Origin of the sequence: Micromonospora tarensis (assembly GCF_016803395.1) — a bacterium.
Lineage (GTDB): Bacteria > Actinomycetota > Actinomycetes > Mycobacteriales > Micromonosporaceae > Micromonospora > Micromonospora tarensis.
This window is the reverse complement of sequence record NZ_JAEVHL010000022.1, coordinates 1-48,782: the sequence shown is the minus strand read 5'-3', so window position 1 is coordinate 48,782 and position 48,782 is coordinate 1. Positions and strand designations below refer to the sequence as shown.

General features: G+C 71.7%; 37 protein-coding genes and 5 pseudogenes. 17 read left to right on the top strand and 25 right to left on the bottom strand.

Annotated features, from left to right (window positions below; all coding sequences use genetic code 11):
- From JM949_RS08025 to ruvC, 5 genes and pseudogenes are all read right to left on the bottom strand, one after another.
- Window positions 1-461, bottom strand: a pseudogene (locus JM949_RS08025) (protein translocase subunit SecD); the annotation flags it as partial.
- Window positions 462-736: 275 nt separating this feature from the next.
- Window positions 737-1,075, bottom strand: a complete 339-nt coding sequence (yajC, locus tag JM949_RS08020; protein ID WP_407664713.1) for a preprotein translocase subunit YajC — start codon at window positions 1,073-1,075, stop codon at window positions 737-739.
- Window positions 1,076-1,214: 139 nt separating this feature from the next.
- On the bottom strand, window positions 1,215-2,282 hold the full coding sequence (gene ruvB, locus JM949_RS08015) for a Holliday junction branch migration DNA helicase RuvB (protein WP_203147798.1): 1,068 nt from the start codon (window positions 2,280-2,282) through the stop codon (window positions 1,215-1,217).
- A 49-nt stretch (window positions 2,283-2,331) separates the two neighbouring features.
- Window positions 2,332-2,934, bottom strand: coding sequence for a Holliday junction branch migration protein RuvA (gene ruvA, locus JM949_RS08010; RefSeq protein WP_203147797.1), 603 nt, complete (start codon window positions 2,932-2,934; stop codon window positions 2,332-2,334).
- Window positions 2,931-3,458, bottom strand: coding sequence for a crossover junction endodeoxyribonuclease RuvC (gene ruvC / locus JM949_RS08005; protein WP_203147796.1), 528 nt, complete (start codon window positions 3,456-3,458; stop codon window positions 2,931-2,933). The genes ruvA and ruvC overlap by 4 nt, the downstream gene beginning before the upstream one ends.
- Before the next feature lie 329 nt (window positions 3,459-3,787).
- Here ruvC and JM949_RS08000 point away from each other — a divergent pair, with 329 nt between their 5' ends.
- Window positions 3,788-4,570, top strand: a complete 783-nt coding sequence (locus JM949_RS08000) for a 3-hydroxybutyrate dehydrogenase (protein WP_203147795.1) — start codon at window positions 3,788-3,790, stop codon at window positions 4,568-4,570.
- Between the two features lie 14 nt (window positions 4,571-4,584).
- A pseudogene (locus tag JM949_RS07995) lies at window positions 4,585-6,503 on the top strand (helix-turn-helix domain-containing protein).
- Between the two features lie 106 nt (window positions 6,504-6,609).
- Here the strand turns inward: JM949_RS07995 and JM949_RS07990 are convergent.
- From JM949_RS07990 to JM949_RS07955, 8 genes and pseudogenes are all read right to left on the bottom strand, one after another.
- The gene (locus JM949_RS07990; protein ID WP_203147794.1) at window positions 6,610-7,218 is read right to left on the bottom strand and encodes a TetR/AcrR family transcriptional regulator; all 609 of its coding nucleotides are present in this window, start codon (window positions 7,216-7,218) and stop codon (window positions 6,610-6,612) included.
- A gap of 11 nt (window positions 7,219-7,229) precedes the next feature.
- Window positions 7,230-8,797, bottom strand: a pseudogene (locus JM949_RS07985) (MFS transporter).
- Window positions 8,798-8,880: 83 nt separating this feature from the next.
- Window positions 8,881-9,540 (bottom strand): transcriptional regulator, encoded by a 660-nt coding sequence (locus JM949_RS07980; RefSeq protein ID WP_309232056.1) that lies wholly within the window; start codon window positions 9,538-9,540, stop codon window positions 8,881-8,883.
- Window positions 9,541-9,617: 77 nt separating this feature from the next.
- A complete protein-coding gene (locus tag JM949_RS07975; RefSeq protein WP_203147793.1) occupies window positions 9,618-10,631 on the bottom strand; it encodes a branched-chain amino acid ABC transporter permease in 1,014 nt (337 codons plus the stop codon).
- Window positions 10,628-11,509 carry a branched-chain amino acid ABC transporter permease gene (locus JM949_RS07970; RefSeq protein WP_203147792.1) on the bottom strand — a complete coding sequence of 294 codons (882 nt, stop codon included), beginning with the start codon at window positions 11,507-11,509 and terminating at the stop codon, window positions 10,628-10,630. The genes JM949_RS07975 and JM949_RS07970 overlap by 4 nt, the downstream gene beginning before the upstream one ends.
- A complete protein-coding gene (locus JM949_RS07965) occupies window positions 11,506-12,756 on the bottom strand; it encodes an ABC transporter substrate-binding protein (protein ID WP_203147791.1) in 1,251 nt (416 codons plus the stop codon). The genes JM949_RS07970 and JM949_RS07965 overlap by 4 nt, the downstream gene beginning before the upstream one ends.
- 50 nt (window positions 12,757-12,806) lie before the next feature.
- Window positions 12,807-13,499 carry an ABC transporter ATP-binding protein gene (locus JM949_RS07960; protein WP_203147790.1) on the bottom strand — a complete coding sequence of 231 codons (693 nt, stop codon included), beginning with the start codon at window positions 13,497-13,499 and terminating at the stop codon, window positions 12,807-12,809.
- Window positions 13,486-14,247, bottom strand: coding sequence for an ABC transporter ATP-binding protein (locus JM949_RS07955; RefSeq protein ID WP_203147789.1), 762 nt, complete (start codon window positions 14,245-14,247; stop codon window positions 13,486-13,488). Before JM949_RS07955 ends, JM949_RS07960 begins: the two co-directional genes overlap by 14 nt.
- Window positions 14,248-14,713: 466 nt before the next feature.
- Between JM949_RS07955 and JM949_RS07950 the strand changes: the two genes are divergently transcribed.
- A complete protein-coding gene (locus JM949_RS07950) occupies window positions 14,714-15,328 on the top strand; it encodes an SPFH domain-containing protein (protein WP_238432768.1) in 615 nt (204 codons plus the stop codon).
- Window positions 15,329-15,363: 35 nt separating this feature from the next.
- Here the strand turns inward: JM949_RS07950 and JM949_RS07945 are convergent, their stop codons facing one another.
- The 4 genes from JM949_RS07945 to JM949_RS07930 form a co-directional block, all read right to left on the bottom strand.
- On the bottom strand, window positions 15,364-15,708 hold the full coding sequence (locus tag JM949_RS07945; RefSeq protein WP_203147788.1) for a hypothetical protein: 345 nt from the start codon (window positions 15,706-15,708) through the stop codon (window positions 15,364-15,366).
- Window positions 15,709-15,831: 123 nt separating this feature from the next.
- Window positions 15,832-16,959 (bottom strand): alcohol dehydrogenase catalytic domain-containing protein, encoded by a 1,128-nt coding sequence (locus JM949_RS07940; protein WP_203147787.1) that lies wholly within the window; start codon window positions 16,957-16,959, stop codon window positions 15,832-15,834.
- Entirely contained in the window at window positions 16,956-18,410 is a 1,455-nt protein-coding gene (locus JM949_RS07935) for an aldehyde dehydrogenase family protein (RefSeq protein WP_203147786.1), read from the bottom strand. The genes JM949_RS07940 and JM949_RS07935 overlap by 4 nt, the downstream gene beginning before the upstream one ends.
- A gap of 57 nt (window positions 18,411-18,467) precedes the next feature.
- Window positions 18,468-19,124 (bottom strand): TetR/AcrR family transcriptional regulator C-terminal domain-containing protein, encoded by a 657-nt coding sequence (locus JM949_RS07930; protein WP_203147785.1) that lies wholly within the window; start codon window positions 19,122-19,124, stop codon window positions 18,468-18,470.
- Window positions 19,125-19,221: 97 nt separating this feature from the next.
- Between JM949_RS07930 and JM949_RS07925 the strand changes: the two genes are divergently transcribed.
- Entirely contained in the window at window positions 19,222-20,394 is a 1,173-nt protein-coding gene (locus JM949_RS07925; RefSeq protein ID WP_203147784.1) for an acyl-CoA dehydrogenase family protein, read from the top strand.
- A 6-nt stretch (window positions 20,395-20,400) separates the two neighbouring features.
- Here the strand turns inward: JM949_RS07925 and JM949_RS07920 are convergent, their stop codons facing one another.
- From JM949_RS07920 to JM949_RS07910, 3 genes are all read right to left on the bottom strand, one after another.
- A complete protein-coding gene (locus JM949_RS07920) occupies window positions 20,401-21,438 on the bottom strand; it encodes an aminotransferase class V-fold PLP-dependent enzyme (RefSeq protein ID WP_203147783.1) in 1,038 nt (345 codons plus the stop codon).
- Between the two features lie 103 nt (window positions 21,439-21,541).
- The gene (locus JM949_RS07915; protein ID WP_203147782.1) at window positions 21,542-23,692 is read right to left on the bottom strand and encodes an FUSC family protein; all 2,151 of its coding nucleotides are present in this window, start codon (window positions 23,690-23,692) and stop codon (window positions 21,542-21,544) included.
- A gap of 121 nt (window positions 23,693-23,813) precedes the next feature.
- Complete coding sequence (locus JM949_RS07910) at window positions 23,814-25,955, bottom strand: protein kinase domain-containing protein (protein ID WP_203147781.1); 2,142 nt, start codon at window positions 25,953-25,955, stop codon at window positions 23,814-23,816.
- A 492-nt stretch (window positions 25,956-26,447) separates the two neighbouring features.
- Here JM949_RS07910 and JM949_RS39030 point away from each other — a divergent pair, with 492 nt between their 5' ends.
- From JM949_RS39030 to JM949_RS07900, 3 genes are all read left to right on the top strand, one after another.
- Window positions 26,448-27,746 carry a tetratricopeptide repeat protein gene (locus tag JM949_RS39030; RefSeq protein WP_309232055.1) on the top strand — a complete coding sequence of 433 codons (1,299 nt, stop codon included), beginning with the start codon at window positions 26,448-26,450 and terminating at the stop codon, window positions 27,744-27,746.
- Window positions 27,743-28,915, top strand: coding sequence for a tetratricopeptide repeat-containing protein (locus JM949_RS07905; RefSeq protein ID WP_309232057.1), 1,173 nt, complete (start codon window positions 27,743-27,745; stop codon window positions 28,913-28,915). The genes JM949_RS39030 and JM949_RS07905 overlap by 4 nt, the downstream gene beginning before the upstream one ends.
- Window positions 28,916-29,434: 519 nt before the next feature.
- Entirely contained in the window at window positions 29,435-30,457 is a 1,023-nt protein-coding gene (locus JM949_RS07900) for an AraC-like ligand-binding domain-containing protein (RefSeq protein WP_203147779.1), read from the top strand.
- Here the strand turns inward: JM949_RS07900 and JM949_RS07895 are convergent.
- Window positions 30,454-30,879: a hypothetical protein gene (locus tag JM949_RS07895; RefSeq protein WP_203147778.1), complete on the bottom strand. Its 426-nt coding sequence runs from the start codon at window positions 30,877-30,879 to the stop codon at window positions 30,454-30,456. The genes JM949_RS07900 and JM949_RS07895 overlap by 4 nt on opposite strands.
- A 145-nt stretch (window positions 30,880-31,024) precedes the next feature.
- Entirely contained in the window at window positions 31,025-32,437 is a 1,413-nt protein-coding gene (locus tag JM949_RS07890; RefSeq protein ID WP_309232054.1) for a cation:dicarboxylate symporter family transporter, read from the bottom strand.
- 73 nt (window positions 32,438-32,510) lie between these two features.
- Between JM949_RS07890 and JM949_RS07885 the strand changes: the two genes are divergently transcribed.
- From JM949_RS07885 to abc-f, 3 genes and pseudogenes are all read left to right on the top strand, one after another.
- Entirely contained in the window at window positions 32,511-34,097 is a 1,587-nt protein-coding gene (locus tag JM949_RS07885; protein WP_309232053.1) for a sensor histidine kinase, read from the top strand.
- A complete protein-coding gene (locus tag JM949_RS07880; protein WP_203147776.1) occupies window positions 34,094-34,789 on the top strand; it encodes a response regulator in 696 nt (231 codons plus the stop codon). The genes JM949_RS07885 and JM949_RS07880 overlap by 4 nt, the downstream gene beginning before the upstream one ends.
- A 464-nt stretch (window positions 34,790-35,253) precedes the next feature.
- Window positions 35,254-36,890 (top strand): annotated as a pseudogene (gene abc-f / locus JM949_RS07875) (ribosomal protection-like ABC-F family protein).
- A gap of 83 nt (window positions 36,891-36,973) precedes the next feature.
- On the opposite strand, the gene dnaE reads toward abc-f, so the two are convergent.
- Window positions 36,974-40,504, bottom strand: a complete 3,531-nt coding sequence (dnaE, locus tag JM949_RS07870; protein WP_203147775.1) for a DNA polymerase III subunit alpha — start codon at window positions 40,502-40,504, stop codon at window positions 36,974-36,976.
- A gap of 147 nt (window positions 40,505-40,651) precedes the next feature.
- Here dnaE and JM949_RS07865 point away from each other — a divergent pair, with 147 nt between their 5' ends.
- The 3 genes from JM949_RS07865 (at window position 40,652) to JM949_RS07855 (ending at window position 42,446) form a co-directional block, all read left to right on the top strand.
- Window positions 40,652-41,272 (top strand): L-threonylcarbamoyladenylate synthase, encoded by a 621-nt coding sequence (locus JM949_RS07865; protein WP_203147774.1) that lies wholly within the window; start codon window positions 40,652-40,654, stop codon window positions 41,270-41,272.
- 80 nt (window positions 41,273-41,352) lie between these two features.
- Entirely contained in the window at window positions 41,353-41,904 is a 552-nt protein-coding gene (locus JM949_RS07860) for an RNA polymerase sigma factor (protein WP_238432767.1), read from the top strand.
- A complete protein-coding gene (locus tag JM949_RS07855) occupies window positions 41,901-42,446 on the top strand; it encodes a hypothetical protein (protein WP_203147773.1) in 546 nt (181 codons plus the stop codon). The genes JM949_RS07860 and JM949_RS07855 overlap by 4 nt, the downstream gene beginning before the upstream one ends.
- A 26-nt stretch (window positions 42,447-42,472) precedes the next feature.
- On the opposite strand, the gene JM949_RS07850 is transcribed toward JM949_RS07855, so the two are convergent.
- Together JM949_RS07850 and JM949_RS07845 are read right to left on the bottom strand one after the other, a co-directional pair.
- Complete coding sequence (locus JM949_RS07850; protein WP_203147772.1) at window positions 42,473-43,648, bottom strand: low temperature requirement protein A; 1,176 nt, start codon at window positions 43,646-43,648, stop codon at window positions 42,473-42,475.
- Between the two features lie 139 nt (window positions 43,649-43,787).
- A pseudogene (locus tag JM949_RS07845) lies at window positions 43,788-45,217 on the bottom strand (protein kinase domain-containing protein).
- A gap of 294 nt (window positions 45,218-45,511) precedes the next feature.
- Here JM949_RS07845 and JM949_RS07840 point away from each other — a divergent pair.
- The 4 genes from JM949_RS07840 to JM949_RS07825 form a co-directional block, all read left to right on the top strand.
- Window positions 45,512-45,946: a hypothetical protein gene (locus JM949_RS07840; RefSeq protein ID WP_238432765.1), complete on the top strand. Its 435-nt coding sequence runs from the start codon at window positions 45,512-45,514 to the stop codon at window positions 45,944-45,946.
- Window positions 45,947-46,062: 116 nt separating this feature from the next.
- Window positions 46,063-46,404, top strand: coding sequence for a PadR family transcriptional regulator (locus JM949_RS07835; protein WP_203147771.1), 342 nt, complete (start codon window positions 46,063-46,065; stop codon window positions 46,402-46,404).
- Window positions 46,401-47,351 (top strand): permease prefix domain 1-containing protein, encoded by a 951-nt coding sequence (locus JM949_RS07830; RefSeq protein ID WP_203147770.1) that lies wholly within the window; start codon window positions 46,401-46,403, stop codon window positions 47,349-47,351. The genes JM949_RS07835 and JM949_RS07830 overlap by 4 nt, the downstream gene beginning before the upstream one ends.
- A 119-nt stretch (window positions 47,352-47,470) precedes the next feature.
- The coding region (locus JM949_RS07825) for a sensor histidine kinase (RefSeq protein WP_203147769.1) at window positions 47,471-48,782 on the top strand (1,312 nt) is incomplete at its 3' end.

Genomic DNA, 48,782 nt, shown 5'->3' with positions numbered 1-48,782 from the left:
GTCGGCACGGCGCTGCCCGACGGGGCCGGCGTGGCGGCCGGCGGCGCGGCGATCGTCCCGCTGCCGTCCGCCGCCTTCAGCACCTTACGGAAGCGCAGCTCGGCCGCGCTGCCCACCTCGTCGAGGTTCCGGTTCTCACCGGGCAGGGAGATGACGATGTTCCGGTTGCCCTCGGTGACCACCTCGGCCTCGGCCACGCCGAGCCCGTTGACCCGGTTCTCGATGATCTGCCGGGCCTCCTCGAGGTTCTCCGCCGTCGGCGGCTTGCCGTCGATGGAGTTGGTCGCCTCCAGCGTCATCCGGGTGCCGCCGATCAGGTCCAGGCCGAGCTTTGGCTCGAGCCGGTCCTTGAAGCTGCCGTTGGCTCCGGCGAAGAACACCAAAAGATAGAGGACCACGAAGATGAACCCGAGCACGGCGAGCTGCCGCCCGGGGCGCATCTGTCCCTGAGGTGGTGCCACGGCTGTCCTGTCTCCCTGTACGGTCGCGCCGCTCTGCGCAGCGACGGCGGTGTCGGGCCGGTGTCCCGCCCGACGGGTCTGCCTTGAGCCGACGAGATGCCGACACGAGGACCGGGCACCCCGGCACGGATCGCCGACGGTCACGGGAACGTGTCGACGCCCGACGTCGACCCAACTATCCAGTTTTCACGTCTCGTCCGCTGCCCCATCGGGCGCGGCGACCCCGAAGGTCGGTGGACCGGCCGTACGCCGGACCGCCACCCACGGGCGGACGGTCAGTCCTTGGCGGTTTCCGCGTCCTCGGTGACCGGCTCGCTCGGCAGCTCCGCGCGGGTGACCACCCGCGCGATGGCCGGGCGGGCGTAGCGGGTCTGCACGCCCGGTGCCACCTCGAGCAGGACGGTGTCGTCCTCGACGCCGGTGACCGTGCCGTAGAGCCCGCCGATGGTCACGACCTCGTCGCCGGGGCCGAGGTTCGACTGCATCGACTCCGCCTCACGGCGGCGCTTCTGCTGGGGCCGGATCATCATGAAATACATGACACCGAAGAGCAGGGCGATCATCAGGATCGGCGTGAAACCGCCGGCCCCGCCGCCCGCTGCTGCGTAATGCACGGTTACTGACCTTCCCATTGGCCGCCGCCCAGCACCGGGGGTGCCGGAGCGGAGGCGGATTCTCACGTCCTGTACAGACCGCGGCGAAGTCTAAACCCTGCACCTGAGAACACCGAATGCGGCACAGATCACGTTCGCATCACGGCTGATCGGTATCCAACGAGAACAGATCGGGCACCGGCGGGCTATCTGCACCAAATGTACCATTCGGTGGAGTGCGCCCCAGATGCCGCCAGGCCCCCTCGGTGGCCACCCGACCCCGGGGCGTCCGCGCCAACAGACCGGCGCGGACCAGGAACGGCTCGCAGACCTCCTCGACCGTGTCCGGCTGCTCCCCCACCGCCACGGCGAGGGTGGACAACCCGACCGGGCCACCCCGGAACGAGTCGACAAGCGCGGTCAGCACCGCCCGGTCCAACCGGTCCAGGCCGAGCGCGTCCACGTCGTAGACGATCAGGGCGGCACGGGCGGTGTCGAGATCGACCACCCCGTCGGCCCGCACCTCCGCGTAGTCGCGGACCCGGCGCAGCAGCCGGTTGGCGATCCGTGGTGTGCCACGCGACCGACCGGCGATCTCGGTCGCCCCGGCCGGGGTGATCGGCACGCCGAGAATCCGCGCCGAGCGGTGCAGCAGCGTCTCCAGATCCGCCGGGGCGTAGAAGTCCAGGTGCGCGACGAAGCCGAACCGGTCCCGCATCGGCCCGGTCAACAGGCCCGACCGGGTCGTCGCGCCGACCAGGGTGAACGGCTCGACGTCCAGCGGGATCGCCGTCGCCCCCGGGCCCTTGCCGACCACCACGTCGACCCGGAAGTCCTCCATCGCGCTGTAGAGCAACTCCTCCGCCGGCCGCGCGATGCGGTGGATCTCGTCGATGAAGAGCACGTCGCCCTCGGCGAGGCTGGTCAGGATCGCCGCCAGATCACCGGACCGCTCGATCGCCGGGCCGCTGGTCACCCGGATGCCCGAGCCCAACTCGGCCGCGACGATGTTGGCCAGACTCGTCTTGCCCAACCCGGGCGGGCCGGAGAGCAGGATGTGATCCGGTGGCGACCCCCGCCGCATCGCACCCTGCAACAACAGGTCGAGCTGATCGCGCACCCGGTCCTGGGCGACGAACTCCGCGAGCCGTCGCGGTCGAACCGTGGCCTCCGCGTCCCGGTCGGCGTCGCTGACGTACGCCGAGACGAGCCCGTCGGTCTCGCTCACCGCGCCTTCCTCACTCGCGGAGTTCCCGAGCCCGGCTCGCTCCTCGCGCTCATCGGGTCCGCCCGAGCAGTCGGATGGCCTGCTTGAGCAGGACCGGCACCGGCGGGGTGTCGCCCTCGATCGTCTCCGCCACGGCGGCTACCGCCTGGTCGGCCTGACCGGCCGTCCAGCCCAGCCCGACCAGCGCCTGCCGGACCTGGTCCGGCCAGTTGCCGCCGGTCACCCCGCCCGCGCCGTCGGCGCCGATCGGCACCGGGCCGATCCGGTCCCGCAGCTCCAGCACCAGGCGTTCCGCGCCCTTCTTGCCGATCCCCGGCACCCGGGTCAACGCGGCCGTGTCGGCGTTGGCGATCGCCTTTCGGACCGCGTCCGGGGTGTGCACGGCCAGCACCGCCTGGGCCAGTCGCGGGCCGACCCCGCTGGCGGTCTGGAGCAACTCGAACAGCGACTTGGCGTCGTCGTCGGCGAAGCCGTAGAGGGTCAGCGAGTCTTCCCGCACGATCAGGCTGGTGGCGAGCCGGGCGACCTGGCCGACCCGCAGCTCCGCGAGGGTGCCCGGGGCGCAGTGCACGGCGAGCCCGACACCGCCGACCTCGATCACGGCCTGGTCCGGACCTGTCGCGGTCACCGTGCCGCGCACGCTGGCGATCATCGTGCTCCTCCTCGTCGTGCCCGGTCGGCCGCGGCGGCCAGCTTGGAGCGGGTCCCGCCGCGCCACACGTGGCAGATGGCCAGCGCCAGGGCGTCGGCGGCGTCGGCCGGCTTCGGCGGCTCGGCCAGCCGCAGCAGCCGGGTCACCATGGCGGTCATCTGCGCCTTGTCGGCCTGACCGGAGCCGGTCACTGCCGCCTTCACCTCGCTCGGGGTGTACGTCTGCACGGGCAGCCCGGCGCGCGCCCCGGCCAGCACGGCGATGCCGCTGGCCTGCGCGGTGCCCATCACCGTGCGCACGTTGTGCTGGCTGAACACCCGCTCGACGGCGACGCTCTCCGGTTGGTGCTCGGCGACCAACTTGGTCAGCGACCGGTCCAGGTGCAGCAGCCGCAGCGCCAGGTCGTCGGCCGGGTCGGTGTAGACCACGTAGTAGGCGATCAGGGTGCACTGCCGACCGGGCACCCCCTCGACCACGCCCACCCCACACCGGGTCAGCCCCGGGTCGACACCGAGCACGCGCACGCCGCCCCCTCCCCAGCCGTCAGCAGTACGTGTGTTCGACACCCTAACCGTCGCCCTTCCCACCAACCCCACGGGACACGCCCTCACGTCCCCGGGGCAACGAGCGCCCCGCGCCAAGATCGTGCTCGAACACGGATGCGGTGGCATCCCCGAGCCCGCAGGCCACCACATCCAGGATCGAGCGCGATCTTGAGGCAGACGGGCGGACGGCGGCCGGCGGGCAACGCCGGGGCGCGGGGTGAGGGTCGGCGGGGCCACACAGCTTTGGCACGGAGTATGTGTCGCCGGCCCATGTGCCGGAGGGGACACAGCTCGTAACTTCTTGCGCCATGACGGCAGAACCCGTGGCGGTCCCCCACGTCGTACAGGTCGACCTCGCCGGTCGGACCGCCCTGGTCACCGGTGGCGGCAGCGGCATCGGGCGGGCGTGCGCCCTGCGGTTGGGGGCGGCCGGCGCCAAGGTGCTCGTGGTGGACCGCAACCTGGCAGCGGCCAAGGCGGTGGCGGCCGAGGCCGGCGGCCGGGCCGCGGGTGTCGACCTGTCCGACGTCGCGGCGGTGGACCAGCTCGACGTGGACGTGGACATCGTGGTGAACAACGCGGGACTCCAGCACGTCGCGCCGGTGCAGGACTTCCCGGTCGAGCGGTTCGAGTACATCCAGCGGGTGATGGTGGAGGCGCCGTTCCTGCTGATCCGCCGGGCGCTGCCGCACATGTACGCCCGGGGTTGGGGGCGGGTCGTCAACATCTCCTCGGTGCACGGGTTGCGCGCCTCGCCGTACAAGGCGGCCTACGTCTCGGCGAAGCACGCCCTGGAGGGGCTGTCCAAGGTGGTCGCCCTGGAGGGCGCCGCGCACGGGGTCACCGCCAACTGCATCAACCCGGCGTACGTGCGCACCGCGCTGGTGGAGAGCCAGATCGCCGACCAGGCGGCCAGCCACGGCATCGACGAGGCCGAGGTGATCGAAAAAATCATGCTGGCCCGGGCCGCGATCAAGCGGCTGATCGAGCCGGAGGAGGTCGCCGAGCTGCTGGCGTACCTCTGCTCGCCGCCGGCGGCGTTCATCAGCGGCGCGTCGATCGCGCTCGACGGGGGCTGGACGGCCAACTAGTGGGCCCGAGCACAATGTCGACCATGTCCTCGCCTGTGGAGTTCCTGGAGCTGCTCGCCCGTGAGGCCGCGGCGGTCGAGTTCGAGGGCCCCCTGGTGGCCGCGCGGGCCGCCGGGCTCCCGCCGGACCGGCTGGCCGAGCTGGAGCAGGCCAGGTCGGTGGCGTTGCGGGTCCGCGCGCTGCTGGAGCGTCGCCGCCGCCGCGAGACCGAGCTGTCCGGCCTGTACGACACGGTCAGCGACCTGGCCGGGCTGCGTGACCTGGACGACGTGCTGCGGGCGATCGTGCACCGGGCCCGCCACCTGCTCGGCGCGGACGTGGCCTACATGACGCTCAACGACGACGAGCGTGGCGACACGTACATGCGGGTGACCGACGGGTCCGTCTCGGCCCGCTTCCAGCGGCTGCGGCTGCCGATGGGCGCGGGCCTCGGTGGCCTGGTGGCCCAGTCCGGCGCGCCGTACGTCACCGCGAACTACGGCGAGGACGCGCGGTTCCACCACACCGGCGAGATCGACGCCGGGGTCGGGGAGGAGGGGCTGGTGGCGATCCTCGGGGTGCCGTTGCGGCTCGGCTCCACCTCGATCGGGGTGCTCTACGCGGCCAACCGTTCGGCCCGGCCGTTCGTCCGGGAGGAGGTGGCGCTGCTGGTGTCCCTCGCCGCGCACGCCGCGGTGGCGATCGACACCGCCCGGCTGTTGACCGAGACCCGCTCGGCGCTGGCCGAGCTGTCGGCGGCGAACACCACCATCCGGGCGCACAGCAGCTCGGTGGAGCGCGCCGCGGCGGCCCACGACCGGATGACCGCGCTGGTGCTGCGCGGCGGCGGGGTGGAGGACGTGGCGGCGGCGGTGACCGAGGTGCTGGGCGGTGCGCTGCTGGCGCTGGACGCCGAGGGTCGGCTGCTGGCCCGGGTGGGCGAGATCGACGAGCCGGACCGGGCGGACATCGTGGAGGCGGTGGCCGCGTCCCGGACCGAGGGGCGCAGCGTGCGCCGGGGTCCGCTCTGGTACGCGGCGGTGGTGGCGGGCGCGGAGAACCTGGGTGCCCTGGTGTTGCGCCCGGATGACGAGTTGGTCGACGCCGACCAGCGCATCCTGGAGCGGGCCGCGTTGGTGACCGCGCTGCTGCTGCTGTTCCGCAGGACGGTCGCGGAGGCGGAGGGGCGGGTCCGCGGCGAGCTGCTGGACGACCTGATCGCCCGCCCGTTGCGCGACACCGACGCGCTGCGCAGCCGGGCCCGTCGCCTCGGGGTGGACCTGGACGCGCCGCACGTGCTGGTGGCGGTGGGCGACGACGCGATAGCGGCGACCGGCTCTGCTCGGCAGCGGATCCTCTCCTGGGCCACCACGTACGCCTCGGCGCGCGGCGGGCTGGCCGCGGCGCGCGACGGTCGGGTGGTGTTGATGCTGCCCGGGTTGGACGCCGGCGGCAGCGCCCGCGCGGTGGCCCGGGACCTGTCCCGGGTGACCGGCCGACCGGTGACCGCCGGGGCGAGCGGCCCGGCGAACACGCCGGCGGCGCTGGCGAGAACGTTCCAGGAGGCGGACCGGTGCCTGACGGCGCTGGGTGCGCTGGGCCGCGCCGGGCAGGGCGCGAGCACCGTGGAGCTGGGCTTCGTCGGGCTGCTGCTGGGCACCGTCGGTGACCGGGGCGAGAAGGACGTGACCGACTTCCTCCGCGCCACCGTCGGGCCGGTGGTCGACTACGACGCCCGGCGGGGCACGGCGCTGGTGAAGACGCTGGAGGCGTACTTCGGGGTGGGCGGCAGTCTGGCCCGGGCCGCCGAGCAGCTGCACGTGCACGTCAACACGGTCACCCAGCGCCTGGAGCGGGTCGGCAGCTGCTCGGCACCGACTGGCAACGCCCCGAGCGGGCCCTGGAGGTGCAGCTCGCACTGCGTCTGCATCGGCTGCGGGCACCGGCCGGCTGACCGCCGCCGAACCCGCCCCGCACCGGCCCCCGGGCCGGCGTCGGCAGCCCCCACCGACCCGGCGGCCCCGCCGACCCGGCAGCCCCCACCAGCCCAGCAGACCGGATCAGCGGGTCCGGATGCCCTCCAGCACGGCGTCGACGACCCGCTCGGGCAGGCTCTGCTCGTCCAGGTCCGGATTCCACTGGAGCACTCGTTGGATCAGCATCGGTCCGGTGAGCAGCGCCATCGTCACCTCGACGTCGATGTCGGCCCGGAGCACCCCCTCGTCGATGCCGCGCCGCAGCACCTCGCGCATCAGCTGCCGCCGGGGGGCGATGATGTTCTGGTAGAGCTGGAACTGGTCCGAGCTGCGGTTCACCGCGGGCACCAGGCAGGGCATGATCTTCGCGGCTCGTGGGTCGACGTTCTTGCCGATCGCGCCGACGAGCAGCACCAGGTCGTCGCGGACGGAGTGGCCGGCCGGCTGCGCCAGGATGCCCTTGAGCCGGCGAAGCGCGTCCAGGAGCAACGCGTCCTTGCCGGCCCAGCGCCGGTAGATGGTGGCCTTGCCGACTCCGGCGCGGGCGGCGATCGACTCGATCGAGAGCGCCTCGATGGTGCTGCCCTCGGCGAGCAGGTCGAGGGTGGCCTCGATGATGGCCTCGTCGGCGCGGATGCTCCGCGGTCGACCAGGCGACCGCGGAGCATCGGCAGTGGACGTCATGTCCGACATTCTTCCCGAACCTATGCCGTGCCGGCCAACTCGGGCTCGGCGACCGGGGTCGCCGGGGCGAGGTTCGTCTCCTCCCGGCCCGGCATCCAGCGCAGCACCACGATGATGCCGAGCGCGGCGATGATCCCGGAGAGCCCGGCCGCCCAGTGCATGGCGGTGACGAAGGCGTCGTTGGCCGCCGAGATCAGCGTCGGCGCGGCCGGGCCGAGCTGGCCCGCAGCCGCGTACGCTCCGGAGATCGACTCGTTGGCGCTGTCCCGGGCCTGCGCGGGCAGGCCGGTCAGGGCGTCACTGATGTCGCTGCGGTAGACCGCGGAGAGCACCGAGCCGAGGACGGCCACGCCGAGCGCGCCGGCCACCTGGCGGATGGTGTTGCTGACCGCGGAGCCCACACCGGCCTTCTCCCGGGGCAGCGCCGACATGATCGACTCAGTGGCCGGCGGCATGATGTTGGCCATTCCGGCGCCCTGGATGAGGAAGACGAGCAGCACGATCCAGATCGGGGTGGTGGCGCCGATGAAGACGAACGCGGCGAGCGAGACCACGGTCAACGCCAACCCGACGGCGGCGACGGCCTTACCGCCGTAGCGGCGGACCATGCGGCGCTGCGCGGCGCGAAGATCAGCTGGGCGCCGGCGAAGGGCAGGAAGAGCAGACCGGTCTGCAGCGGGCTGTAGCCCCGCACCAGTTGCAGGTAGAACGAGCCGAAGAACATCGAGCCCATGGCGGCGAAGAAGACCAGGCCGACGATGGCGACCGGGGCGGCGAACCGGGGCACCTTGAAGAGCCGGACGTCCAGCGACGGGTGGTCGCTGCGCCGCTCGTGCTGCACGAACCAGGCCAGCACCGCGAGGCCGACCAGGATCGAGCCCCAGGCCACCGGGCGGTCGAAGCCGTGCTCGCCGCCGTCGATGATGCCGTAGGAGAGGGCGACCAGGCCGACGACGGACTGCAGGACGCCGAGCACGTCGATCCGGCCGGGCCGTGGGTCACGCGACTCGGGGACCAGCAGCGCCACCAGGATCACGCCGGCGACGACCACCGGCACGTTGATCAGGAAGACCGAGCCCCACCAGAAGTGCTCCAGCAGCGCGCCGCCGAGGATCGGGCCGATCGCCACGGCGAGGCCGACCGCGCCGGCCCAGACACCGATGGCCCGACCCCGCTCCCGCGGGTCGAAGACGTTGGAGATGATCGACAACGTGACCGGCATGATGGCCGCGCCGCCGACCCCCATCAGGGCGCGGGCCGCGATGAGCTGGCCGGGGCTCTGCGCGTACGCGGAGAGCAGCGAGGCCAGGCCGAACAGCACCAGACCGATCATCAGGAAACGCTTGCGGCCAGCGCGGTCGCCGAGCACCCCGAAGGTGAACAGCAGCCCGGCGAAGACCAGCGTGTAGGAGTTGATCGCCCACTCCAGCTCGCCCTGGCTCGCGCCGAGGCCGTGCACCGGGTCGGCCAGGGTGCGCAGCGCGACGTTGAGGATCGTGTTGTCGAGGACGACCACGAGGAGGCTGATCACCAGCACCCCCAGGATCGCCCACCTCCTCGGGTGTCCCGTGTTGTCGTGCAACTCCATAACCGGTGTTCCCCCCATGCTGTGACTGGCCGCGCAATACGATACGCATCAGACTCGTAACCGGGGTCAGCCTACGGGTCGCATTAACGATACGGCACCGATCCGTATCGTATGTGGCGGGAGTCACGTGCCGGCGCGGCGGCGAGGCAGGCGGCGACCGCCTCCGGCAGCGCGTCCAGCCGGGTCGTCGGCGCGGCGAGCGGCGCGGTCCAGCCCGGCCCCGCGCCGTACACCCGGAGGAACGGAAAGTCCCGGGCCAACCGCACCAGGCGGGGCGCGCGGGCGGTGACCGGCGTCTGCGACCAGAGCACGACGGTGTGCGGACCCGCCCGGCGCACCGCGCTGCCCAGCGCGGGCCAGGGCAGCGCGGGTCCGAGATTCAGGCAGCCACGACCCTGCTCGCGCAGCGCGGCGGCGAGCGCGAGCAGGCCGAGGCCGTAGGTGTCATCCTCCGCACCGGCCAGCAGTAAGCCGCCGGTGGGCAGTGACCGGCCCGGCTCCCGGCGGTACGCGTCCAACCCGACCCGGACCCCCTCGAAGAGGGCGTGCCCGGTGGCGGTACGCCCCGGCAGCCGGGCCAGCAGCGGACGACAGGCCTGCTCCCAGAGCGCCGGCACGGCCCAGGTCTCGGCCAGCTCCAGCAGCAGCGAGGCGACTGCGTTGGCGTCCAGGTCCTCGGCGGCCAGCGAGAGTTGCCGCCGCGCGACCTGCACCGCCTCCGCCGGCATCGGATCGGTCAGCACCAGACGCACCTCCAGGTAGACGTTCCCTACCCGGGGGTTAGCTCAAACGGCGCGGGGCGGATGCGCCGTCGCGGACTTTACCGGCGGCGGGCCGCCCACCGGTGGGCCGGCGCGGCGACGCTGCCCCAGATGCCGCGCCGGAACAGCACCACGACGAGGACGAAGATGGCGCCGGTGACCAGGCCGATCGCCTCGAACCCGGAGAACGACAGCCAGTCCTCCAGCCGGACCACGAGGGCGGCGCCGAGCACCCCGCCCCAGAGGGTGCCGATCCCACCGAGCACCACCACGATGACCGCCTTGCCGGAGGTGGTCCAGTGCAGCACGTCCAGCGAGACGAACCGGTGGCCGACCGCGAACAACCCGCCGCCGAGGCCGGCGATGAACCCGGAGAGCACGAACGCGGTGAGCTTGTAGCGGTGCACCGGGTAGCCCAGCGCCCGGGCCCGGGCCGGATTGTCCCGGATGCCGACCAGCACCCGGCCGAACGGCGAGTGCACGATCCGCCAGGCGGCGGCCAGCCCGAGCAGCACGACCGGCAGGATCGCGTAGTAGAAGTAGTAGTCGTCGGTGAGGTCCAGACCGAACAGCTCCCGGGGCACGCCCTGGAGACCGTTCTCGCCCTGGGTGACCGAGCGCCACTCGTTGGCGACGTAGTAGACCAGCTGCGCGAAGGCCAGGGTCACCATGGCGAAGTAGATGCCGGTCCGCTTGACCGCCAGGTAGCCGATCGGCACCGCGAGCACGGCGGCGGCCAGCGCCCCGGCCAGCACCGCGAGGGGGAACGGCAGGCCGGCGTGGATGGCCACCAACCCGGTGACGTACGCCGAGGTGCCCCAGAACGCCGCGTGCCCGAAGGACATCAGCCCGGTGAAGCCGAGCAGCAGGTCCACCGCGACGGCGAACAGCGCCCAGCAGAGGATGTCCACCGCCACCGCCGGGTAGAGGCCGTTGGGCAGCCACGCCGCGACGAGCAGCCCGACGGCGAGCAGCGCGTACCGGACCCAGCGGGGTGCGCGGACGACGGCGACCAGCCCGGAGGGCGGGGCCGGACGCGCCGCCTCGGGCGCGGTGTCCACAGTGCTCGTCATGCCGGTGCCTCCTCACGGCCGAACAGACCCGCCGGGCGCCAGAGCAGCACGACCGCCATCACCACGAAGACGATGGTCTGCGAGACGATCGGGAAGTTGGACAGGTACGCCTCGCCCCACGCCTGGACCAGGCCGATGCCGAAGCCGGCGGCGACCGAGCCGAAGATCGAGCCCAGCCCACCGATCACCACCACCGCGAAGACCACGATGATCAGGTCGGCGCCCATCAACGGGTTGACCGCGCGCATCGGCGCGGCCAGCACCCCGGCCAGGCCGGCGAGCCCGATGCCGAAGCCGAAGACCGGGGTCACCCACCGTCCGACGTCGATGCCGAACGCGCGGGTCAGGTCCGGCCGCTCGGTGGCCGCCCGGACCACCATGCCGATCCGGGTCCGGGTCAGCACCCACCACACCGCGACGCAGAGCAGCACCGCGAAGCCGAGGATGAACACCCGGTACGTCGGGAAGTCGAAGAGCCCGAAGTTCACCGACCCGCTCAACAGCGACGGGGTGGCGTACGGGCTGGACTGCACGCCGTAGCGCAGTTTCACCAGGTCCTGGAGGATCAGGGTGAGACCGAAGGTGAGCAGGAAGTTGTAGAGCGGGTCCAGTGTGGTCAGTCGGTGGATCACCGCGCGTTCCAGCGCCATGCCGAGCAGGCCCAGCCCCACCGGCATGATCACCAGGGCCGCCCAGAACGGCACACCAGCCTCGGTGAGCAGCACGTACGCGCCGAACGCGCCGAGCATGTAGAACGCGCCGTGGGCGAAGTTGACCACCCGCAGCATGCCGAAGATGACAGCGAGCCCGAGGGCGAGCAGGGCGTAGAACGCCCCGCTCACCAACCCGTTGAAGGTGTTCTGCGCGAATCCACTCATAGCTTGCAGTCCGCGGAGGGCGCGCGGAACGCCTCCGCGGCGGGGATCGTCTCGAGCACCTTCACGTAGTCCCACGGCTCGGTGACCTCGGCCTGCGGCTTCACCTGGGCCAGGTACGCGTCGTGCACCACCCGGTGGTCCTCGGCGCGGATCTTGCCGTTGCGCAGGAAGACGTCCTCGACCGTCTTGCCCTCCAGAGCCTTGACCACCGCGTCCGCGTCGTCGGTGCCGGCGGCCTGCACCGCCTCCAGGTACTGCAACGCGGCGGAGTAGTTGGCGGCGTGCGCGAACGTCGGCCGGGTGCCGGCCTTCTGCTGGAAGCGGTCGGCGAACTCCCGGTTCTTCGCGTCGAAGTTCCAGTACCAGGCGTCGGTGTACGTGGTGCCGGCGAGCGCGGCCGGGGTGAGCGAGTGGATGTCGGTGAGGAACATCAGCCCCACCGCCAGGCCGACGCCCTTGTCCCTCAGCTTGAACTCGTTGTACTGCTTCACCACGTTGACCAGCTCCGCGCCGGCCTGCATGGTGCCCAGCACGTCCGGCTTCGGCTTCAGGTTCGGCGCCTTGAGCAGGAAGGTGGAGAAGTCGCCGCTGGTGTTCGGGAACGGCGCCCCGTCCCTGCCGACGACCGTGCCGCCGGCCGCCGTGATCGCGGTGGAGAAGCTCTTCTCCATGTCCTGACCGAAGGCGTAGTTCGGGTAGAGGATGTACCAGTTCTTGCCGATCTGCTCGGTGGTGGTCTTCCCGGTGCCGTTGGCCAGCATGTACGTGTCGTAGGCGTAGTGGAAGGTGTACCTGTTGCAGCTCTTGCCGGTCAGGTCGGTGGTCGCCGCACCGATGTTGAAGTAGAGCTTCTTCTTCTCCTTCGCCACGTCGGCGACCTTCAGCGCCGCCGACGAGGTGGGCACGTCCAGGATCAGGTCGACGCCCTTGCGGTCGTACATCTCCTGGGCCTTGGAGTTGGCCACGTCCGGCTTGTTCTGGTGGTCGGCGGTCTGCACGGTGATGTCAGTGGTCACCGCCTTGTCGCCGTACTTCGCGGTGAAGTCGGCGATGGCCATCTCCACCGCCGTCACCGAGTTCTTCCCGGACAGCTCCGAGTACGCCCCGGACTGGTCGTTGAGCACGCCCAGCACGATCTTGTCGCCGGTCAGCTTCTGGTCGCCGCCCGACTGGGGCCCACCGCCGCCGCAACCGGCCATCAGCACCACCGCGGCCGACGCCGCGGCCACACCCACCGTCCTGCGCATGCCCACTCCATCCATCCCGCGCGTCGTCGTGCGGATCGTCGTCGAAAAAATCAGATCCCGAGGTACGCGAGCAGTTCGCGTTCCCGGGACCGCACCTCGGAGTTGTCCATCGCCTCGGCGACGCGTCCCTCGGCCAGCAGGTAGTGCCGGTCGGCGACACCGGTGGCGAAGTGCAGGTTCTGTTCGACAAGCAGCACTGTCACCCCGTGCCGCTTGGCCTCGCGCAGCAGGTCGCCTACCTGCTGCACCAGCAGCGGCGACAGCCCTTCGGTGGGCTCGTCGCAGAGCAGCAGCCGAGCGCCCATCCGCAGCACCCGGGCCAGCGCGAGCATCTGCTGCTCGCCGCCGGAGAGCATGGTGGCCGCCGAGTCCCGCCGGGTGTGCAGGGCCGGGAACGCCTCGTACACCCGCTCCAGCGACCACGGGTCGGGGCCGACGGTGGGTGGCAGGATGAGGTTCTCGGTGACCGTCAACGTGGCGTAACTGCCCCGGTCGTCGGGCACCCAGCCCAGCCCCAGTCGGGCCCGCTTGTGCGCCGGCAGCCTGGTGATGTCCCGCCCGTCCAGCTCGACCGTGCCGCGTTGCCCGGCGTGCAGCCCCATCACACAGCGCAGCAGGGTGGACTTGCCGGCACCGTTGCGCCCGACCAGGGTGACCACCTCGCCGGCGGCGACCTGGAGGCTGACGTCGCGCAGCACCCGCGCCTCGCCGTAGCTGGCGGACAGGTTCTCAATGCGCAGCATCGGCGGCTCCGAGGTAGGCGGTGATCACACGCTCGTCGGCGCGGACCTGCTCGTACGGGCCCTCGACGAGGACCTTGCCGGCCTGGAGCACGGTGACGGTGTCGGCGAGCCGGCCGACCACGCTCATGTTGTGCTCGACCATCACCACGGTCCGGCCCTGGCGGACCCGGCTGATCAGCTCGACGGTGCGGTCGACGTCCTCCAGGCCCATCCCGGCGGTCGGCTCGTCGAGCAGCAGCACCTTCGGGTCCAACGCCAGGGCGATGGCCAACTCCAGGGCCCGCTTGCGCCCGTACGCCAGCGCCTCCGACGGCGCGTGCGCCAGGTCGGCCAGCCCCACCATGGCCAGCAGTTCGTCGGCGCGCTCGGTGTAGCGGCCCATCAGCTTCGCCGAACGCCAGAACCGCCAGCCCAGCCCACTGGGCGACTGCAACGCCAGCGCGACGTGCTCCCGCGCGGACAACTGCGGAAACAGGCTGGTGATCTGGAACGAGCGGGCCACACCGAGCCGCGCCACCCGCTCCGGCGGCAGCCCGGTGACGTCCCGCCCGGCCAGCTCGATCCGCCCGCCGCTGGGTCGCAGGAACCCGGTGAGCAGGTTGAACAGGGTGGTCTTGCCCGCGCCGTTCGGGCCGACCAGCGCGTGCACGCTCTCCGCCGTCACGTCGAGGTCGACGTCGTCGACCGCCCGGAAGCCCCGGAAGTCGCGGGTCAGCCCACGGGCCGACAGGAGCGCTTGCCCGGCCATCGCCTCATCCTCCGCACGTCCCGGCGACGGACCGGTCCGGTGACCGTGGTCACAGGCCCGTCGCGTGGACGAAACCTACGGCGGGCCGGACGAGTCGAGCCATGTCGATGGGCTCCATATTCGACCCGCCGGGGACGTGCGCGAACTCCACTACCGCACGCCGGCGACTTGACCGGATCTCCTAGGTTGATGATCCACACAGCCCAACGGAAGGTTCCCACCCCATGCCCGTCGGCTTCACCATGGCGATCGTCTTCGCCGTCGCAGTGGCGGTCAGCGCCGTCCTGGCTCTCGTCGCCTCCGCGCGGCCGCTGAAGCGGATGGCCGCCCTCGCGGCGCTCGTTCTCCTCGCCCTCACCCTGCTGGTCGGCGTCACCTCCAGCGCCCACTCGGTGCCCATCCGTTCGGTCGGCATCGTCACCAGCTTCGGCAAGCCCACCGGCAAGGTGACCGGCTCGGGCCTCAAGTGGGTCGCCCCCTGGCAGAAGGTCGCGAGTGGGACGCCGGCCGGCAGAAGTACGACCACATCGGCGGTGACAACTGCGTACGGGTCCGCACCGGCACGCTCGCCGACGCGTGCGTCGAGGTGCTCGTCGAGTGGCAGGTCAGGCCGGAGAACGCGCCGAAGCAGTTTATGGACTACAAGGGAGACTTCGTCAGCTTCCGGGGCCAGCGGGTGGGTGTGCAGCTGGACAGCGCGGTCAACGACGCGTTCGCCGCGTACAACCCGTTGGAGAAGATCGACGCCCGGACCGGTGATCTCAACGTCGACCTGAAGCCGTTCGCGGCGAACATCAAGACCAGCGCGGAGACCCGCCTCGCCGCCGACGTGGACATCCTCTCGGTGACCATCACCCGGGTGAACCACGACGACAAGACCGAGGGCAACATCAAGGCGTTCCAGGACAAGCTGGCGCAGACCCGCAACCTGGAGCAGGACCGCAAGAACGCCGAGATCTCCAAGCAGATCACCGAGACCAACGCGACTGTCGACAAGGTGACCCGCTGCCTGGAGATCGCCGAGAAGAACGGCGCCAACCCGGGGCTCTGCATCAACCCGGGCATCGTCACCGGCAAGTGAGCAGAAGCCGGCCCACCCGGGCCGGCTCTCTCACGTCACCAGGACCAGGTGCCGGGGCTGGTGTTCGTCACCAGAACGCCGATGCCGAAGTCGCTGATGACCACGGCTGTGTAGCGGTCCTGGTCGTACACGTTGAGTTTGTACTTGTCGCCCTTCTCGGACCACTGCCAGTAGTCGTTCTTGCCGGACTGCGGCGAGAAGCTCTGCTGCTGCGACATCCCGGCGGGTGCCAGACCCTCGACGTCCAGACTCTCGGACCTGCCTCCGCCGGTCCAGGTGACAGTGCCGGCCAGCGCTGCGCTCGAGATGTTGACGACAAAGAAGTCGAACGACCCACCGCCCGACATCGGGCCCTTGTCCGCGCCCTCGGATTCCTGCACCGTCTCAATCCCCCGTCTCGGACCCTGCAACCTGTCGAATACAGTCAGGGTACGTGGACGGAACGGGCATTTCGCCTATACGGCCCATTCCGTGTTGCCGCCGGTCGGGCTGTGCCGCTCGGCTCAGTCCAGGGTGACCACCCAGCGGGCGCCCTCGCCCCGGGCCAGCCGGTCGAACGCCGCGGGCGCCTCGTCCAGCGGGATCGTGCCGCTGACCAGCAGCCCCAGATCGAGTGCGCCGCCGGCCAGCTCGGCGGCGAGCACCGGCACCTCCCGGTCCGGGTCGGACGAGCCGTACACCGAGGAGCGCAGCGTCCGGGCGGAGTGGAAGATGTCCAGCGCGCCGAGGCTGACCATGTCGTCCTTGGCGCCCATGCCGACCACTGTCACCGCTCCCCCGCGTCGGGTGAGCCGCCAGGCGGCGCGGATGGTGGCGGCGCGGCCGACGCACTCGAAGGCGTGGTCGACGCCCCGGCTCTCGGTGCGCGCCCGTACCTCCTTGGAGAGCCGGTCGTCGGCGAGCAGGAAGTCGGTCGCCCCGGCGGCGAGAGCCAGGTCCCGCTTGGCCTCGGCGACGTCGACGGCCAGGATCGTCGTGGCGCCGGCCCGGCGGGCGGTGGTGAGCACGGCGAGCCCGACCCCACCGAGCCCGACGACGGCGACGGACTCGCCGGGCGCCACCCCTGCGGTGTTACGGACCGCGCCGACGCCGGTGAGCACCGCGCAGCCGAGCAGCGCGGCCTGTTCGGCCGGCAGCCCGGCGGGAATCGGAATGACCGCGCGCTCCGGCACCACCACCGCCTCGGCCAGCGCGCCGAGGCCGAGGGTCAGGTGCAGCGGTACGCCGTCCTCGGTCTCGCCGCGCGGCACTGTCGGGGCGGTGGTGGCGGCGCAGAGCCACGGCTCGCCGCGCCGGCACCACCAGCAGGCCCGGCAGGCCGGCGCCCAGTTCAGCACCACCGGGGTGCCGACGGCCAGGTCCACGCCCGGCCCGGTCCCGGCCACCACTCCGGTCGCCTCGTGCCCGAGCACCAGCGGGAACCGCGCCGCGAGGGTGCCGTTGGCCATCGACAGATCGGAGTGGCAGACCCCGGCGGCGGTGATCGTCACCCGCACCTCGCCGGGGCCGGGAGCGGGCAGGCGTACCCGCTCGACCCGCAGCTCGGCGTCGGACCCGCGAGCGACCAGCGCGCGGACGGTGACCGGCGCGGACGTCGGCCCGGTCTCGGTCGTCGGCTCGGCGGCGCTCATCGCTGGATCGCCTTCAGCTCGCAGAACTCGGCGAGCCCGTGCACGCCCAGCTCGCGGCCGAGCCCGGACTGCTTGTAGCCGCCGAACGGGGCGAGCGGGTTGAACGGCGCGCCGTTGATGTCGACCGCGCCGGTACGCAGCCGCCGGGCCACGGCGAGCGCCGCGTCGGTGTCGGCGGACCAGACCGCGCCGGCCAGCCCGTACCGCGAGTTGTTGGCGATGGCGACGGCCTCGTCGGTGTCGGCGAACGGGAGAACGGCGAGCACCGGGCCGAAGACCTCCTCCTGGGCGAGCGCGCTGTCGGGGTGCACGTCGGCGAAGACGGTCGGGGCGACGAAATGGCCCCGGTCCGGCACGGGCGCGTCGGGGCCGCCGGCGACGAGGCGGGCGCCGTCGGTGAGCGCCCGGTCGACGTGACCGCGCACCCGCTCGGCCTGGGCGGCGGAGACCAGCGGGCCGAGCCGGGTGGCAGCGTCGAACGGGTCACCGAGGCGGTAGCCGGCCACCGCGTTGGCGATCAGGTCGAGCGCCTCGTCGTACCGGTCGCGGTGCACCAGCATCCGGGTCCACGCCGTGCAGGTCTGCCCGGAGTTGAGCAGGGCGTTGCCGACGCCGACCTTGACGGCGGTGGCCAGGTCGGCGTCGGGGAGGATCACGTTTGCCGACTTGCCGCCCAGTTCCAGGGCGACCCGGGCGAGCCGGTCGGCGGCGAGCCGCATGATCCGGGCGCCGGTGGCGGTGGAGCCGGTGAACGAGACCAGGTCGACGTCGGGGTGCCCGGCGAGAGCCTCGCCGACGACCGGGCCGGTGCCGGGGACCAGGTTGAGCACGCCCGGCGGCAGCCCGGCCTCGGTGACCGCGTCGAAGAGCAGGTACGCGGTAAGCGGGGTCAGCTCGCTGGGTTTGAGCACCACAGTGCAGCCGGCGGCGAGCGCGGGCGCCAGCTTCGCCAGCACCTGGTGCAGGGGGTAGTTCCACGGGGTGATCGCGCCGACCACACCGACCGGCTCACGGACCACCAGCGAGTTGCCAATGGTCTCCTCGACCGGTGGGCGGGCGGCGAGCGCGACGTGGTCACGCAGCACGGTCAGCGGCAACCCGACCTGCACCCGGGTGGCGAGCTTGAGCGGTGCGCCCAGCTCCACGGCGATGGTGCGGGCGAGGTCGTCGGCGCGGCTGGCGAGCGCGGTGTGCAGCCGGTCGAGGTGCCCGGACCGCTCGGCGGGCGCGGCGGCCGACCAGCCGGGAAACGCGGCGCGGGCGGCGGCCACTGCGCGGTCCACGTCCGCCGGCGTGCCGGCCGGCACCTGCCCGACCAGCTCACCGGTGCTCGGGTTCTCCACGTCGATCAGGCCGGCGTCGGCGGGAGAGGTCCACTCACCGCCGAGGTGCAGGTGGCGCCGGTGGCGCAGGGCGTCGGGTAGCCGCGACGGCGGGGCGGCGAGGTCCATGTCGTCCCTTCGGGGGTGGGGGCGATGGGGAGGAAACTAGCGCTGGGAGTTTGGACGCTACCCCTTGGGCCGGGCGGACTCCACCGTGCCGACGCTGCGGGCGTACTCGGCGGTGAGACCGTGCAGCAGGGCGTCCAGGCCGAGGGCGAAGGCGCCCTCGTCCACGCTCTGCTGGTGCTCGGCGAGCCGGTGCGCGTCGCGCAGGTGCGGGTAGTGCGCGGCGTACAGCTCGGGGTCCTCGACGAAGCCGCGGGCGAACGAGCCGAGCGCCGACCCGGCCACGAAGTAGCGCAGCGCCGCGCCGATGTGGGTGGCGCGCGCGGGCGGCCAGCCGGCCCGCACCAGACCCCCGTAGACGGCGTCGGCCATGGTCAGCGCGGCCGGCCGGCGGCCCGGCCCCTGCGCCAGGTACGGCACGATGTTCGGGTGCGCGGTGAGCGCCCGCCGGTACGACCAGGCCCAGTCGCGCAGGGCGACGACCCAGTCCCGGCTGGCGAAGCCGCTGGTGTCGACGGCACCGGTGACCGTGTCGGCGACCGCGTCGAGGATCTCGTCCTTGGTGGCGAAGTGGTTGTAGAGCGACGGCCCGCGGACGCCCAGTTCGGCGGCGAGCCGCCGGGTGGAGAACGCCGGCAGCCCCTCGGCGTCGATGAGCGCGGTGGCGTTCTCGACGATGAGCTGCCGGGTGAGCCGGGGCTGGCGGGGTCGGGACACTGCGCTCCTCGCGGTCTCGGCGCTCGGGTCTGGACGCGGCAAAACTTACACCGCTAGTTTAAGGGTGACCGGCCGCACCGACGCCAGGAGGACCACCGTGGACTTTTCGCTGACCGACGAGGAGCGGGCGGTACGGGACACCGTCCGGTCGTTCATCCAGCGCGAGGTGATGCCGCTGGAGGCGGAGGTGCTCCGCCGGGAGCGGGCACACCAGCCCGGCCTCGACCACTCCGAGGTGCGCGAACTGCAACTCAAGGCGCGCAAGTTCGGCTTCTGGGGCCTGGCCACCCCGGAAGAGTACGGCGGGATGAACCTGCCGGCGGTGCTCCAGTCGTTGATCTGGACCGAGTTGGGCCGCACCTTCGTGCCGTTCCGCTTCGGCGGCGAGGCGGACAACATCCTGTTCCACGCCACCGAGGAGCAGAAGCGGGAGTTCCTGGTCCCGACCATCGAGGGCGAGCGGCGCTCCTGTTTCGCGATCACCGAGCCCGGCGCCGGCTCGGACGCCGCCAACATCCGGCTCTCCGCCCGCCGCGACGGCGACGACTGGATCCTCGACGGCGAGAAGACCTTCATCACCGGCGGTCACGACGCCGACTTCGCCATCGTGGTCGCGGTGACCGACCGGGAGAAGGGCGCCCGCAACGGCGGCGCCACCGCGTTCCTGGTGGACCGTTCGATGGGCTGGCGCTCGGAGTTCATCCAGACCATGGGCGAGGGCGGCCCGGCCTCGCTCATCTTCGACGGCGTACGCGTGCCGCACCGCAACATCCTCGGCGAGATCGGGCAGGGCTTCACCCTCGGCATGGAGTGGATCGGCAAGGGCCGCTACACCATCCCGTCGCACGCCATCGGCATCGCCGAACGGGTGCTCCAGATGGCCATCGACCACGCGAACACCCGGGAGACCTTCGGCGCGAAGATCGGCACCAACCAGGCCATCCAGTGGATGATCGCCGACTCGGAGACCGAGCTGGAGGCGGCCCGCTGGCTGGTGCTGCGCTCGGCCTGGACCGTCGACCAGGGCCTGGACCCCCGGCACGCCTCGTCGATGGGCAAGCTCTACGGCGCCGGCATGGTCAACCGGGTGGTCGACCGGGTGCTCCAGATCCACGGCGGCATGGGCTACACCCGGGAGCTACCCATCGAGCGGTGGTACCGGCAGGTCCGGCTGTACCGGATCTTCGAGGGCACCGACGAGATGCAGCGGCTGATCATCTCCCGCGACCTGCTGCGCGGGTACACGAAGATCGGCGGTCACCTGGCCTGAGCCGGGTCACCCCGTCAACGCGGTGAGCGCCGCGTCCACGTCGGCCTCGGTGGAGTAGATGTGGAAGGAGGCCCGGACCCGTCCGGCGCGCACCGCGGCCCGGATGCCGGCCGCCGCCAGCCGCCGCTGCGCGTCCGGCACGTCCACGGCGACGATGGCGCTCTCCCCCGGCGGCCGGCCCAGCCCGGTCAGGAACCGGTTGGCCAGCGCCACATTGTGCGCCTGGATCGCCGGCACGCCGATCTCGGCGACCAACTCCAGGGCCGGTGCCGCACCGACCCAGCTGAACCAGGCCGGCGAGATGTCGAACCGGCGGGCGTCGTCGGCCAGCCGCAGCGGCGGGCCGTAGTAGGAGGCGTGCGGGTCGCGGCCCGCGAACCAACCGGCGGCGTCCGGGCGCAGCCGGTCGCGCAGCGCCGGGGCCAGATAGGCGAACGCGGTCCCGCGCGGATTCATCAGCCACTTGTAACCGCCCACCGCCACCACGTCGGCCCGACTCCCGTCAAACGGCAGCCAGCCACACGCCTGGGTCGCGTCCACCACCACCAGCGCGTCGTACGCGCGGGCCGCGGCCACGATCTCGTCGTACCGGGCGACCGCGCCGTCGGCCGACTGCACCAGGCTGAACGCGACCAGGTCGGTCTCCGCGTCGATGGCGTCGACAAGCGACTCCAACGGCACCGCGCGGACCGTGACGCCACGCTCCTCCTGGACCAGCCAGGGGAACAGGTTGGAGGTGAACTCGACCTCCGGGACCACCACTGTCGCCCCGGCGGGCAACGCCGCCGCCACCGGCGCGAGCAGCTGGGAGACGGCGGTGCCGACCGCCACGTCGCCCGCCGGCACACCGACCAGGCGAGCGAACGCGGTACGGGAGCGCTGCACCGAGTCACCCCAGCCCTCCCACGAGGTGCTGCCGACCCGCCACTGGCCCAGCGCCTCCTGCAACGCCGTCCACGCCGGCTCGGGCGGCAAACCGTAGGAGGCGGTGTTCAACCAGCCGGGCTCGGGCTTCCACAACTGCTGCGCCTGCTCGATCTCCATGACCTCGACGGTAGGCGGGCCGGCGGGCAACGGGCACGGCCAATCCGCGATCGGCGGCCTGTCAGATCCGCACGAAGTCGTGGCCGACCACATCGACAGGAGGTCAGTCGTGGATTCGGGTGAAGGTGTCGGCGAGGCCGGCGAGCCACCGGTTGACCTCCACCAGGTGCCGGGCCGACCGGGGGTCGACCGCGCCGAGCAGCGGGCGGAGCCGGTCCACCTCCTCGGCGCAGGTGGTCGACACCGGGATGGGGCCGGGGGCGCGGCCGTGTGCCACCTCGTCGGCCAGTTCGTGGTACGCCGAGCGCAGCTGCCCGGCGGATTCTCGCAGCAGCGCCGCCGCCTCGGGCCAGTCCGCGAGACAGCCGGGCGGGTTGCGGCGCAGCAGCGACTCGGCCCCCGGCAGGACGTGGTGCCCGGCACCGAGCACGGCGTCCCAGTTGACCTGCCGACGGCGCGGATCGTGCCGCTCCGAGTGGTACTGGCAGTACGACGAGTCGATCAGGACGGTCCGACGCCGGACCCGATCGAGGGCGCGGTCTGGCGGTGGAGCATCGCCGAGCACCGCCTGGACGGTCAGCTCGACCGCGTCGGCGTTGGCCGCCAGATAGCCAATGGCGTTGTGCCGCAGGTCGTGGCCCGCGCCGCGCGGCCACATCGCCACCCCGGCGAGCACCCCGATCACCGCGCCGAGCAGCACGTCGACGAGGCGGGCCTCGGCGAGCCGCCACCCGCCGGGGTCGAGCTGGGCGAAGACGACCGTCAGCAGCACCGTGAACAGCGCCTGCTGCCACACCGGGCCGAGCAGGCGACCGACGCCGAAGGCCAGCATCAGGGTGACCGGCAGGACGACGGCGTACACGATCGGTTGGTTGACCACCAGCATCACCGCGCCGCTGACGAGCGCGCCGGCGATCGTGCCCAGCACGGCCGGCCGCAGCGCGGTCCGGGTGTCGGCGGCCGAGGAACGCAGCACGGTGAGGGTGGCCAGCAGCACCCAGAAGCCGTGGGTCAGCTGCAACGCCCCGGCGGCGACCCGGGCGATGGCGAGCGCCACGGCCAACCGCAACGAGCCGTGCAGGTGGGCCGAGCGGGGTGCCAGGTGGGCGCGGTACTGCCGCCAGTACAGCGTCCACGGTTTGTGCCGGGCGTACTCGAACAGCTTCGAGCCGGCGTCCGTACCGCCGAGCCGCGCCCCGGTCGCCACCCGGGCACCGACGGCGAAGACCCGCACCTGGTCGGCGATGGCCAGCGCGGTCGCGTCCCGGCACAACCGGGGTACGTCCGGCGGGTCGCGGCGGTCGCTCTCCACGACCCGGTAGGACGCCTCGGCCCACCTGATCGCGGCGTCCAGGTCGCCGAGGTCGACCGGTGGCGTGCCGCCCGACAGACTGCGCCCGGCGGCGCGGGTCGTCTCGGCGCCGGAGCGCAGCAGCCGCGCCGCCGCCAGGTCCGGAATCGGCTGCGGTGGCGGATCCGCCGCCAACCGGTCCGCCTCGGCCAGCACCTCCCGTAGCGCGGCGGCGCAGATCCGCAACGACCGGTCCTTGGCGCCCGCCGCGATGGGTGCCCCGACCGGCGGGTTGCGGGTCAAATCGAGTGCCGCGACCACGTGGTACGCCCGCGGACGTCGCTGCTCCCGACCAGCGGGACCGGTCCGCGGGTTGGTCAGCGCGTCGGCGGTGGCATCGAGGAGCGCGCCGACGCCGGCCGCCGCCTCGGCCAGCCGTTGCCGGTACGAGACCGGCACCGGGTCGGGCCAGAGCGCCACCTCGGCGAGGGCGAGCAGCACGATGGCGAGGGTGACTCCGGCCAGCCGCTGGGGCAGGGTGCCCGGCTGGTACGGCGGGAAGGACGCCAGGATGTAGAAGAGCTGGAACGCGCTCGCCAAACCCATCAGACGCGGATTGCCCACCCCGGCGAACGCCACCACGAACCCGATGACCAGCATCCCGCCGGCAGCGGCCCACGTGCTCCACGCCAACAGCGCGCCCGCCGTGATCAACGCCCAGACCACCGGCAACGACAGGACGAGGATCCGCGCCCGCTGCGGCGCCGGACCGGGCAGCTGCGCGAACGCCCCGGCGGCGATCGCGCCGAACAGGCCGTACGTGGCGAGCGTGGAGCTGCCCACGCCGTAACGGCCGCCGTAGAAGACGACGGACGCGACGAGCGTCACCCGTGCGGCGCGGCGCAGGATGGCGTACCCCGGGTCACGGCGGCGCAGCCGGCCCAGGAGGCTGGTTCCGCGCACGCCTGCTCCCCCGCGATCCGCGCGGCGCCCCTCCCCGGTTGCCCATTTTCCACCGCGCCCCGCGCCCGTCCGGCGGGTTTGCCGACGAATCACCGGCGAGCGCCCCCGAACAGGCCGACGCTCAGCTGGCCCGCCACTTCTGGTTGGCGTTGCCGTTGCACTGCCAGATCTGCAACCGGGCGCCGTTGTCCGGGTTGGCGTCGAGCACGTCGACGCACCTGTCCGCCTTGGTGTTGACCAGGTCGTAGGCCTTGTTGAGGGTGAACCTCTGCGACCCGGCGCCGGAGCAGTCGGCGAGCAGGACGGCTGCCCCGTCCGCGGTGGAGTGGCCGGCGACGTCCAGGCACTTGCCCATCGAACGCACCGTGCCGTCGGCGGGGAAGGTCCAGAGCTGCTTCGCCGTGCGACGGCAGTCCCAGATCTGGAGTCGCACCCCAGCCGTGGCGTTGCCGTCCGGGATGTCGACGCACCGGTCACTGGCGAAGCTGATGATCTGTTTGCCGGCGGGCGCGCTGCCCTGCGTCGGCGAGGGCGGCGGCGATGGTTGCTCCGCCGGATTCCCCGGCCCCGCCGTCGTACCGCTGCCGGTCCCTGGCGTCGGCGGACCCGCGCCGACGGACGGCGGCGGGCCGGCGGTTCGCGACGGCGGGCCGCCCGCGACCGGCAGGCCCTGGAAACCGTCGGCGATCAGCGCGAAGACGCCGGCGCTCGCCGACCATTCGGCGGCCGACGTGGTCCAGTCAATCGAGTACGCGTGCCCGTTGTGGCCGACGAACACGCGGCTCACCGTGCGCGTCGGGGTGCCGTCCGGGTCGGTCTGCGTCCACTCCCACTCGGCGGCGCGCAGCTGGTAGCGCAGCGCCGCGAGCCGCACCCGGTGGAAGTCGGCGTGGCGCGGGCGTTCCGTTGCCTCGCGGTCCCGCAGCTCGGCGACCAGGTCCGCGGGGACGGCCCGGAGTTCGTCGACGATCAGCACGCGGCTGCCGTCCGGCTCCCGGAACTCGGCCCGCTCGCCGTCGCGGCGCACCCGCCAACCGTCGGGGACGGGCACCAGGAAGCGGGGATCGTCGCGGTAGTAGCGCCAGCCGGCGGGCGCCGGGGGCAGCACCCTGGACACCGGCGTCTCGGCGATCGGCGACGCCGGCCCGGCGGGCGTCGCCACCCGGTCGGCGTCCGGGCCGCCGCGCAGCACGCCGGTCAGCAGGGAGGCGGTGACCAGCAGGACGATGAGCAGAGCCGCGGCGCTGAGCGACCCGATCAGTCGAGCCCGACGCCGACGGCCCGACCTGGACACCGGGACGTCGGGGGCGGCGGGCGACCCGGGCGGAGCAGACTCGGCGGTGACGAACTCGGGCACTATCGTCGGCCAGGATCCGTCGCCGGAGGTGCCGGCACCGCCGACCGGCTGGTCGCCGGTGGCGCTGGCCCGGGTGACCGGCTGGTCGCCGGTAGCGGCCTGGCGCAGCAGCCGGTCGGCCTCGTCCGCGCTGATCCGCTGATCCGGCTCCCGGCGCAGCAGCCCTTCGAGGAGCGGGGTCAGCCGACCGGCCCGCCGGGCCGGCGGTGGTGGCTCGGTGGCGAGCGCCGCCAACGTCGCGATCGGGGACGAGCGCTGGTACGGGGTTCGTCCCTCGACCGCCGCGTAGAGGGTGGCGCCGAGCGACCAGAGGTCGGCGGCCGGCCCGACGTCGCCATCGGTGGCCCGCTCGGGGGCGAGAAACGCCGGCGAGCCGAGCACCATCCCGGTCTGGGTCATCCGAGGGTCGCCGGGGAGGGTGGCCAGCCCGAAGTCGGTGAGCACCACCCGGCCGTCGTCGCCCAGCAGCACGTTCGCCGGCTTGACGTCCCGATGCAGCACGCCGGACTGGTGGGCGGCGCGCAGCGCCCCGAGCACACCCAACCCGATCCGTGCGGCGCGGTCCGCCGACATCGGCCCCTCGGCGTCGAGCACCTGCTGCAGGGACCGGGACGGCACGAGTTCCATCACGATCCAGGGGTCGTCGCCCGAGTGCAGCACGTCGAAGACGCGTACCACGTTGGCGTGCCCGAGGCGGGCCACCGCCCGCGCCTCGCGCATGGACCGCTCACGCATCTCCCGGCGTTCGTCGTCCCGGAGGCCGGGCGGCGCGACCAACTCCTTGATGGCCACGTCGCGGTGGAGCATCTCGTCCCGGGCCTGCCATACCCGGCCCATCCCGCCCTGGCCGAGTGGACGAACCAGCCGATAGCGATCGGCAATCAACTGTCGAGAGGCGTCTGGCACGACAGGAACGTACCCGGCGATGTTTACCTGCCCAATTCTCGCGGCCGATGGCGAAACGACAGTTGGATATGTCACAGGCAAGATCGACAAACAACTGATCGACCATTTCGGAACAACTCCCCTATTGACCCGAACGCGGTCGCCGAGCGCAACGTTACCAACGCGTATATCGGTAACGTGCTATGCAGATCGAATGAATTCGAATTCCGCGAAGACCCGGTACGCGCGGCCGCCGGCCCGCGCCGGCCGGAGCACGGCACACCCCGTCGGTCGATTCGATGCCTACATTACCGGCGGGTTATCAACCCGTGGGAGAAGAGATGGCCGTTCCGGACGATGCGGTGTTGCCGGTGGCGGCATCCGGCGAGGCGGTTCCGGCGCTTCGACCTCGGCATCGGTCAAGCCTGCGACAGGAGCGGCACGCCACCTGGTGTCGGTAGCGCGACAGCTGGGCGATGGGTTCGCTGATCGTGTTGTGGTAGGTCTGTTGGCGTGACAACAGACGCCAGCGCCACCACCGGGGAGAAGCTGTTCATTTCCTACGCTGGCCCGGACCGGCCGTGGGCCGAGTGGGTGGCCTGGCAGCTGGAACAGGCCGGGTACGTGGTGGAGCTGGACCTGTGGGACTGGGCCGCCGGCGACAACTCGGTGGTCCGCATCAACCAGGCGTTGGAGCGGGCCGACCGGATGGTGGCGCTCTTCTCCGAGGCGTACTTCGAACACCAGCGGTTCACCACTGACGAGTGGACGGCGGTCATGTCCGGGCGGGACCGGCAGGGCCGGCTGGTGCCGCTGCGCCTCGGGGACGTCACGCTGCCCGCGGTGCTCCGCCCGCTGATCGCGCCCAGCCTGGCCGACCTGTCGGCCGAGGACGCGCACCGAGTGCTGATCAACGCGGTGCGCGGGGTGCCCCGGCCGGCGACCGAACCCGATTTTCCCGGTGCGCAGATCCCCCGGCCACGATCGGCGGCCGACGCTCCCCGGCTGCCGGGAGGACATCAGCCCACGCTCTGGCAGGTCCCGCGCCGCAACGCGGACTTCGTCGGGCGGGACCGTGACATCGACGCCGTCCGTCGCGAACTCCGGCCGGGACGACCGGTGGTGGTCCAGTCCGGGGTTCCGCTCGGCGGAGTCGGCAAGACCCAGGTCGCGGTGGAGTACGTGCACCGATTCGCGGCCCAGTACGACCTGGTGGCGTGGATCAACGCCGAGGACCCACAACTGGTGCCGGCCCAGCTCATCGCGCTCGCCGCCGAGCTGGGGCTGGTCGTCGAGCATGACGAGGCGGGGGCGCTGCCCGCGCTGCGGCGGCACCTACAGCAGCCGAAACGATGGCTGCTGGTGTTCGACAACGCGGAGACCGCCGAGGCCGTCCAACCCTGGGCGCCCGCTGGCGTCGGCCACGTCCTGATCACATCACGGTCCCGCGACTGGTCCGAGTTCGCGAGGGTGCACCTTGAGCTGCTGACCCGGCGGGAGTCGGTCACGCTGCTACGCAACCGGGTGCCGGAGCTGTCGGCCGAGGACGCGACCTGGTCGCGGACAAGCTGGGCGACCTGCCGTTGGCCCTGGTGCAGGCGGCCACCGTGCTGTCCACGATGCCGACCGAGCTGTACCTGGAGATGCTGGACACCGACGCCGACGAGGTGCTCAACGAGGGCCTACCGCAGTCCTATCCACTGTCCCTCGCCGCCGCCCTGCGCGTCTCGATCAACGAACTCGCCGATCACGGCGAAGCCCTGGACCTGCTCCGCCTCTGCTGCGTCCTCGCGCCCGAACCCGTTCCGATGACGCTGCTCGGCGCGGCCCCCGACGCCGTCGCGGATTCACTGCGACCGGTGGTGGCCAGTCCGATGCGGCTGTACCAGACCGCGACACGGCTCGGTGACCTGGTGCGCCTGTCGCAGCGCGGCATCCAGGTCCACCGCCTGGTGCAGACGCTCGTCCTCAGTCAGCTTGCTGCCTCCAGCCGCGACGAGCTGCGCCGCCAGGCGGGTGGCCTGGTGGCCGCCAGCCATCCCGGCGAGCCAGCCTCGGCGTCGACGTGGCCAGCGTGGTCCACCCTCCTGCCACACCTGCTGGCGCTGGAGCTGGGCGAGACCGACGACCGACAGCTCCGCGACGCGGCCTGCGACGCGATGCTCTACCTGCTCTACAGCGGAAACACCGACGCCGGCTTCCGCCTCGCCCGCCACCTCTTTGACCAGTGGCGACAGAAGCTGGGGCCCGACGATCCGCACACCCTCACCGCGGCCTCCGAGCTCGCGCACGCCTATCACAACCAGGGGCGCGACCGGGAAGCCCTCGACCTGACCGAGGACACCCTGACTCGCCGGCAACGCACCCTTGGCCCCGACGACCCGGCCACGTTGCGCTCCGCCAGTGACTACAGCATCGTCATAGCCAGCCTGGGGAGACTGGCCGAGGGTATCGACAGAGCCAAGGATGTTCTTGCTCGCCGTATCAAGGTGCTGGGCGGCGAGCACCGGGACACATTGATCACCCGCGGCCAGATTGCCAGCTGGAAAGGCGAGACCGGTGATCACCAGACCGCCATCACCGCCTACGAGGAACTCCTCACCGACCGGCTGCGCATCCTCGGCCCCGACCACCCCGACACCCTGACCACCCGCGCCAACCTCGCCAGCTGGAAAGGCGAGGCCGGCGACCACCACACCGCCATCACCGCCTTCGAAGAACTCCTCACCGACCAGCTACGTATTCTCGGTCCGAATCACCCTGACACGTTGAAGGGTCGCGGGAATCTCGCGCACGCACTGCTAGTGCGAGGTGCTTTGCTGGCGGCCCGAGCACAGGCCACGGCCAAGCTCGAAGCAGAGCGACGCCTGTTCGGGCTGGGCGATCGCCGGACCCAGGAAACACAGAAGTTGCTCAACGAAATCAAACGTCGGATGGGCGGCCGGTCGGGCCCATCAAATGGCAGGCGTAAGAAGCGCTGACCGACACAGTCAGACCGACTGCGGTGGTCAGACGAGGCGGGTAATCCGCAGCGGGGCCCACATTCAGCGCGTGCGGCCAATGGTCCGACTGCTCGCGGCGACGCGGCCGGTCACGCCGCCGTCGAAGGCATGGCCGATGGTCTCTGGGCGCGGGGGATCAGCCTCGCAGTCCGGGCCGGGACCGTGATCGACTCGACTTCCTTGATAACGCGGTCTCGAAGCGGGGCGGAAAGCCCGACTTCACGGAAACCGAGTTGATCACCGCCGGCCGTGTGCGGTGTCGGGGCGGCACGGCCATGGACGGTCGCAGCCACCGCGGCTCGCTGGCGGCAGGCGGTCCCTTCGGCGTCCCGGTCCGGCGCCGATGCGCCTGGCGCGCGTGACGATCGGCCGTCACCGGCCCCTACAACCCCAGGTAGACGGCACCATGCCGAGACCGACCGCTAAGTGATCTTGTAAGCTCGGGTGGCAGAGCCGCCTCGGCCGCGTCAACAACGTCGATAGGGATCGAGGGAGACAGTGCTCACCGTAGGCTTGGCGGACACCACAGTGGTGCCCGAGGGTGAGCGGTTCGGATTCTGGCACGACCTGGTGGCCCGCGAGTCCGTGCCGATGCGGATTCACAGTGCCCACGCGGCAGACTTCCGGGCCCGGGCCGAGGTCATCAACCTGGGTGAGGTAGTGCTGTCGTCCTGGCGGTACCCGTCGTTGGACATGCGGCGGACCGGCACGTTCATCCGTCGCAGCGACCCGGAGATGTACCAGTTCGCGCTGCCGCTGTCCGGGCGCGGTGGGGTGGAACAGGAGCGGCGCACGAACCCCTTCTCGCCGGGGCATTTCGCAGTCGTCGACACGTCGCGCCCGCATCAGTCGTCGCATCGGGGGCGATCGCCGCAGGAGAGTCTGTTGACCACCCTGACGATCCTCGTTCCGCACCAGCTCATACCGGTGCAGTCCAACAAGATCGCACAGCTTCTCGGTACGAACATCCCCGCCACCGAGGGGATGGGCATGCTGCTCAGCCAGTTCGTGAACCAGGTCATGAGCCACCCGGAGCAGTATCAGGACAGCGACGCTCCGCTCCTGGGCACCGTCGTGCGAGACCTGCTCTCCGCGACGGTGGCCCAGCGTCTGGACCTCACCGACGCACTACCCCATGAGGTGCGCGGGCACAGCCTGCGGATGCGGGTCCAGGCGTTCATCGACGAGCACCTCGGCGACCCGGACCTGTCACCGGGCACGATCGCCGCCGCGCACCACGTCTCGCTGCGCACCCTGCATCGAGCCTTCGAGGCCGAGGACCAGACAGTCGCTGAGATCATCCGGATGAGGCGCCTCGACCGGTGTGCCCGCGACCTACGCGATCCCCTGCAACGAGCGCGGCCCATCCACAGCATCGCCGTCCGCTGGGGATTCCCCACCCAGGCGCACTTCAGCAGGGTCTTCACGGCCGCGTACGGGATGTCTCCCCGCGCGTTCCGCGACGACCTCAGCGCTCGGTCCGCACCGCGCTGGCCCGCCCCGGATCAACGAAAGGCCTAGAAGGGGGGCCAGCGGGAGTCGGCGGGCGGCCTGGGATGGATGCGCTTCCCGGCGCCGCGCATCTCGACCGGCCAGCGCTGGTCGATCACCCTTGCGGTTTCCTTGCAGCCCGGACAGGCATTGGGCCAGTCCGGCACCCACGGGTACGCCGAGGCGGACACGCTGTCGTGCTGTATGCCGCACAGGGTCGCCCCGGCACCCTCGTGGGCGTACGCCACGTCGTAGGCATGACCCACGTCCTCGGGCAACTGCGGTGACTGTGCCCGCTCCCAGCGATTCTTCATCGGCTCGTACTGCGGTCGTGCGATCTCGCGCGGGTCGTGCCCGAACTCGGTCCATGCGTAGCACCACGAGCAGAACCACCGCTCCCGGACCGGTGCGGCCCATTCCGTCAGCGGTTCCGGCACCGGCTGCTGCCGCATCTGGTGACCACACACATCGCACGTCACATGGCGATCCTTCCATCCGCCGACCCTGATCAGGTGATGAGAAGGAAAGGGCCGGGAACGATCCAGGCACCTGTTTCTCATCACCTGATCAGGAAGATCCGGGGCCGTCGCGCCGGACTCAGGCCGGTGCGCCGGCGGTCGCCTTCTCGTCGTCGGGTCGCCGCACCGCCGACTCGTCCTCGTCATCGTGCTCGTCCAGCATGGTCGCCTCGTCGAACGGGTCGTCGCCGCGCAGCACCCCGGCTGCCCGGTCCCGGTCGAACTCGCCGGTCCAGGTCCCGACCAGCACGGTCGCCACGGCGTTGCCGGCGAAGTTGGTAAGCGCCCGCGCCTCGGACATGAACCGGTCGATGCCGACGATCAGCCCCACCCCGTCGACGAGGTCCGGTCGGTGCGACTGGAGGCCGCCGGCCAGCGTGGCCAGCCCGGCGCCGGTGACGCCGGCGGCACCCTTGGACGCGATGATCATGAAGAGCAGCAGCGAGATCTGCTCCCCGATCGCCAGCGGCTTGCCCAGCGCGTCGGCGATGAACAGCGACGCCATGGTCAGGTAGATCGCCGTTCCGTCCAGGTTGAACGAGTACCCGGTCGGCACCGTGATGCCGACGACCGGCTTGCTGACGCCGAAGTGCTCCATCTTGGCGATCAGCCGCGGCAGCGCCGACTCGGACGACGAGGTCGACAGGATCAGCAGGAACTCCCGCCCCAGGTAGCGCAGCAGCGAGAAGATCGAAATCCGGGCCACGAACCACAGCAGCGCGCCCAGGAACACCAGCACGAAGATCAGGCAGGTGAGGTAGAAGCCCACCATGATCTGGGCGAGGCTCTTGAGGGCGTCGACACCCGTCGCGCCGACCACGGCGGCCATCGCGCCGAACGCGCCGAACGGCGCCAGCCACATGATCATGGCGAGGACCTTGAAGACGACCCGCTGGATGACGGTGATGGCGCTGAGCACCGGCTCACCCCGCCGGCCCATGGCCTGCACGGCGAAGCCGACCAACAGGGCGACCAGCAGCGTCTGGAGCACCTTGCCCTCGGTGAGCGCGGAGAGCAGCGTGGTCGGGATGATCCCGAGCAGGAAGTCCGCCGTACCGGCGGCCTCGTCGCCGGCCGCGGCCTTGCCGGCGCCGGCGAGGTCCTGGCCGAGGTTCAGGCCGGAGCCGGGGTGGATCAGGTTGCCGACCACCAGGCCGATGGCGAGCGCCACTGTCGACATGGTGAGGAAGTAGCCGAGGGCGAGGCCGCCGACCCGGCCGACCTTCGCGGCCTGCCGGACGGAGCCGACGCCGAGCACGATGGTGCAGAAGATGACCGGGCTGATCATCATCTTGATCAGGTTGACGAAGCCGGTGCCGATCGGCTTGAGTTCCTTGCCGAAATCGGGGGCGACCAGCCCGACCACGATGCCGGCGACGACGGCCACGATGACGGCCAGATACAGGTAACGGGTACGGTCCCGGCGGCCGCCGGTGCCGGTGTGGTGGCGGATGTGGTGGTGTCCATGTCGACAATGTGAAGCGCGTCTCACCCGTTGACAGCCTTGCGGTCATTCTGTTCACCGCGAGGTGCGGCAACGGCGGCCGGATGAGGAGGTGATGGGGGTGGCCCGACGCCAGTGGAGCATCGCGGGGCAACTCTTCGCCCTCCAGGCGGTGGTGGTGACGCTGCTGGTGCTGGCCGGCGCGGCGGGCGCCGTCTGGCTGGCCCGCAGCGACTCCCGCCAGGCCGCCCAGGAGGAGGTGCTCGCGGTGGCGCAGACCGTCGCCGGCTCCCCCGACGTCCGCGCCGCCCTCACCGCCGCCGACCCAGCGAGGGTCCTCCAGCCGTACGCCGAATCGACAAGAAAGGCCACAGGCACCGACTTCGTGGTGGTGATGGCCCCGGACCGCACCCGTTTCTCGCACCCGACCCGGGAGCGGATCGGTGAGCCGTTCGTCGGCGAGATCGAACCCGCGCTGGCGGGTCGCGCGTTCACCACCACGAACGTCGGGACGCTCGGCGAGTCGGTGCGCGCTGTCGTTCCGGTCTACGACGAGCGGCGACGCCTCGTCGGTCTGGTCTCGGTGGGCATCACCACCCGGGCCATCGACCGTAAGCTGCTCGGTCAGCTGCCGGTGCTGTTCGGTGTGGCCGCACCGGCTCTCGCGCTCGCCGCGACCGGCTCCTGGCTGCTCAGCCGCCGGCTGCGCCGCCAGACGCACGGTCTGGGGCCGGCGCAGATGACCCGGATGTACGAGTACTACGACGCCGTGCTGCACTCGGTGCGCGAAGGTCTCGTCGTGCTGACCACCGACCGGCGGGTGGCATTGATCAATGATGAGGGTCGCCGGTTGTTGGGGCTGGACGCGGACGCGCCGGTGATCGACCAGCCGGTGGCCGGGATCGACCTGCCGCCCGCGGCGGCCGAGCTGCTCGACTCCGGACGCGACGCCCGTGACGAGCCGATCCTCGCCGGTGACCGGGTGCTGGTCGCCAACCAGCGGACCACCCGGTTCGAGGGCACGGTGCTCGGTACCGTGTTGACGCTGCGCGACCAGACCGAGTTACGCACGCTGGCCAGCGAGTTGGATTCGGTACGCGCGCTGACCGAGGCGTTGCAGGCACAGACCCACGAGTCGGCGAACCGGCTGCACACCGTGCTGACCCTGGTCGAGCTGGGCCGCGCCGACGAGGCTGTCCGGCTCGGCACCCGGGACCTGGCCCTCGCCCAACAGCTGACCGACCGGGTGGTCGGGGCGGTGACCGAGCCGGCGCTGGCCGCGCTGCTGCTCGGCAAGTCCGCGCAGGCCGGCGAGCGCGGGGTGGACCTGGTCATCGAACCGGACTGCCGGCTGGACGACAGCCCGCTGCCGACCGGTGACCTGCTCACCGTGGTCGGCAACCTGGTCGACAACGCCCTGGAGGCGGTGGCCGGCACGCCGGCGCCACGCCGGGTGCGGGTCTTCGTCGGCGCGGTCGACGACGAGTTGGTGATCCGGGTCGCCGACAGCGGTCCCGGGCTGGCCCCGGAGCGGGTGGCTGACGCGTTCCGGCGCGGCTGGTCCACCAAGAGCACCGGCCGGGGCCTCGGTCTGGCGTTGGTCGGGCAGGTGGTCCGCCGGCACGGCGGCAGCGCGGAGGTGGCCCGCTCGGACGACGGCGGCAGCCTGTTCACCGTCCGGCTGCCGGGCAGGATCGAGCGGTCGTGACAGACATCCGGGTGCTTGTCGTCGAGGACGAGCCGCTGCTGGCCGAGGCGCACAGCGCGTACACCGAACGGGTTCCCGGTTTCGTGGTGGTCGGGGTGGCGCACACCGCGCGGGCGGCGATGGCGGCCCTGCGCGCGGGCGGCGGCGGCGAGGTGGACCTCGTACTCCTTGATTTTCGGTTGCCCGACCTGCACGGCCTGGACGTGTGCCGGGCGCTGCGCGCGGCGGGCAGCAGCGTCGACGTGCTCGCGGTGACGTCCGCGCGGGACCTGGCGGTGGTGCGCACCGCCGTCTCCCTCGGGGTGACCCACTATCTGCTCAAGCCGTTCACCTTCGCCGCGTTCCGCGACAAGCTGGAACGCTACGCCGACTACCGGGCGCAGGCGCTCGCCGACGGCGAGGTCGCCGCCCAGCACGAGGTGGACCAGATGTTCGCCACCCTGCGCGGCACCGCCGGGCACAGCCTGCCCAAGGGGCTCGACGCGCAGACCCTCGATCGGGTACGCGCCGCGCTGGCCGAGGGGACCCGCGCGGCGGCCGGGCTGTCCGCGACCGAGGTGGGCGCGGCGACCGGCATCTCCCGGGTGACCGCCCGCCGCTACCTGGAGTACCTGGTGACGGTCGATCGGGCCGCCCGCAGCCCGCGCTACGGCACCCCGGGCCGCCCCGAGGTCGAATACCGCCCGAGGTGAGCGAACGAGTCCCGATCCCGGCTGAGGCACGGGCACAGGAGCGGAACGTGGTAACCGTCAGTAACCGCAGTCGGAGCGGACGCAGTGGTGAGCGGTATACCTCAGAGTCATATTCATACCCCTGAGGTATACCGCTCAACAGCATGTCGACGGGGCGGGCAGGGGCCCGCCGATGACGTTCGTCCCCGCACACCCACCGCCGGGCACCTACGGTCGCCGGCCGGGGGGGGGAATCCGCTGGCGGGGTGGAGATCCGTTGTTAGACTTGCCGGGTTGGGTTAGCGGTACGACCAGGGAGACCAGACATGGCGGGTGACGACGACATCTCCGGGTGAGACCGGGCATGTTCGGCCATCGGTTCGGCGCGCAGCGCGCAGCCGCCGTGGCCATGACGTCGTTCCACCGGTCCCGTTTGTCGTCGGGCGCGCTTGGCCGCGCCCAACCCACCCTTTGAGGTCACTCGCATGTCCGATGCGTTCATTGTCTGCTCGAACCTCTCCTTCTCCTGGCCGGACGACACCCCGGTCTTCTCGGAGCTGTCCTTCACAGTGCCGGGCGGTCGCACCGGCCTGGTCGCGCCCAACGGCGCCGGCAAGAGCACCCTGCTGCGGCTGATCGCCGGGGAGCTGCGGCCCAGCGGCGGCAGCGTCACCGTCGACGGCCTGCTCGGCTACCTCCCGCAGACGCTGCCGCTGGCCGGCGACCTGAGCGTGGCGCGGGTGCTCGGCGTCGCCGAGCGGATCGCGGCGCTGCACGCCATCGAGGCCGGCGACGCCAGCGAGGAACACTTCGCCACCATCGGCGACGACTGGGACATCGAGGAGCGCACCCGCGCCGAGCTGGACCGGCTCGGCCTGGGTGAGCTGTCGCTCGACCGCCCGCTGCACACCCTCAGCGGCGGCCAGGTGGTCTCCCTCGGCCTGGCGGCGCAGCTGCTCCGCCGCCCGGACGTGCTGCTGCTCGACGAGCCGACAAACAACCTGGACCTGGCAGCCCGGCACAAGCTCTACGACGTCCTCACCGACTTCACCGGGTGCCTGCTGCTGGTCAGCCACGACCGGGAGCTGCTGGACCGAATGGACCGGATCGCCGAGCTGGAGCGCGGCGAGATCCGCTGGTACAAGGGCAACTTCACCGCGTACACCGAGGCGGTGCAGGCGGCGCGGGAGGTGGCCGAGAGCAACCTGCGCAACGCCGAGCAGGAGGTCAAGCGGGAGAAGCGGGAGATGCAGCAGGCCCGGGAGCGGGCCGACCGGCGGGCCAGCAACGCCGCCAAGAACCTGAAGAACGCCGGCCTGGCCCGGATCGTGGCCGGCGGTCTCAAGCGCAGCGCCCAGGAGTCGGCGGGCAAGGCGCAGGAGACGCACGCCGGCCGGCTCGGTCAGGCCAAGGCCCGACTCGACGAGGCCGGGCGGGCGGTACGCGACGAGGACCGGATCACCGTCGACCTGCCGGACACCACCGTCCCAGGTGGGCGCACTGTCTTCTCCGGCCAGGGGATGCGGGCCGCTTCGACGGCCGGGAGCTGTTCGGCGGCGACGGCGCGGACCTGGTGATCCGGGGGCCGGAGCGGATCGCGCTCACCGGGGCGAACGGCGTCGGCAAGTCGACCCTGCTGCGCCTGGTCAACGGCGACCTGGACCCGGCCGGCGGCGAGATCCGGCGGGCCGACGGACGGATCGCGTACCTGTCGCAGCGGCTGGACCTGCTGGACCTGGACCGCACGGTGGCGGAGAACTTCACCGCGTACGCGCCGAACCTGCCGGACGCCAAGCGGATGAACCTGCTCGCCCGGTTCCTGTTCCGGGGCGCCCGGGTCAACCTGCCGGTCGGGGTGCTCTCCGGCGGTGAGCGGCTGCGCGCCACCCTCGCCTGCGTGCTCTGCGCCGAGCCGGCGCCGCAACTGCTGCTGCTCGACGAGCCGACCAACAACCTGGATCTGGTCAGCGTGGCCCAGTTGGAGAGTGCGCTGTCCGCGTACCAGGGGGCGTTCGTGGTGGTCAGCCACGACGAACGGTTCCTCGCCGAGATCGGCGTGCAGCGCTGGTTGCGGTTGGCCGACGGCCAGCTGCGGGAGATCAGCGCCCCCGAGCGGGGCTGAGCCCGACGGCGTCCTCGGCCCGGTCGGTCGGACACCGGCCGGCGAGGCCCGGTCAGCTCGCACCGACCGGGCCGTGGCCGGTGTCAGCTCACATTGGCCGGGCCGAGGACGCTCTTCAGGTCGCCCATCAGCGCGGTCGTCGCGGCCACCCGGAACGGGCCCAGCCGCAGGGTGGTGGTGCGCCCGCCGTTCTGCAACTTGACGTGCACCTCGGTGTCGCCGGGGTGCAGCACCAGAGTCTCCTTGAGTCGTTCCACAAGCGGCGGCGTGCACCGGTGCACCGGGATGGTGAGGGTGACCGGCTTGTTGGTGGCGCTGGTGCTGACGTCCGGCATGGACATGTCCATCGCCATGATCCGTGGGGTGTCGTCACGGCGGTCCACCCGCCCCTTGACCACCACGATGGCGTCCTCGGCGATGTACTGCCCGATCACCTCGTAGGTGTTGGGGAAGAACAGCGTCTCCACCCCACCGGCCAGGTCCTCCAGGGTGGCCGACGCCCAGGCCCGGCCCTGCTTGGTGACCCGGCGCTGCACCCCGGAGAGGATGCCGGCGAGGGTGACCACCGCCCCGTCGGGCACCGCGCCCTCCTCGGCCAGCGCGGCGATTGTGGTGTCGGCCGCCGCGTTGAGGATGTGTTCCAGGCCGAACAGCGGATGGTCGGAGACGTACAGGCCGAGCATCTCCCGCTCGAAGGCCAGCTTGTCCCGCTTGTCCCACTCGCTGTCACCGATGACCGGCATCACAGTGGTGCTGCCGGTGTCGGCGTCACCGAAGCCGGCACCGAAGAGGTCGTACTGACCGACCGCCTCCTTGCGCTTGACGTCGGCGTACGCGTCGATCGCGTCGGCGTGCACCGCGAGCAGGCCCTTGCGGGGGTGCTCCATCGAGTCGAACGCGCCCGCCTTGATCAGCGATTCGATTGTCTTCTTGTTGCAGACCACCGCCTCCACCTTGGACAGGAAGTCGTAGAAGTCGGTGTAGTCGCCCTTCTCCTCCCGACACCGCATGATCGAGGCGACCACGTTCGCGCCGACGTTGCGGACGGCGGCCAGGCCGAACCGGATGTCCTTGCCGACCGGCGTGAACGGCCCGGCCGAGGTGTTCACGTCCGGCGGCAGCACCTGGATGCGCATCCGGCGACACTCGGCCAGGTAGAGCGCCATCTTGTCCTTGTCGTCACCGACGCTGGTCAGCAGCCCCGCCATGTACTCGGCCGGGTAGTGCGCCTTCAGGTAGGCGGTCCAGTAGGAGACCAGGCCGTACGCGGCGGAGTGCGCCTTGTTGAACGCGTAGCCGGCGAACGGCACCAGGACGTCCCACACCGCCTGGATCGCCTCGTCGGAGTAGCCGCGCTCGCGGCAGCCGTCCCGGAACGGGATGAACTCCTTGTCGAGGATCTCCTTCTTCTTCTTACCCATCGCCCGGCGCAGCAGGTCCGCCTGACCGAGGGTGTAACCGGCGAGGATCTGCGCGGCGCGCTGCACCTGCTCCTGGTAGACGATCAGACCGTGGGTGGGGGCCAGGATCTCCCGCAGCGGCTCCTCCAGCTCCGGGTGGATCGGGGTGATCTCCTGGAGACCGTTCTTGCGCAGCGCGTAGTTGGTGTGCGAGTCGACGCCCATCGGGCCGGGCCGGTACAGCGCCAGGACGGCGGAGATGTCCTCGAAGTTGTCCGGCTTCATCAACCGCAGCAGCGACCGCATCGGCCCACCGTCGAGCTGGAACACGCCCAGGGTGTCGCCACGGGCCAACAGCTCGTACGCGGCCTTGTCGTCCAGCGGCAGGGCCAGCAGGTCGAGTTTTTTGCCGTGGTTCAGCTCGATGTTCTTGACCGCGTCGTCGATGATCGTCAGGTTGCGCAGGCCGAGGAAGTCCATCTTCAACAGCCCGAGCGACTCGCACGTCGGGTAGTCGAACTGCGTGATGATCGCCCCGTCGGCGTCGCGGCGCATCAACGGGATGTGCTCGATGATCGGCTCGGCGGACATGATGACGCCGGCGGCGTGCACACCGGTCTGCCGGATCAGCCCCTCGATGCCCTTGGCCGTGTCGATCACCTTGCGGACGTCCGGGTCGGAGTCGTACAGGCCGCGGATCTCGCCCGCCTCGGCGTAGCGGGGGTGCTTGGCGTCGAAGATGCCGGTGAGCGGGATGTCCTTGCCCATCACCGCGGGCGGCATCGCCTTGGTGATCCGGTCGCCGACCGCGTACGGGAAACCGAGGACCCGGGCCGAGTCCTTGATCGCGGCCTTCGCCTTGATCGTGCCGAAGGTGGCGATCTGGGCGACCTTGTCCTCACCCCACTTGTCGGTGACGTACTTGATCACCTCACCGCGCCGGCGCTCGTCGAAGTCGATGTCGACATCCGGCATCGAGACCCGCTCGGGGTTGAGGAACCGCTCGAAGATCAGGCCGTGCTGGATCGGGTCGAGGTCGGTGATGCCCAGCGCGTACGCCACCAGCGAGCCGGCGGCCGAACCACGGCCCGGACCCACCGCGATGCCCTGGTTCTTCGCCCACTGGATGAAGTCGGCGACCACCAGGAAGTAGGACGGAAAGCCCATCTGGTTGATGACGCCCAGCTCGTACTCCGCCTGCACGACGTGCCCCTCGGGGATGCCGTTCGGGTAGCGGCGGGCCAGCCCGGCGAACGTCTCCTTGCGGAACCAGGACTCCTCGGTCTCGCCGTCGGGCACCGGGAAACGCGGCATCAGGTTGTGGAACTCGAACATGCCCTTCGGGTCGACCTTCTCGGCCACCAGCAGGGTGTTGCGGCAGCCCTGCTGCCACAGCTCGGACGAGTCCACCGCGCGCATCTGGTCGGCGCTCTTGATGAAGTAACCGCCGCCCTCGAACCGGAACCGGTTGGGGTCGTCGATGTTGCTGCCGGTCTGCACGCAGAGCAGCACGTCGTGGGCGGTGGCCTGGGCCTCGTGGGTGTAGTGCGAGTCGTTGGTGACCACCGGCGGGATGTCCAGCTTGCGGGCGATCTCGGTGAGCCCCTCGCGGACCCGGCTCTCGATGGAGAGCCCGTGATCCATGATCTCGAGGAAGTAGTTCTCCTTGCCGAAGATGTCCTGGTAGCTGGCGGCGACCTTGAGGGCCTCGTCGAACTGCCCCAGCCGCAGCCGGGTCTGCACCGCGCCCGACGGGCAGCCGGTGGTGGCCATGATCCCCTCGGCGTGCTCGGCGATCAGCTCCATGTCCATCCGGGGCCACTTGACGTAGTGCCCCTCCATGGAGGCGCGCGAGTTGAGGGTGAAGAGGTTCTTCAGGCCCTGCGCGTTCTTCGCCCACATGGTCTTGTGGGTGATCGCGCCGTTACCGGAGATGTCGTCGCTCTTCTGCTCCGGGCGACCCCACTTGACCCGTGCCTTGTGATAGCGCGACTCCGGCGCCACGTACGCCTCGACGCCCAGGATCGGGGTGATCCCGGCGGCCATCGCCTGGTTGTAGAAGTCGTTCGCGCCGTGCATGTTGCCGTGGTCGGTGATCGCCACAGCGGGCATGCCGAGCCGCTTGGCCTCGGCGAACAGGTCCTTCAGTCGGGCCGCTCCGTCGAGCATCGAGTACTCGGTGTGCACGTGCAGATGCGCGAACGAATCAGCCATGCCTGGCGCCCCCCGGCGGTGTGGATCTTGTTGGTCCGAGTCGACCGGGACCTACCCTACCGAGGTGATCTCGACGGCTCCACCGTCCGCGCCGACGGCCGTGGCCCTCGTCTCCGCAACGCCGCCAGGTGCGCCTAGTCTCGGAGGATGGCGAGGTACTACGACGTCCACCCGGAGAACCCGCAGCCCCGGACCATCGGCCAGGTCGCCGACCTGATCCGCGGCGGTGGTCTGGTGGCCTACCCGACCGACTCCTGCTACGCGCTCGGCGTCCAGCTGGGCAACCAGGACGGGCTGGACCGGATCCGTCAGATCCGTCACCTCGACGACCGGCACCACTTCACCCTGGTCTGCCGGGACTTCGCCCAGCTCGGTCAGTTCGTCCAGATCAGCAACTCGGTCTTCCGCCTGGTGAAGGCGTCCACCCCGGGCAGCTACACCTTCATCCTGCCGGCCACCCGGGAGGTGCCGCGCCGGATGCTGCACCCGCGCAAACGCACCGTCGGCGTGCGGGTGCCCCGGCACACCGTCACCCAGGCGCTGCTGGCCGAGCTGGCCGAGCCACTGGTGTCCAGCACCCTGGTCCTGCCCGGCGACGACGAGCCGATGACCCAGGGCTGGGAGATCAAGGAACGGCTCGACCACCAGCTCGACGCGGTGCTCGACGCCGGCGACTGCGGTAGGGACCCAACGACAGTGATCGACCTGTCCGGGCCGGAGCCGGAGATCCTGCGCCGGGGCGCCGGAGACGTGTCCCGCTTCGAGTAGCGGTTCGCGTCGGGTGCCGGACGGTACCGGGGCGCACCGGCCCGGCGGGTCGTACGCTCGGGGATCGGCACCGGCGAGCATTGGACATCCGGCATGCCGACGCGGACGACATCGACGCCCTGGCCCGGTCCGCCGCGCGCGGCGACCCGGCGGCGCTGGACACCCTGCTGGTCGCGGTCCGCCCGCAGGTGCTGCGGCTGTGCGCCCGGTTCCTGCCGAACCGGGAGGACGCCGAGGAGGCCTGCCAGGACACCCTGCTGGCGCTGGCCCACGGCATCGGTCGATTCGAGGGTCGCTCCTCGTTCCGCACCTGGTTGCACCGGTTGGCCGCCAACCGGGCCCGCTCCACGTACCGGACGCTGCGCCGGCGCTGCCGGCTGGAGGCCGGCGGCGTGCCGGTGCCCGACCAGGCCGACCCACGACGCACGAGCGTGGTCGCCGGCACCCGCCTCGACCTGCTCGACGCCTTCGACTCGGTGCACCCCGACCTCGCCGAGGTGGTGGCCCTGCGCGACGTCCTCGGGCTGAGCTATCCCGAGATCGCCACCCTGCTCGACCTGCCGGTGGGCACCGTGAAGTCCCGGCTGCACCTGGCCCGACGCCAGGTCCGCCAACGACTCGGCGTCGAATGAGCCGCGCACCGTCGCACCGGGTCGTGGTCATCCTCGCGGCCATCGTGGGGGTCGCCGGGTGCGGCACCGACGCCGTCTCGCCGCTGCCCGTCCAACCGGCCGGCCCGACCCGTTCGACGCCGACCCCCTCCGCGATCTCCTCGACCTCCCCGATCCCCGCGTCCACCGGGTCGCCGTCGCGACCGCCGACGACCAGCGCGCGCCCGGTCGCGGCACCGCCCACACCCACCAGGACCAGGGCTACGCCCCGACCGACTCCCCCGCCGACCGACGCGACACCGGCCTGCCAGGGTGCGGTCCGCTACGATTTGCCGCTCGCCGAGACCGAGATCGAGCTGCTGACATCGCTCTGCTTCGCCACCGGTGCGGTGCTGCGGATCCAGGGCATCGGGCCGGGGCTCGTCACCGTGGACCGCCCGGAGTTGGTCTCCCAGCACTATGAGGCGGGCGTGGTGGACATCCGCTTCGTCCGCCCCGGCACCGTCGCCGTGACGATCCCCAAGGAGGGCCGGGAGCACACCATCACCGTGGTGGTTCGCTAGTCCGCCGGTTTCCCGTCGGGCCGGCGTCAGGATGCCACCGAGGCCGGGGCCGAACCCCGCCGGTTGCGGAGGAGTTCGGCGACCACCACCCCGGACAGCACCAGGGCGGCGACGACGCCCAGCGCGAGACCGGACAGGTGCGCCGCGAACGGCGCCAGGATGATCGTGGCAGCCACGCCGAGGACGTGGGACAGCGGCACCGGCCCGTAGACCTCGTGTTCCAGGACCGCGCGCCCACAGAGGAAGAGCCCGGCGCCACCCAGAATGAGCGCCGTCATGACACTGCCGGGGTGTTGCCCGGGCGCCGCAATGATCCGCTCGACGCCGGCGGCCGTGCTCACCACACCGGCCACCATCAACCAGTGGGCGTACGGGTTGGTCTGCACCAGCCGGGCCCGGTGGGGTGACGCCTCGATGGCGGCGCGAAGGGTTGCCCCCGCTCCCCCGGCATAGCTCCACCAGAGCACCACTGCCGTCAGGAACGCGGTGCCGAAGGCGGCTATCCGGTCCGGGGTGAAGGGCTGATGGCTCAGACTGAGAACACTGACCAGGACGAGTTCACCCAGGGTGAGGGTGTAGATCTGCTGGTACCGCTCGGCGAGGTGCTCCGGCGTCACCTGGTACTGCGGCAGAGCCGCTCGACCGGGGACGGGGAAGCGGAATCCGAACCCGATGTAGTCCACGGCCAGCGCGGCGAGCCACACGCTGAGCCTCAACCCGGGGTCGGCCAGCAGAGCGCCGACCACCCAGAGGACCCCCGCGATGAGGGACCAGACCAGGGCGCGGATGGAGCGCTCCTGCCCCTGCCGACCGCGCAGTGACCGGATGAGCACCAGCCCCCGGCCCAGGTTGATCGCGGCCCAGGTCCCGCCGAACACCAGCCCGTGATCGTGGAAGGCAGTCGGGAGCGCGGCGGACATCAGCATGATGCCGAACATGATGGCCAGGATCAGGTAGGAGATCGGCCTCTTCCGCGGACTGTAGGTGTCGGTGATCAGCGTCGTGGTCACCCACACCGCCCAAAGCGTCGACAGGGCGAGCAACGCCTGGGCGATGCCGGTCCAGGTCTGTTCGGCCGCCATCTTCTGCGACGTCAGGGTCAGGCTGGCGATGAAGGCGAGGTCGAAGAACAGCTCCAGCAGGTCCGCCCGTTGGGGGCCGGTCCCGGGACGGGTCAGCGGCGGACGCGGCCCGCCGGTCACCGGCACCCGCCCGCGCCGGTCCGACCCCAGCGGCGGCGAACCGTGCAGCGGGCGACGAGAGCAGCTCGACAACACGTCTCCGCCACGGTGACAGCTTCACATCCGAGAGCCCGCCACCGGGCCGGTTCGCTCGCAGCCGTCACCGCACCCGCACACCGGCGAGCAGGCTGTCCACGAACTCGGGCCCGGCGTCGGCCGGTGGCGTGATCTGCACGTACACCAGGGCAGGCGGGTCGGGGTGCCGGCCGACCGACTCGACGATCTCCGGCCGACCCTGGTCGCAGCGGTACGCCACCACGATCCACTCGACGCCCGCCTGCGAGCTGGTCCGAGGCGGGGCGGGCAGGCAGTCGCCGTGCGTGCGCTCGGCCAGGAACCCGGCGGGCGTGGTGCGTGCCGCCGTGCTGCCGGAGAGGCCCACGAACGCTCCCGGCAGGCGCGGGTCGGCGGCCCACCGGCGGGGTTGCGGTGACATCACCAGCGCCGGTTCGGGTTCGCCGTCGGCACCGTACTGACCGGCCCAGGTGGCACCCGTGGCGGACCAGCCGGGCGGCAACGCCACTGTCAGTGACCCGGTCGTGTACGTGCCGCCGACCGGCCGAGCCGACCCGGCGCCGCCACTCGGCTCGGCGCCCACCGCACCCACCGCGGCGACGGTCATGACCGCGGCCCCGGCCAGCCCCAACCGGTACGGGCGGCGGGCCCCTGCCCGAGGTGACGGCTGCTGCCGTACGGGACCGGTCGCCGCAGCCAGCCCCGCCGGCCCGCTCGCGCGGCTCAACGCGGTGTGCAGGGTCGCGGCGTCGGGGTAGCGGTCCGCCGGGCGGTGGGCGGTCGCCCGGGCGAGCACCGCCGCGACCGCCGAAGGAACGCCGTCCCGCAGTCGGATCTCCGGGGCGGGCCGAGGCGGATCCGGTCTGGTCGGGTTCGCGCTCGACGGGTTGGCGGCCAGCAGTCGGATGCCAAGCCGGCCAAGCCCGTACACGTCGGCGCGGGTGTCGATGACCGCCCCCGGATCGTCCTGTTCGGGGGCCATGTAACCCGGGGTGCCGGCCCGGGCGGTCAGCCCAGAGGCGGCGGCGAGCGCCTTGGCGAGGCCGAGGTCGGCGATCAGCACCTGTTCCGCCCCGCCGGGGCCGGCCGAGCGGAACAGGATGTTGCCCGGGGTGAGATCGCGGTGCACGACGCCGTGCCGGTGCAGCACGCGACCCCGGCGCAGACCTCACCGAGCAGCCGTAGCGCCGTCGGCGCGGGGATCTCGCCGGCGGCCAGCCGGTCTCGCAGGCTGCCCCCGTCCGCCCAGGCCAGCACCGCGTACGGTCGGCTGTCCGGTAGCTCGCCGACGGCGTGCACCCGGATCAGCCGCTCGTGCTCCAGTCGGCGCAGCAACCGGGCCTCGTCGAGGAAGCGTTCACGGACCCGCAGGTCGTGGCTCCAGTTCTCGGCCAGCACCTTGATCGCCACGTGCGTGTCGAGCGCCCGGTCGTAGCCGAGCCAGACCGTCGCGAACGAGCCGACGCCGAGCAGTCGCTCGATCGCGTAGGGCCCGATCCGCAGTGGAGCCGTCACCGTGTCACCCCCGGCCAGCACGGTCGTTCGGCGTTTCTCTGCACCATAGACCGGGTCGGTCGGAATCCCGACGAACCGTTGGCCCCGGCGCGGTGACTAAGAGGGCAGGAGACCCATCACCGAAGGAGCCACCATGAACCGTCCCTCGATCCTGCTCACCACCGCCGCGCTGGTGCTCGGCACGCTCGTCCCGGCGACCGTCGCCGGCCCGGCGGCGGCAGCATCCCTGAGCGGCGCGCCGCGCCCGCCTCGGCGCACGGTCCGTCCGCCGCCGTCGGGCACCGCCACCCGCAGGTGCTCAGCGTCCGTGGCGCCGGCGTGTACCGCATCGGCGTCAGCCTGGCCGCGCTCACCAACGACGGGCACATCGACTGGACCGCCCCGGGCTGCGCCGGGGTGGTGCACGCCGGCGTGACCGGTTCCTGGGCCGGCGTGCTCCTGCTGGCCTTCCGCGACGGGCGCCTGGTGGAGGTCGGTACGGCCACCGCGCCGCCGCGCTCCCCCGCCGGGGCCTCGGTCGGCATGTCCTTCGACGATTTGGAGGCGATCTACGGGTCGCGGGGTGCGTTGATCCGCAACGACGCGGGGACCGCCGAGGCGTACCTGGTCCGGTTCGGTTCGCGGGTGGAGCTGTTCACCGGGCACCCGATCCGGCCGGGTGTGGGCTACTTCCAGGTCGGTCCGGCCAGCTTCGTCGAGCGGAACTTCCGGCAGGGCAGGGCCTGCTGAGCACGGCCCAGGGCGGGGCGTCCGGTGTCGACCGGGCGCCCCGTTCGCGCGTCCCGCGCCAGACACGATGTTATAGCCGTGGACAATGCTGTGTAACACACAGTATGGTGTGACACATGGTTAGCGAGGACGTTCTACGGACGCACCTACAGGAGTTGCGTCGAGGCACCGTCGTGGTGGCCAGCCTGGTCGCGCTGCGTCGACCGGACTACGGCTACGCACTGCTGCAACGGCTCACCGACCACGGCTTTCCGGTCGACGCCAACACCCTCTACCCGCTGCTGCGCCGCCTGGAGGACCAGGGCCTGCTGACCAGCGAGTGGAACACCGAGGAGAGCCGACCGCGCAAGTTCTACCGGACCAGCGACGAGGGCGAGTCGATGCTGAGCCGACTGCTGGCCGACCTCGCCGCCGTACAGACCTCTCTCACCGGGCTGATCCAAGGAGTGGACCGATGAACACCCTCACTGACCGCTATCTCGCCGCTACCCTGCGCTCGGTTCCCACCCAGCGCCGCGACGAGATCGCCACTGAGCTGCGCGCCTCCATCGAGGACATGATCGAGGGGCACACCGACGACGGCGCGGACCCGGCCGCCGCCGAGCGGGCGGTGCTCACCGAGCTGGGCAACCCTGACGTGCTGGCCGCCCGGTACGCCGACCGCCGGCTACAGCTCATCGGCCCGACCTACTACCTGGTCTGGTTGCGGCTGCTGAAGCTGCTGCTCAGCTTCATCCCGGCGCTCGTCGGCACGATCGTCGCCATCGTCGAAGCCGTCGAGGGGAAGGGCTTCGGGGCGATCGGGCCCGGCGTCGTCGTCGCCCTGCACGTGACAGTGCACATCGCCTTCTGGCTCACCCTGACCTTCGTCATCATCGAGCGGTCCCAACCGACCATGGACCTACCCGAGTGGACGGTCGACCAGCTGCCCGACGCGCCGGTGCGCCGGGGCATCCCCCTCGCCGACACCATCGCATCGGTGATCATGCTGCTGCTGACCATCGCGTACCTGCCGTTGCAGCACTACCACTCCTGGGTCGACGGCACCGACGGCGAGAACATCCCGCTGCTCGACCCGGCTCTCTGGTCGTTCTGGCTGCCGGCGCTGATCGTGGTGCTGATCGCCAGCGTGATCTTCGAGCTGGTCAAGTACCGGATCGGCCGCTGGACCTGGCAGCTGTTCGGCCTCAAGGCGCTGCTCAGCCTGGCGTTCGGGCTGCCGCTGGTGTGGCTGGCGCTCACCGACCGACTGCTCAACCCGGCCCTGGCCGAGCGGCTGGGCTGGCTGGCCGAGGCGGACAACCGGGACGCCCTCGGGCTGGCCATCGCGCTGGGTACGGTCGCGGTCGTGATCTGGGACCTGATCGACACCGCCCGCAAGACCCGGCAGCAGACGACGGCGTGAGCGGATCTGCCAGCCGGGCGGCCCGGCGCGTACCCCGCGCCGGCGCCGCCCGTCGACCTGACCGCCCACCAGCGCCGCCCGCTTGGCGGATCTGGTGGGCGGCGTGGCATCGTTCCCGGATGACAGTGGCACCGCGAGAGGAATGGCGTCGCCCGGGCCCCACCGCGGAACAGCGCCGGATCGACCTCTGGATCGGTCTCGGGATGACCGGGCTGGCGCTGGTCAGTCTCACCCTGGCCCGCAGCACCGGCGCGTTCCTGCTGGGTCCGCCGCCGTCCGGGCCCGAGCAGTTGCTCTGGACCGTCGCGGTGACGCTGCCGCTGATCTGGCGGCGGCGGTGGCCGGCGGCGACCCTGCTGGTCATCGCGGTGGTGTTCATCGCCGCGCAGGCACGATCGGCCCCCGAGACCCAGTTCTCCTCCTGGGCGCTGTTCTGTGCCCTCTACACCGTCGGCGCCTGGAGCCAGGACCACCGGATGGCCCGCCGGCTGCGCATCGGCGTGATCGCCACGATGTTCGCCTGGTTGGGGCTCTACTACGCGGTGATGATCGACCACATCCCGCCCGGCGCCTTCGCCGACGCGGTCGGGCCAGTGCCACCGGTGCTCGCCGCGATGGTCAACGGTGTGCTGCTCAATGTGCTGGTCTTCGGTTTCGCGTACTTCTTCGGCGAGACCGCGTGGGTGGCGGCTCGGCGCGAGGACGAGCTGCGCGCACAGGCCGAGGACCTGCGCCGGTCGCAGGCCGAGGCCCGGGACCGGGCGGTGCTCGGCGAACGGGTCCGGATCGCCCGGGAGCTGCACGACGTGGTCGCCCACCACGTCTCGGTGATGGGGGTGCAGGCGTCCGCCTGCCGCCGGGTGTTCGACCGTGACCCGGCCAAGGCCCGCACCGCCCTCACCGCCATCGAGCAGAGCGCCCGCACCGCCGTCGACGAGCTGCGCCGGATGCTCGGCGTGCTGCGCACCTCCGCCGACGCCGAGGCCGCGCCGGCGACCCGTGGTGGCGCCGGCGTCGAGCGGGTCGGCGAGCTGGTCGAGCGGGCTCGGGCCGCCGGGCTGACGGCCACCCTCGGGGTGTACGGCGAGCCGGTCCCGCTCCCCGACTCGGTCTCCCAGGCGGCCTACCGGGTGATTCAGGAGGCGGTGACCAACACCCTGAAGCACGCCGGCGCGGAGCTGTTGGACGTACGGGTCCGCTACCTGGCCCGGGAGGTGGAGGTCGACGTGACCGACGACGGACGGGCGGGCGGCCGGGTCGATGCGGTCGGGCTGGGTCTGATCGGCATGCGCGAACGGGTCACCGCGCACGACGGCGACCTGGAGGTCGGGCCGAGGGCGGGCGGCGGCTGGCGGGTACGCGCCCGCTTCCCGCGTGGCGGCCTCGGCGGAGCCGCCGGTCGGTGCGCTGCCGGGTCCGGGCGACGGGCAC

Excerpts from the sequence above, each read along its gene's own strand:
- JM949_RS07905 (WP_309232057.1), top strand. The coding sequence starts at position 27,743 with ATGACGCTGCTCGGCGCGGCCCCCGACGCCGTCGCGGATTCACTGCGA.
- ruvA (WP_203147797.1), bottom strand. The coding sequence starts at position 2,934 with ATGATCGCCAGCGTGCGCGGCACGGTGACCGCGACAGGTCCGGACCAG.
- JM949_RS08000 (WP_203147795.1), top strand. The coding sequence starts at position 3,788 with ATGACGGCAGAACCCGTGGCGGTCCCCCACGTCGTACAGGTCGACCTC.
- JM949_RS07935 (WP_203147786.1), bottom strand. The coding sequence starts at position 18,410 with ATGGACCTCGCCGCCCCGCCGTCGCGGCTACCCGACGCCCTGCGCCAC.
- JM949_RS07920 (WP_203147783.1), bottom strand. The coding sequence starts at position 21,438 with ATGGAGATCGAGCAGGCGCAGCAGTTGTGGAAGCCCGAGCCCGGCTGG.
- JM949_RS07990 (WP_203147794.1), bottom strand. The coding sequence starts at position 7,218 with ATGTCGGACATGACGTCCACTGCCGATGCTCCGCGGTCGCCTGGTCGA.
- JM949_RS07955 (WP_203147789.1), bottom strand. The coding sequence starts at position 14,247 with ATGGCCGGGCAAGCGCTCCTGTCGGCCCGTGGGCTGACCCGCGACTTC.
- JM949_RS07940 (WP_203147787.1), bottom strand. The coding sequence starts at position 16,959 with ATGAGCGCCGCCGAGCCGACGACCGAGACCGGGCCGACGTCCGCGCCG.
- JM949_RS07855 (WP_203147773.1), top strand. The coding sequence starts at position 41,901 with ATGAGCCGCGCACCGTCGCACCGGGTCGTGGTCATCCTCGCGGCCATC.
- JM949_RS07975 (WP_203147793.1), bottom strand. The coding sequence starts at position 10,631 with ATGACGAGCACTGTGGACACCGCGCCCGAGGCGGCGCGTCCGGCCCCG.
- JM949_RS07895 (WP_203147778.1), bottom strand. The coding sequence starts at position 30,879 with ATGCGGCAGCAGCCGGTGCCGGAACCGCTGACGGAATGGGCCGCACCG.
- JM949_RS07865 (WP_203147774.1), top strand. The coding sequence starts at position 40,652 with ATGGCGAGGTACTACGACGTCCACCCGGAGAACCCGCAGCCCCGGACC.
- JM949_RS07960 (WP_203147790.1), bottom strand. The coding sequence starts at position 13,499 with ATGCTGCGCATTGAGAACCTGTCCGCCAGCTACGGCGAGGCGCGGGTG.
- JM949_RS07970 (WP_203147792.1), bottom strand. The coding sequence starts at position 11,509 with ATGAGTGGATTCGCGCAGAACACCTTCAACGGGTTGGTGAGCGGGGCG.
- JM949_RS07835 (WP_203147771.1), top strand. The coding sequence starts at position 46,063 with ATGGTTAGCGAGGACGTTCTACGGACGCACCTACAGGAGTTGCGTCGA.
- JM949_RS07830 (WP_203147770.1), top strand. The coding sequence starts at position 46,401 with ATGAACACCCTCACTGACCGCTATCTCGCCGCTACCCTGCGCTCGGTT.
- JM949_RS07965 (WP_203147791.1), bottom strand. The coding sequence starts at position 12,756 with ATGCGCAGGACGGTGGGTGTGGCCGCGGCGTCGGCCGCGGTGGTGCTG.
- dnaE (WP_203147775.1), bottom strand. The coding sequence starts at position 40,504 with ATGGCTGATTCGTTCGCGCATCTGCACGTGCACACCGAGTACTCGATG.